Here is a 55,623-nt window from a genome sequence, read left to right as displayed (position 1 = left end):
CCGTCAGAAACTTCATTGGCCCCCGCCCCAGTCGAATTCGAATCTGTGTGTCAGGTGGTGATGCCCTGCTAGGGTCTGTCGTAACCGCGGTTTTGTCTAGGCATGCCGGCTCGTTCAAAACAAATTCAAATCCAGTGTTGCGCCGGCGCTGCACTCGGGCGCTCTTTTTCCCGAAGTGGAACAAGTTAACGATGTCTTACGCGCCACAACTCTTGATCTCAGTTGCAACCGCCGGCTTCAATCCGGGCAACTACAGGGGGGAACCTGTGGAGGTGGAACACATGGAGGGGGGAACATATGGCCGAACAGATGGCTGAAGAGACTGACGTCATCGTTGTCGGCGCAGGACTGTCGGGCCTCGTGGCCGCAACCGAGATAGCGGACGCCGGCAAGCGCGTGATCGTGGTCGATCAGGAGGGCGAGCAGTCGCTCGGCGGCCAGGCATTCTGGTCGTTCGGCGGATTGTTCCTGGTCGATTCGCCGGAGCAGCGCCGGCTCGGCATCAAGGACTCCTTCGACCTTGCGATGCAGGACTGGCTCGGCACCGCCGGCTTCGACCGTGACGAGGATTTCTGGCCGCGGCAATGGGCCGAGGCCTATGTGGCGTTCGCGACCGGCGAGAAGCGTGCGTGGCTACGCGCGATGGGCCATCGCATTTTCCCCGTCGTCGGATGGGCCGAGCGCGGCGGCTATGACGCGATGGGCCACGGCAATTCGGTACCGCGCTTTCATGTCACCTGGGGCACCGGGCCCGGCATCGTCGAGCCGTTCGAGCGCCGCGCGCGCGAGGCCGTCAAAAACGGCCGGCTGAGCTTCAGGTTCCGCCATCGCGTCGACGCGCTCTCGATCACCAACGGCACGGTGGATGGCGTCGGCGGTGCCATTCTCGCCCCGGATAATGTCGAGCGCGGCAAGAGCTCATCGCGCAAGGTCGTCGGCGAGTTTGCGTTGAAGGCGCAAGCCGTGATCGTCGCCTCGGGCGGCATCGGCGGCAATCACGAGCTGGTGCGGCAGAACTGGCCGAAGCGGCTCGGCGCGCCGCCGAAATTCATGATCTCCGGCGTGCCCGAGCATGTCGACGGCCGCATGATCGGCATCACCGAGACATCAGGCGCGCGGCTGATCAACCGCGACCGCATGTGGCATTATGTCGAAGGCATCCAGAACTGGTCACCGATCTGGCCGCGCCACGGCATCCGGATCCTGCCCGGACCCTCCTCGATGTGGTTCGACGCCACCGGCACGCGCTTGCCGGCGCCGTTGTTTCCCGGCTCCGACACGCTCGGCCAGCTCCAATACATCATGTCCACCGGCTACGATTATTCCTGGTTCATCCTGACCCAGAGCATCATCAAGAAGGAGTTTGCGCTGTCGGGCTCGGAGCAGAACCCCGACCTCACCGGCAAAAGCTGGCGCATGACGATCAAGCGCGCCACCAACAAGGGCGCGCCGGCGCCGGTGGAGGCGTTCAAAAGCCATGGTGTCGACTTCATCGTGCGCGACAAGATCGAGGATCTCGTTGCGGCCATGAACGAGCTGGCCGGCAGCGACCTCCTCAAGCTCGAGCACATCAGGATGCAGATCGAGGCGCGCGACCGTGAGATCGCCAACCCTTACGTCAAGGACGCGCAGGTGATGAACATCCACAATGCGCGGCGTTATATCGGCGACAGGCTGATCCGCACCGCCTCCCCTCACCGCATCCTCGATCCCGCGCAAGGGCCGCTGATCGCGGTCAAGCTCAACATCCTCACCCGCAAGACGCTGGGCGGTTTCGAGACCGACCTCTCTTCGCGCGTGTTCGGCGAGGAGGGCAGCGTCATCCCCGGCCTCTACGCAGCGGGCGAAGCCGCCGGCTTCGGCGGCGGCGGCGTGCACGGCTATCGTTCGCTGGAAGGCACGTTCCTCGGCGGCTGCCTGTTCTCGGGCCGCAATGCGGGCCGGGCCGCGGCGAAGGCCGTGGGCTAGATGATGCGGCGGCGGCTGCGCATCGCGGCGTTTGTTGCGGCATTGGCCGCTGCCTCGGCTGCGTCCGCCGATACGATCGACATCGACGGCGTGAAGCGGTCCTACACTGTGCAATTGCCGGCGAAGCGGCTCGTGCCGCTCGTCGTCGTGCTGCACGGCAAGACCCAGCGCGGCGCCGACATGATGACGCGGACGGCGTGGCCGCAGGTCGCAAAGCGCGAGGGGGTTGCCGTGGTCTTTCCTGATGGCCTCAACCACGCCTGGGCCGATGCGAGGACCAAGGCAGGACCGGCGCTCCGTGGTCCGCCCGCGGGCACCGACGACGTCGCCTTCATCGCAAAGCTCGTCGAGAAGCTGGTGGCGAACGGCACCGCCGACCCTCGCCGCGTCTATGTCACCGGCATCTCCAATGGCGGCGCCATGGCGATGACGCTGGTCTGCGCCCGCGCCGATCTGTTCGCTGCGGGCGCGAGCGTGAGCATGAATCTCACCGACGAGACCGCAGTCACATGCCATCCGTCGCGGCCGCTGCCGATGCTGCTGATGAACGGCACGGCCGATCCGCTCGTCCCCTACGAGGGCGGCCGCGGATCGAGCTATTATGCCGCCGACGGGTTCTGGTCCACCGAGGAGACGCTTGCGTTCTGGCGCAAGCTCAACGGCTGCGAGAGCGATAATGCCGACACGACCGATTTGCCCGACAGGGCTCCCGCAGACCAGTCCACGGTGACACGGATCTCCTCGCGCTGTCCTGAGGGGCACGACGTCGTGCTTTATCGCATCAATCAAGGCGGTCACCGCATGCCCGGATTTTCTCCGGATGCCCGCTTCCCGAAGGTCGCCGCCAGCTTGCTCGGGACGCAGAACGGCGACATCGACGCAGCCGAGACGATCTGGACGTTCTTCGGCCAATTTCCTTGAAGTGCAACGCATGCATAGCCAGCGACGCATGCGTGCCCGGGGTGGCACAGGGCAGGCGGCTGCGCTAGACAGGGCCGCCATTCAAAGGAGACTCCCAATGAGCATTCAACGTCTTGAAACCGGCCCGCGCATGAGCCAAATCGTCGTGCACGGCAACACCGTCTATCTCGCCGGTGTCGTCGCCAACAACGCCGCCGGCGAAAGCGTGACGAAGCAGACCCAGGACATCCTGGCGACCATCGACAGCCATCTCGCCAAGGCCGGCACCGACAAGTCGAAGCTGCTCTCGGCCACGATCTACATCACCGACATGAAGACCTTTGGCGAGATGAACGCGGTGTGGGACGCCTGGGTCTCGCCCGGCAACACGCCGGCACGCGCCACCGTCGAAGCCAAGCTCGCGGCGGCACAATACACCGTCGAAATCATGGTCACAGCGGCGAAGTAACTGCGGAAAATTCACGCGCGCTGATGACCTCAGAGGTAATCGATCAGCGCGCGTGAACCTTCGATAGTCAGGTCAGCCGAACAACACGGCGCCATCGAAGGAGACGACCATGACCGACCCCATCACCATCGCCCGCCGCTATATCGATCTCTGGAACGAACGTGCAGCCGGCCGCCGGCGCGAACTGCTGAGCCAGAACTGGACGGCGGATGCGAGCTATGTCGATCCCCTGATGAAAGGCGACGGCCATGACGGCGTCGATGCGCTGATCGCAGGCGTGCAGCAGCGCTTTCCCGATTTCAAATTCAAGTTGATCGGCGAGCCCAACGGCTACGGCGACCATGTCCGTTTCAGTTGGGGCCTTGGTCCCGAGGGCATCGACAGCCCGATCAAGGGGACGGATTTCGCCGTGCTGAAGGACGGCCGCATCAGGAGCATCACGGGATTTCTGGACCAGGTCCCAGCGGGCGCGTGAGCGCGCGCTGCTCGATGCAAGGCCCTCTCCCTTGTATGGCAGGGCGATCGCATATGAAGAAGCATATGGCTGCAAGCTCGACTGCGGCCATCCTTCGAGACGCCCGCCTGCGGCGGGCCCTCAGGATGAGGGATGAGTATGCGGCAGCATTTCAAGGCAGATGGATGCAGCTGAGCCTCATCCTGAGGAGACCGCGAAGCGGTCGTCTCGAAGGAGGCGGCGCTCGCTCAGGCGCCGCTGAGACGTCATATGCGATAGCGCTGCCCTTTAAGGAGAGGGCGCAGCGGCGCTCGTCGCACAAGCGCTAGTTATTCGCGCTCGCGGAATCGTCCATCGCCTTGAAGGCTTCCTCCAGCTGCAGCGAGATCGGCACGTTCAGCCGTTCGCCGGTCGGAAGCCGTGCGGTGAACCATTTGTTGTAGAGCGGGACGAGGTCGTGGTTGGAGCCGAGCTTGCGGAAGCTGCGATCGACCACCGCCGCCAGTTGCGGCTCGCCCTTGCGGAACATGATGCCGTAGGGGTCGTAGGACAGGTAATCGCCGGTGACGCGGAACTTGTCCTGTGCCTTGTGGCGCACGATCAAGCTGGACAGCAGGATGTCGTCGGTCGCGAACGCATCGGCCTTGCCGTCGACGAGCGTCTGGTACGACTGTTCGTGATCAGCACCGACAACGATGGTCAGTCCCAACGAGGACTTCTTGTCGGCCGCCTGGATTGCCTGCTCGTTGGTGGTGCCCTTCGTCACCACGATAGTCTTGCCCTTCAGATCAGTCAGTGACTGGACGCTGGAGGCTTTGGGCACCATCAGCTTGGTGCCGGCGACGAACATCAGCGGCGAGAAGGCAACGCGCTTGCCGCGCTCGGCATTCGCCGTGGTCGAGCCGCATTCCAAATCGATCTTGTTCTGGAGCACGGCGTCGATGCGGTCATCGGAGGTGACCTTGACGTAGGCGATCTTCAGATTGGGATCGTCGACTTCGACGCCGATCTCCTCGACGATGGCCTCGCAGAGCTCGAGGCTGTAGCCGATCGGCCGGTTGGCCTGGTCGAGGAAGGAGAACGGCGGCGAGCTCTCGCGATAGCCGAGCCGCACGGTGTGCGCGGTCTTGATCGCTGACAGCGTCGGGCTAAGCCCTTCGCTGCCACCGGTCTGGGCGGAAGCACCCTTTGCCAGCAGGCACGCTGCCAGCAACAGACCGCCCGATATCGCCATTGAAAGGCGCATGATGCACTCCGATCAATGGCCGGCCATCGCAGGCACTTCGCCGGGGATCATATCCCCCGGCACGGCATCGCCCGGTCCAAGCTCATGCTCGGGCCCGAGCTCGCCTTCCCATTTGGCCACGACCGAGGTTGCGAGCGTGTTGCCGATCACGTTGGTGGCGCTGCGGCCCATGTCGAGGAAGGTGTCGATGCCCATGATCATCAACAGCCCCGCCTCGGGGATGCCGAACTGCGACAGCGTCGAGGCGATCACCACGAGGGAGGCGCGCGGCACGCCGGCAACGCCCTTCGAGGTGATCATCAGGGTCGCCAGCATCGCGAGCTGGGTGCCGAGCGGCATGTCGATGTGATAGCTCTGCGCGATGAAGACGCTCGCGAAGGTGCAGTACATCATCGTGCCGTCGAGATTGAAGGAATAGCCGAGCGGCAGCACGAAGCTCGATATCCGCGACGAGGCGCCGAACTTGTTCAACCCCTCCAGCGTTTTCGGATAGGCCGCTTCGGAGCTCGCGGTGGAGAACGCGATCATCAGCGGCTCGCGGATCAGCTTCAGCAGATGGGCGTAGCGCGGCCCGATCACGATGAAACCCACGACCACCAGGATGCCCCACAGGAGCGCGAGCGAGAGATAGAACCCGCCCATGAAGACGATGAGCTTCCAGAGCACCAGCAGGCCGTTCTTGGCAACCGTCGCGGTGATGGCGGCCCAGACGGCGAACGGCGCGAACAGCATCACATAGCCCGTCACCTTGAGCATGATGTGGCCGATGTCGTCGATCAGCGCCAGGATCGGCTTGGAGCGCTCGGGCATCGAGCCCATCGCCACCGAGAAGAACACGGCGAAGATCACGATCTGCAGGATCTCGTTTTGCGCCATCGCATCCGCGATCGAGGTCGGGATCAGATGGGTCAGGAATTTTTCGATCGAGAAGGCGGAAACCGGCAGGCCGGTCGACTGCGCCTTGTCAGGCAGCGTCCCGGGGAAATTCGCGCCGGGCTGGAGCAGATTGACCATCACGAGGCCGAGCATCAGCGAGACGAAAGAGGCGCTGATGAACCAGCCCATGGTCTTGGCGAAGATGCGGCCGAGCTTGGAGCCCGAGCCCATATGAGCAATGCCGCCGACCAAGGTCGCAAACACCAGCGGCGCGATGATCATCTTGATCAGGCGCAGGAAAATCACGGCGATCAGGTTGATGGACGAGGCCCAATCGCCCCGCGTGTCGGGCAGGAAATTGTAGATCGCCGCGCCCATGATGATGCCGAGCACCATCGCCACCAGAATGAATTGCGTAAACCTGTTCGACATTGAACACCCCCGCTACACCGACCGCTTCATGATGTCGCAGATATGACGACCGCGCAACACGCTTGGCGTGCGGTCGTCGGAGCGGATGTTCCCGTTGCGAAACGGGCGCCCGCGATCTAGCCTTCACGCAGCGCACAACGAATGCGGCTTGCACGTTTTTCTTGCGGCAGCTGCATCAATAATCGTCAAACGACCGAGGGAAACATCATGAGCGGCAGCATCAATCGTCAGATTCTTCTGGTGGAAAAGCCCAGCGGCAAGCTCGGCCCCGAGCACTTCAAGATGGTCGAAGGTGCGATGCCTGAGCCGAAGGACGGCGAGGCCTTGCTGCGCGTTCGATACATCTCGCTCGACGCCGCCAACCGGGCCTGGATGCACGGCGCGACCTATCGTTCAGCAGTCGAAGCCAACAGCGTGATGGCCGGCGGCGCCATCGCCGAGGTCATCAGCTCGAAAGCGCCGGAGCTTGCGCCGGGCGACATCGTGTTCGGCGATACCGGCTGGCAGGAGTTGGCGGTAGTGCCCGCCAAGCATCTCACCAAGATGCCGAAGCTCGAGCCGATGACGCATCTGCTCAGCGTATTCGGCATCGCCGGCCTCACCGCCTATTTCGGCCTGCTGGAGATCGGCAAGCCCAAAGAGGGCGAGACGGTCGTGGTCTCTGCGGCCGCAGGCTCGGTCGGCTCGATCGTCGGGCAGATCGCGAAGATCAAGGGATGCCGCGTTATCGGCATCGCCGGCGGCGCCGACAAGTGCAGCTGGCTGACCTCCGAGCTCGGCTTCGATGCCGCCGTCGACTACAAGGACGGCGCGGTGTTCAAGGCGTTGCGCGCGGCGGCTCCGAAGGGCATCGACGTCTATTTCGACAATGTCGGCGGCGACATTCTCGAAGCCTGCCTGCCGCAGATGAACAATTACGGCCGCATCGCCTGCTGCGGCGCGATCTCGCAATATGACGGCGCGCCCTCGGCGCACGGCCCGCGCGGCGTGCCCGGCCTGATCGTGGTGAAGCGGCTCGTCATGCAGGGCTTCATCGTGATGGACTACATGAAGGAGAGCCAGCGTGCGCTCGCCGACCTCCAGGCCTGGGTCACGTCCGGCAGGTTGAAGGTGCAGGAGGACATCATCGACGGCCTCGAGAACACGCCGAAGGCGCTGATCGGATTGCTGGCGGGCGAGAACCGCGGCAAGCGCATGGTCAAGCTCTGACGACGTAGTTAGGTCGCAATTGCAAAGCCAATATCTACTTGCGGTAGAGGTCGCGGCGGCCAATGATGCCGCGCGCGGCATCACCCGCGATGATTGTTTGCATCACATTTGAAAAATCGGCGGCGTTACAGACAGGGCAGGAATTCACTCAGATGTTCAACACGTTGAAACATGCGTCTGCACGCGGGGCGTTGCTGGCGGCGGCTCTGTTCGCAACTGCAGCAGGCGCATTCGCACAAGCACCGACCGAAGCGCAGAAGAGCGCGATCCGCTCCGCATGCCGCTCGGACTTCATGGCGCACTGTTCGAGCGTCACGCCGGGCGGTGTGGAAGCGTATCAATGTTTGCAGAAGAGCATGTCCAGCTTGTCCTCGGGATGCCAAACCGCAGTTCGCGCCGTCGAGCCTGCGGCGGCGCCGAAGACCGAAGCCGCGCCGAAGACCGAGGCTGCACCCAAGGACGCTGCACCCAAAGAGGCTGCACCCAAGGCGGAGGCCGCGCCTGCCGCGCCGAAGGCTGAATCCGCTCCCGCCGCAAAGCCGGCTGCCGCGGCCGCGCCCAAGGCCGCTGCAACCACCGCTGCAGCCAAACAGCCGAGCAGCGCCCAGGTTGCCGCCGTCAAGAGCGCGTGCCGCGCCGATTATCCCAAGGTGTGCGCCAGCGTGCCGCCGGGCGGCGCGCCTGCGCTCGAATGCCTGGAGAAGAACAAGGCAAAGGTTTCGCCGGCCTGCGAGAAAGCGGTGAGCGCCGCGGCCGGCGGCGGTGGCGCGGCAGCAACGGCGGCACCTGCGGGCGCCGCACCTCCGGCGGCGGCCGCGCCTGCCGTGATCGTGCTGCGCCCGTTGCGGCCGCGCGAAGAGCTGTTCATCGTCCAGTCCGCATGTCGCGAGGATGTCCGCACGCTGTGCGGCAGCGTGACGCCAGGTGGCGGTCGGATCATCCAATGCGTTGCCAACAATGCCGCTTCGCTGTCGCCCGCCTGCAAGGACGTGCTGGCGCCGTTCGCTGCACGCTAGAGAAGCGTGCTATCCGGTGGTCCGCTGTGCCAGGGTGCTGGTGGACGGGGTCTATCTGAAGCGCTGCGTCTGACGGGGCGGATGGCCAAGCCGCCACGGTTTGGCTATGCTTCGCAAGGTCACCGCTTCGGACACGCGCCAAACGTGCGTCCGGACGTGAGCTTTGATGCGCTGCGCGCCTTGCCGATAATTCCGCTGGCGCGGGCGACCGGAGCACATTAGTCTACCCCTAGATAGTAAGTATACTGTCAATTAGGGAGGCAGACGTTGCGGATCGCCGTGATTGGCGGGGGGCCCGGTGGGCTCTACTTCGCCTATCTCTGGAAGAAGCGTCACCCCGAGGATCAAGTCGACCTGTTCGAACAGAACCCGGCCGACGCGACCTGGGGCTTTGGCGTGGTGTTTTCCGACCAGGCCCTGGAATTCTTGCGCGCCGACGACCCCGAGACGGTCGACGCAATCGCGCCGCACATGGAGAGCTGGGAGAACATCACGCTGAACCTGAGCGGCGACAGCGTGGCCATCGACGGCGTCGGCTTCTCCTCGATCGGCCGGCTCGAGCTGTTGCGCTTCCTGCAGCAGCGCGCGCTCGATGCCGGCGTCACCCCGCGCTTCGATACGCCAATTCATGGGATCGATCAGCTCAACGGCCACGATCTGATCGTCGCCGCCGACGGGCTGAACTCGCTGGTGCGCCGCGCCTTCGAGGGCGATTTCGGCACCTCGCTGTCCTACTCCTCCAACAAGTTCGTCTGGTACGGCACCTCGAAGCGCTTCGACACGCTGTCGCAGACCTTTGTGAAGACCGACCGCGGCGCGTTCAACGCCCACCACTACCGCTACTCGCCGACCATGAGCACGTTCCTGGTCGAATGCGATCATGCGACGTGGCAGGCCTACGGTTTCGCCTACAAGGACGTGGAGCAGTCCAAGGGCGTCTGCGAGGAGGTGTTCGCCGACACGCTCGGTGGCCGCTCGCTGGTCTCCAACAAATCGGTCTGGCGCAACTTCCCCTGGGTCTGGAACGAGCACTGGTCGTTCAAGAACATGGTGCTGCTCGGCGACGCGCTGCACTCGGCGCATTTCTCGATCGGCTCGGGCACGCGGCTCGCGATCGAGGACGCCATTGCGCTGGTCAAGGCGCTGGAGTCGGATGCCCATCTCTCCACCGCCCTGCATCGCTACCAGGCCGCGCGAAAGCCGGTGGTGCAGAAGCTCGTGAACGCCGCGCGGACCAGCGCTTTCTGGTACGAGCACTTTGCCCAGCACATGCAGCAGGGCCTGATGGACTTTGCCTATAGCTACATCACCCGCTCAGGCCGCATCGACGACTCCCGCCTGCGCGCGATGTCGCCGGCCTTCATGGCGCGCTACGAAGCCGCCAAGAACGGTGGGGACGAGGCATGAGCGAGCAGATTCACGACCAGGTGCCCGCCGACTGCGCGGGCGCGCGCGAGATCGGCTTTTTCGTTCCGCAGGTCTACAATGCCAGCCGCGTTCTGTTCGACAATGTCGGCAAAGGCCGCGGCGACAAGCTCGCGCTCATGGGCCCCGCGGGCACCCGCACCTACGCCGAGCTCTGCGCGGAAGCCTGCCGCTGGGGCAACGGCTTTGCCTCGCTCGGCCTCAAGCGCGGCGGCCGCGTGCTGTTGTTCCTCGATGATACCCCGGCCTATCCGGCCGCGTTCTTCGGCGCGGTGCGCGCCGGCTTCGTGCCATTGCTGATCAACACGCTGACACCGCCGGATCTGCTGCAATTCTATCTCGCCGATTCCGGCGCGACTGTTGCCGTGGCGGATGCCGAGTTCTGTGCACGGTTCAACGCCGAGGCCTGCAAGGACACGAACCTGCAGACGCTGATCGTCGTCAATGGTGCGGTGGGCGATCACGCCGCGCCGAACGCCGTTTCCGCCGCCGGCTGGCTCCCGCAATTTCCGGCCGAACTCGCGGAAGCCGACACGCATCGCAGCGAAATGGCGTTCTGGATGTACTCGTCCGGGTCGACCGGCCGGCCCAAGGGCATCGTGCATCTCCAGCACGACATGGCCTATAGCGAAGCCGCCTTTGCGCAGAACGTCTTGAAGCTGACGCCGGATGACATCTGCTTCTCGGTGCCAAAAATCTTCTTCGCCTATGGCTTTGGCAACGCGATCACCTTCCCGTTCTCGGCGGGCGCGACGACGCTGCTGTTGCCGGGCCAGCCGAAGCCCGCGGCGATCTTCACGGCGATCGAGCAATACAAGCCGACGGTCTTCTTCGGCCTGCCGACGCTTTATACAGCGCTGACCAAGGCCGAGGGTGCCGACAGGACCGACTTCTCGTCGCTGCGCATGGCGCTCTCGGCCGCCGAGGTGCTCTCGGCCGACGTCTTCAACGGCTGGAAGACGCTCACCGGTCTCGAGATCGTGGAAGGCCTCGGCTCGACCGAGGTGCTGCATATCTATCTCTCCAACCGTCCCGAGCGGAAGAAGCTCGGCGCGGCAGGCCTGCGCGTGCCCGGCTACGAGGTCGCGCTGCGTGACAAGGACGGCCGCGATGTCGCCGACGACGAGGAAGGCATCTTGTGGGTGCGCGGCGATTCCAACACGCCGCTGTACTGGAACCGGCCGGACAAATCCGCCGAGACCATCCGCGAAGGCGGCTGGATCTACACCGGCGACCGCTTCGTCCGCGATGCCGACGGCTTTCACTTCTTCCGCGGCCGCGCCGACGATCTCATCAAGATCTCCGGCCAGTGGGTCTACCCGCTCGAGGTCGAGCTGTGCCTCGCCGACCACCCGGACATCCGCGAATGTGCGGTGTTCGCCGCCGAGCTGCCGGACCGGCGCATGACGCTGAAGGCGGTCGTGGTGATGAACAGCCGCGCGGCTGATCAAAGCGAAGCGACACGACGGCTGCAGGATTACGTGAAGGGCAAGCTGCTTCCCTACAAATATCCCCGCGAAGTGATCTTCATCGACGAGCTGCCGAAGACGGGCACGGGGAAGATCGACCGGCAGGCGCTGTTGCGGATGTGAGCGGCGGTGTTGCTCACTCTCGCTGTCGTCCCGGCGAAGGCCGGGACCCATACGCCGAGTGGGAGTTATTAGCGCGAGCTGGTCACCACCTGTCTTCGCCAAACCGAACTCGGTGGTTATGGGTCCCGGCCTTCGCCGGGACGACACCGGAATGTCAGGCGCCACCTCACCCCGCCTTCCCCAGATGCTCCAGCGCATCCTCCGCCCGGAGCGGCACCCGCGACGCCTCGTTGTTGAGATCGACGAGCTGCACCAGGAGCCCCATCAGCGCCTTGCGGTCCGCCGGCTTGAGCGGCTCGAGCATCCGCATCTGGGCGCGTTCGACGGCGGGAATGATGTCGCGCAGGATCGCCGCGCCTGATTTGGTCAAATAGAGCAGCTTGATCCGCTTGTCTTCCGGCGCCGGCCTGCGCTCGACGAAATCCTTGGCCTGAAGCCGCTCGATCACGCTGCCGAGCGTGGAGCGGTCGAAGGCGATCACTGCGGACAGCCGCGTCGCGTCGATGCCGGGATGGGTGTGGATCGCGATCAGCGCCGCGTATTGCACCGGCGTCAGATCGAACGCCTTGCACTCCTCCATGAAAATCGAGACCGCGATCTGCTGCATGCGCCGGAACAGATAGCCCGGCGCGGCGTAGACCGCGTCTATCGTGATTGGAGGGGCAGGCTTACTCGGCATCGGGCTGCTTCTCCGGCGCGGCGTTGACGAACGCCGGCAGCGCCTTGGCCGCAGCTTCCGCCTTCAGCAGGCGCGGGTAGGCGGAGACGTCGACGCCGAAGCGGCGCGCATTGGCGAGCTGCGGCACCAGGCAGAGATCGGCGAGCGTCGGCGCATCCCCGAAGCAGAACGGGCCCGGCTCGGCCCTGATCAGCGTCTCGCAAGCCGCGAGCCCCTCGCGGTTGACCCAGGCCGCCCAGTCCTGAACCTTCTCCTCAGGCAGCCCGAGCTCGCGCAGCCGCGCCAGCACCTTTAGATTCTGCACGGGGTGAGTGTCGCAGGCGATCGCCAACGCGAACGCCCTCACCTTGGCGCGCTGCAACGCATCCCTCGGCAACAGCGGGGGGGTGGGATGGGTTTCGTCGAGCCATTCGATGATGGCGAGCGATTGGGTCAGCACCGCGCCCGCGTCGCTCTCCAGCGCGGGCACCAGGCCCTGCGGATTGATGGCGAGATAGGCGGGCGCGCATTGCTCGCCCTTGCGAAGGTGATGCGGCAGGTGCTCGGCACCGAGGCCCTTGAGGCTCAGCGCGATTCGTACCCGGTAGGCGGCGCTGGAGCGGAAATAGCCGTGCAGCTTCATCGGAACCCCCCCTTACTTTTTTGTCTTCCGGGGCTCGCGAAGCGAGAACCCGGAACCTCGAGATTCCGGGTTCGATGCTATCGCATCGCCCCGGAATGACGACATTGATCGTACCCGTCACATTGACGCTACCTAGATCGTAAGTATACTGTCAATCAACAAAACGACGGGAGCCGCACCATGGAAGCCGTGACCAAGACGCCGGAACGCGAGGCGTTCTACAAGAAGATCGACGGCGAGAATCTCACCGCGCTCTGGACCGTCATGAGCGATTTGATCACGCCGGAGCCGAAGAGCGCCTGCCGGCCGCATCTGTGGAAGTTCGACATCATCCGCGACTACATGACCGAAGCCGGCAAGCTGATCACGGCGAAAGAGGCCGAGCGGCGCGTGCTGGTGCTGGAAAATCCCGGCCTGCGCGGGCAGTCGAAAATCACCACGTCGCTCTATGCCGGCGTGCAGATGGTGGTGCCCGGCGACGTCGCGCCCGCCCACCGGCACAGCCAGTCGGCGCTGCGCTTCGTGCTCGAAGGCAAGGGCGCCCACACCGCGGTCGACGGCGAGCGCACCGCGATGGAGCCGGGCGACTTCATCATCACGCCGTCGATGACCTGGCACGATCATTCCAACGAGACCGACCAGCCGATGTTCTGGCTCGACGGCCTCGACATTCCGCTTGTGCAGTTCTTCGACTGCTCTTTCGCGGAAGGCTCCAAGGAGGATCAGCAGAAGATCACGAGACCGGCCGGCGACAGCTTCGCGCGCTACGGCCACAATCTGCTGCCGGTCGACGTGAAGCGGAGCTCGAAGACGTCGCCGATCTTCAGTTATCCCTATGCCTACACGCGCGAAGCACTGGAGAAAGCCCGCACGAGCCAGGAGTGGGACGCATGTCACGGGCTGAAGCTGAAATTCAGCAACCCCGAGACCGGCGACTTCGCGATGCCGACCATCGGCACTTTCATCCAGTTGCTGCCCAAGGGCTTCAAGACCGCGCGCTATCGTTCGACGGACGCAACGGTGTTCTGTCCGATCGAAGGCCACGGCCGTACCCGCATCGGGGAATCGACCTTCGAATGGGGCCCGCGCGATTTGTTCGTGGTGCCGAGCTGGCAATGGGTCACGCACGAGGCGGACATGGATGCAGTGCTATTCAGCTTCTCGGATCGACCCGTGCAGCAGAAGCTGGATTTGTTCCGGGAGGATCGCGGGAACGCGTGAGGTGCGAATGTTAGCCGCACTCTCCGCTGTCGTCCCGGCCTAGTGCGCAATTGCGCACGGGGGCCGGGACCCATACCGCGTGACCTATCGAGACGAACGGTATTCGTACCGACGAAGGAACAACGACGAGTATCCGCCAAACTACCGCCTGGGGTTATGGATCCCGGCCTTCGCCGGGATGACGACGGAGGTGGTGGCGCACTTCCATCCACAGCCCTCACCGCCAGTGCAATAATTTGACCTCCAGCCAGTTGATCACCCTTCCCACCATCAACCCAAACACCGACAGGATCACCACGCCCGCGAGCAGCTGATCCGTCTGCATTAAATTGCCGGCCTGCAATACGAACGCGCCGATGCCGTATTGCGCGCCGATCATCTCGGCGCTGACGACGAGCAGCAGCGCCACCGACGACGTGATGCGGAAGCCGGCGAGGATCGCGGGCAGCGCGCCCGGCCACACCACCTTGCGCACGATCGTGGCGAACGGCACGTTGAAGCTTTGCGCCATGCGGATGAGGTTGCGCGGCACCGCGTCGACGCCGCTATAGACCGAGATTGCGGTCGAGAAGAACACTCCGAGCGCGATGGTCGCGATCTTCGGCTCTTCACCGATGCCGAGCCAGAGGATCAACAGCGGCAGCAGCGCAATCTTCGGGATCGGGAACAGCGCCGAGATGAAGGTGATGCCGACGCTGCGCGCCAGACGCGACAGGCCGATGGCAAAGCCGACAGCGACGCCGGCCGCCGTGCCGAGCAGCCAGCCGACACCGATGCGCAGGAGCGACGCGGAAAGGTGCTGCCACAGCGCACCCGAGATCGCGAGCTGGTAGATCGCACGCGCGATCGCCGACGGCGGGGGCAGGAACAGCGGATTGACCAGGCCGGTGCTGCCCGCCGCCTGCCAGATCGCAATGACCAGCGCGAGCGCGATCCAGCCGCCGAAGCGGCTGCTCGCCGGCACGAAGCCGGCGCCGCGAAAGCGGACGCGCCGGACCGCGTCACCCTTCGCGGATGTTCCCGCCGGAGCGCGATCAAGCATGCTGGACCTCGCGCTCGGCATCGATCGCCTCGTTGCGGATCAGCGACCAGATCTGGTTCTGAAGCGCGAGCAGCTTTTCACGGGCTGCAATGTCACCGCGCTGAGTACGCGTCATCGGCACGCTCACGACCTCGCGAATGCGGCCAGGACGCCGCGACAGCACCACGATGCGATCGGCAAGCCGCGCCGCCTCTTCGAGATTATGCGTGACATAGACCGCGCCCATGCCGCCATCGGCGAGGAGCCGGACGAAATCCTCCATCAGCAGTTCGCGGGTCTGCGAATCCAGCGCCGACAACGGCTCGTCCATCAGGAGAATGGCCGGCCTGACCGCGAGCGCGCGCGAAATGCCGACGCGCTGGCGCATGCCGCCGGACAGCTGCTTTGGATAGGCCGCGCGAAAATCCGTCAGGCCAGTGCGGCGCAAGGCGTCATCGACCAGCGCGCGGCGCTGCACGGACGAGAGCTGGGTGTGCAGCAGCGGGAATTCAACGTTCTCCTCCACATTGGCCCAGGGCAGCAGCGCGAAATCCTGGAACACGAAGGTGAGCGGATTGAGACTGTCCGGCGGCGGCGATCCACGCAGCTCGGGCGCGCCGGAGGTCGGCAGCAACAGGCCACCGAGGATCGACAGCAACGTGCTCTTGCCGCAGCCCGAGGGCCCCACGATCGCCACCACCTCGCCGGCACTGACGGTGAACGAGACGTCGTCGAGCACGGCGAGCTCGCCGAAACGATGGGTGACATGGTTGGCGATCAGGTCCATGTCATGGCCTCAGTGTCGTCCCGGCGAACGCCGGGCCGTGCATCCTTCGAGGCTCGCTTCGCGAGCGCCTCCAGCGACAACGGCTTTGCCGTTGCGCGGGGATGACGGAGATGGAGAGGAGCGCGCAGCATCAATCCGCCTTCACGAATTCCTTTGCGATGATCGCGTTCGCGTCAAAGCCCTTGTCGGCAAAACCCTGCTCCTGGAGCCATTTGATCTGGTTGTCGACGTTCTTCACATCCAGCTTGCCGTCGGCATCGATATAGGCGCAATTGCCGACCACCTGCTCGACCGGAAGGTTCGTATACTTGGCGATGATCTCCAGCAGCGGCTTTGTCTTGTCATTGATCGGCGCGACACCGTCTTTCATCGCAGCAAGGATGACGTCGTGATATTCGCGGTCGGCCTTTGCCAAAACGCCGAGCAGCTTCGTCACCAGCACCTTGTTGGTCAACGTCTTCGGCGAGGCGAACACCGCGCCCAATTGCCAGGGTGTCTCATCGCCGACCCAGCCGAGAAACTTCGCACCGCCGTCGTCCATCAGTTTTCGCGCTGTGGAGATCGGCAGCAGCGCGGCATCCACGGTTTCGCCCTTCAGCGCGGCCGCCGCGTTCGACAGCGATTGCAGCGGCACGATTTTCACGTCCGCGAGCTTGAAGCCGTATTTGTCGGCAAGCAGCCCGAGCGAATAGTGAAAGGAGGAGCCGACCTGGGTCATCGCCACGCGCTTGCCCGCGAGGTCCTTCGGCGTCTTCAGACCGCTCGCATAAGCGTTGTTGCTGGCGAAATAGCCGATCAGGGGATAGCCGGCCCTCTCGCGGCTCATGCCGCCGATCACCTTCAGCACGCCCTTGCCGGCGAGATTGTAGAGGCCGGCAGTGAAGGCAGTCACGCCGAAATCGATGTCGCCGGAGGTGGTGGCCACCGCGATCGGTTGGGCCGCATCGAAGAATTTCAGCTCGACGTCGACGCCGGCCTCGCGGAAATAGCCCTTGTCCTGCGCGATGAACACGGGCGCGGAGGAGGATAGCCTGAGCACGCCGATCCTGGCTTTCAGCACGTCCTCGGCTCGGGCCGCGCCCATCGCTGTGATCGCCATCAGGCCAGCTAGCGCGAGCCGCACAATCCCGGTCATTTCGTTTCCTCCCCGTCGTTATCTTGCAGTCGGTTACAGGCCCTCGGGCACGGGCTGGTCCCGTCCGACGAAGGCGCCCTGTTGTTTCAACGTTTCTTGCAATTTATCAATGGGGATGTCGCGTGGAATGCGGTTTCCGGAGAGCGCCAGCGCGGCGGCGGAACCGGCCGCCTCCCCCATCACGAAACAGGCACCGGAGACCCGGGCCGCCGATTGGCCCTCATGGGTCATCGAGGCGCAGCGGCCGGCGACCAGCAGATTGTCGACGCCTTCGGGCACCAGCATCCGGTACGGCAGTTCGTTATAGCCGCGCGATTCCGGGATCGGCGGGAAGGTGAAGACGACGTCGCCGGGGACATGGGCCTCGATCGGCCAGCCATTGACGCCGATGGAATCCTCGAACGAGGCGCAACCCAGCACGTCCTCGCCGCTGAGCTGATAGCCGCCCGTGATGCGGCGGGTTTCGCGGATGCCGAGCTGCGGCGGCAGGTCGACGATGTAGGATTTTTCAAAGCCCGGCACGGTGCGCAGGAATTCGAACGCGGCGAGCGCCTGCTTGCGGCCCTCGATCTCGCCGCGGGTGAGATCGTCAGGCTCGATGCCGTTGATGGCATGGCCGTCCTCGCGCGCCACTTGCGTGAAGTTCACCCGCCATTCAATGCCGGACTTCTGCGGCCGCACGATCGCGCTCTTGCGCGGGAATGTGTGGGTGCCGGCGGCGATGGCCTGCTCCATCAATTGCGGGATGGTCCGCCAGGCATCGCCCGCCTTCGCGGGATCGATGCCGTTGAGACGGAGCATCATCGACGGGTACATCGGATGACCGTGCTCGTCGCCGAATTCGAACGGCGCGCCTGCCCAGACCGCGAGATCGCCGTCGCCGGAGCAATCGATGAAGATCTCCGATCGCACCGCCTGTCGGCCGGCCTTGGTCTCGACCATCAGCGCGTCGATGCGGCTGTTATCGTCCATCACGACGCCGGCACCGAGCGCATGGAAAAGGATGTGCACCTTGTGGCTGGCGAGCAGTTGGTCGGCCGCGATCTTGTAGGCGGCGGTGTCGTAAGCCTGGGCGAAGACCTTGCCGAGGATCAGATGCGGCGCGTTGAGGCCGTTCAAGCGATCAATCCGCGCCAGCAGCTCGGACGCCATGCCTTGCACCAGCCGGTGGGCCTCGCCGTAGACGTTGCCATGCAGGCCGCAGAAGTTGGTGACGCCGGCAGCGGTCCCCATGCCGCCGAGGAACCCGTAGCGCTCGATCAAGAGCGTCTTCCGTCCAGCGCGCGCGCTTGAGGCCGCCGCCACGATGCCGGCCGGTCCGCCGCCGAGCACGACGACTTCATATTCGCCGTAGAGCGGCACCTGGCGCGCCGGTTCTTCGATCGTCATGGCCTGCATGGCGCGTCCCTGTCCCTGAAAGTCTCTTGCTTTGGCCGACTATGAATTAACTCGAACCGAGCTACAATCCGCCAAAACAGACGATCAGCTTTCTCGAATCGCGAAAGGTCGGAATGGACATCCTCGTCAACCTGCAGGCGTTCCTCGCCACCGCCGACGCCGCCGGCTTCTCCGCGGCTGCGCGAAAACTCGGCGTTTCGACGTCGGTGGTGGCCAAGCGCGTCACGCAGCTGGAGGCGCGGATCGGCACGCCGCTGTTTCAGCGCTCGACCCGGCAGTTGCGGCTGACCGAGGCCGGCCAGCGCTACGTGCATCGCGCCCGCGCCGTCGTCACCGACGCCACCGACCTGCTCTCGCGCATGGGCGAGAAGGGCCATGATCTCGTCGATCACCTGCGCATCAAGGCGCCGACCTCGCTGACGGTCGCGCGGCTTGCGGACGTCTTCACCGCTTTCCAGACCCAGAACCCGCGGCTCAAGCTCGATATCGTGCTGTTCGACCGTCCGGTCGATCCCGTCACCGAAGGCTTTGATATCGCCATCGGCGCCTTCCCGCATTCCTTTGGCGGGGTCGTCGACGAGCCCCTGTGCCCGCTGAAGCGGCTGCTCTGCGCCTCGCCTGCCTATTTGAAGAAACACGGCACGCCGAAACATCCGCGTGATCTGGTCGAGCATCGCTGTCTCAGCTTTCTGCCGACAGGGCCGGAGTGGATCTTTGACGGGCCGCGCGGCCGCATCAGCGTCCAAGTCAGCCCGCTGCTGTCCTGCAACGAGGGCCACGTGCTGGCGCGCAGCGCCATCGCCGGCAATGGCATCGTGCTGATATCGGACTATCTCGTCGCGGACGCCTTGCGCGACGGCGCACTCAAGCCGGTTCTGCGCGAGTTTCCGATTCCGGAATTGTGGGTGAAGGCTGCGATCCCTGAACGGCGGCGCAATGCGGCTGCGGTGCAGGCGCTGCTGACTTTGCTGAAAACTTCACTGGCCGTGTCGCTGTAAGGGCCCGTAGCCCGGATGGAGCGCAAGCGTAATCCGGGTTCGTGCCACGCGAGGACAACCGAGAGATTCGGTTAGTCCGTTCCCGGATTGCGCTTCGCTCCATCCGGGCTACTCGCGTTCAGCTTTTGGCACCTGCCCAATTCGCCGCGCGTTTTTCGGCAAACGACGCCAATCCCTCCGCCGCCTCCGCGCTCTGTCGCTTGACCGAATGCAGATGCACGAGCCGCTTGTAAGCCGCATCGTCCACCGCCATGCCGCCGAACGAGCTCTCCAGCGCCAGCCGCTTGGTCTCGGCCATCGCCTCCGGTCCGTTGGCAAGCAACTGCTCGACCACCTTCGCGCCGGCGGCGTCGAGATCGGCGAGCGGCACCACCTCGTGGACGAGGCCGATACGACGGGCGTCCTCGGCGCCGAAACGTTCACCAGTCAGCGCGTAGCGGCGGACTTGCCGTACGCCGATGGCATCGCAGAGCTGCGGGATGATGATCGCCGCGGTCAGGCCCCAGCGCACTTCGGTGATCGAGAACAGGGCGTTCTCCGCCGCGATCACGACGTCGCAGGCTGCGATCACGCCGGTGCCGCCGCCGAAGCAGCCGCCCTGCACCAGCGCCACCGTCGGAATCGGCAGCGTGTTGAGCCGCTGCACGGCCTCGAACGTCGCCCGCGACGCGGCCTCGTTCGCCTCGCTCGATTGCGGCCGCACGCCATTGATCCATTTGAGGTCGGCGCCGGCCTGGAAATGCTTGCCGTTGCCCTTGAGCACCACGAGGCGAAGGTCGGGCTTGCTGCCGAGATCGTCCATCGCCGCGAGCACGCCCGCGATCAACGCGCCGTCATAGGCGTTGTTGACCTCCGGCCGGTTCAACGTGACGGTCGCAACCCCACGCGCATCCAGGGTCCACAGGACGGGGCTGTCGGTCATCGGTGTTCCTCCGCTCGTTTGTTTGGCGCGCACTATGACCGAGGCTCCGCACCTTGATCCATATCTTTCGAGCGTAGGGCAGCCGCGTCCATCGCATGGCGGCTTGTGTCATGCTGCCACGGGCGGCATCAAGCGATCAGGGACGGACATCACATGCGCATCTGCATTTTCGGCGCGGGCGCCGTCGGCAGCCATATTGCGGTCAGGCTGGCCCGCGCCGGCCACGAGGTCTCGTGCGTGATGCGCGGCGCGCACCTGGAGGCAGTCCGGGCCAACGGCCTCAAGCTGCGCGTCGGCGATTCCGAGGTCTCCGCCAAGGTGAACGCGTCAGGCGATCCGGCCCAGCTCGGCCCGCAGGACGTCGTGATCTCCACGCTCAAGGCCACCGCGCTCCAGGGGCTGGTCTCCAGCCTCAAGCCGCTGCTTCAGGACGACACCGCCATCGTGTTCGCGCAGAACGGCATTCCCTGGTGGTACGGGATCGGCCTGCCGCCGCGACACCCGACCCCGCCGGACATTTCCTTCCTCGACCCGGGCGGGCGCTTGCGCGCCTGCATTCCGAAGGAGCGGATCGTCGGCGGCGTGGTCTTCTCCTCCAACGAGGTGACCGCGCCCGGCGTGGTGCAGAACCTGACGCCGGACCGCAACCGCCTGCTGATCGGCGAATGCGACGATCGCAATTGCGCGCGCATCACGACGCTCCGCAGTGTCTTCACCGACGCGCGGCTGGAATCGCCGCCGGTCGCCGAGATCCGCGAGGCGATCTGGTCAAAGCTGCTGACCAACATGTCTTTGTCGGTGCTGTGCCTGCTCACCGGCCAGACCGCGCGCGGCGTGCGCGATGACCCCGCCTTTGCGGACGTCATTCCGCGGATGCTGAACGAGGCCAACGAGATCGCCCAGCACTTTATCCCCGAGGTCAAGCGCGTGTCACGCAGCGGCCCCGCCCCCAACCACAAGCCGTCGCTGCTGCAGGATTACGAGCTCGGTCGCGCCATGGAGATCGACGTCCTGGTGAAGGCGCCCCAAGCCTTCGCGCGCACCGCCGGCCTGTCGACGCCGACCCTCGATCTCATTGCCGCGCTCGCGATCCAGAAGGCGCGCGACAAGGGGCTCTATTCGGCGTGAGATTTCAGGCGAGTTTGTCGATCCAGGCCGAGAGCGTGTCGAGCACCTCCGCAAGCGCCTCTTCATTGCTGCGGCCGGACCTTTTTAGCACCGCGAAGGAGTGATCGCCGCCTGCGACCTCGTGCAGCGTCGCCTTCGGTGCAAGAGCGGCGATGACCGGCTTGAGGAGGCCGAGATCGGCGAGCCCGTCGCGGGTGCCTTGCAGGAACAGCATCGGGATCTCGACACGGGCGAGGTGCTCGGCGCGCTCCGTCGACGGCTTCTTGTCGGCGTGCAGGGGAAAACCGAGGAAGGCGAGCCCTTTGACATCAGGCAGCGGAGTCTTCGACTGCGCCTGCGACGTCATGCGCCCGCCGAACGATTTTCCGCCCGCAACGAGCATCACACCGGGGCAGAGCCGCGCGGCTTCCTCGACGGCCGCGCGGATCGTGGCGTGGGCGACAGCCGGCTGGTCGGGACGGGCCTGCTTGTTTTCCATGTAGGGAAAATTGAAGCGGAAGGTCGCGATGCCGCGAGCAGCGAGACCCTCCGCAATCTGGTCCATCGATGCATGCTGCATCCCCGCACCCGCACCATGCGCCAGCACGTAACAGGCGCGCGCATCATCCGGCTGAGTCAGGATCGTGGAGACCGTGCCGATGCGCGCGATGTCGAGCTTGAGCTCTTGAGTTTTGACAGCCACAATCAACCATCCCGACAGACGCTGCTCCGGCCGCCTTGGTAGCGTCACCGGCGCAGGCTGAAAACACAATAATTGCCGCCAAAGGCTGGCCTACCAAGCCGGAACGCCGCATTGACCGAGGTGACCATGTCCTACCGCTCCTCCTGGATGACCGAAGAGCTCGAAATCTTCCGCGACCAGTTCCGGAAATATCTTGCCAAGGACCTGGCCCCGCATGCCGAAAAATGGCGCGAGCAGAAGATGGTCGACCGCTTTGCCTGGCGCGGGCTCGGTGAGATGGGCGCGCTGCTGGCAAGCGTGCCGGAGGAATATGGCGGCCTGGGCGCCACCTTCGCCTATGATGCCGCCGTGCTCGACGACCTCGAAAGCACGGTGCCGGAGCTGACGACCGGCGTCTCCGTGCACAGCGCAATCGTCGCGCACTACATCCTCAATTACGGCTCGGAGGAGCAGAAGAAGCGCTGGCTGCCGAAGATGGCCTCGGGCGAGATGGTCGGCGCCATTGCCATGACCGAGCCCGGCACCGGCTCGGATTTGCAGGCCGTCAAGACCACCGCCAGGAAGCAGGGCAATTCCTACGTCATCAACGGACAGAAGACATTCATCACCAACGGCCAGGCCGCCGATCTCGTCATCGTGGTCGCACGCACCGGCGATGTCGGCGCCAAGGGCATTTCGCTGATCGTGATCGAAACCTCAGGCGCGGACGGCTACAAGCGCGGGCGCAACCTCGACAAGATCGGCCTGCATGCCTCCGACACGTCCGAGCTGTTCTTCGACAACGTCGCGGTTCCGCCGGACAATTTGCTCGGCGGCGAGGAAGGCCAGGGCTTCGTGCAACTGATGCAGCAATTGCCGCAGGAGCGCCTCGCGCTCGCGGTCGGCGCGGTTGCCGCGATGGAGCGCGCGATAAAGCTCACCGTCGACTACACCAAGGAACGAAAGGCGTTCGGCAAGCCGCTGATGGATTTCCAGAACACCGCCTTCAAGCTCGCCGAGCGCAAGACCGAAGCGATGATCGCGCGCGTCTTCGTCGACTGGTGCATCGAGCGGCTGGTCGCAAAGGACCTCGACACCGTCACGGCGTCGATGGCGAAATACTGGTGCTCGGAGAAGCAGGTCGAGACCGCCGACGAATGCCTCCAGCTGTTCGGCGGCTACGGCTACATGCAGGAATATCCGATCTCGCGCATCTTCATCGATTCCCGCATCCAGAAGATCTATGGCGGCACCAACGAGATCATGAAGCTGTTGATCGCGAGGTCGTTGTAATCAAGTCGCTGTAATCAGGTCGGCGTGAGCGGCCCGCCGCTCAGTTCGGATGCCACCAGCGGCCGCCGATGACGACGCCCTCGGAGACGATCTTGCGGTCACCGATCAGGTGCTCGCCGACGACGTCCTCATAGTCGAACTGGCCTTCCCTCACCGAGATCAGCGTGGCGTCGCCGACGCTGCCCGGCTTGAGGCTGCCGAGCTCGGGGCGCCGCAGCGCCATCGCCGCGTTGATGGTCGAGGTTGCGATGACGTCGGACAGCGGCATGCCCATGCACAGGAATTTCGACAGGGTCGTCACCTGATCGAAAGCCGGGCCGTCGATGCAGAGTTGATGAATGTCGGACGAGATGGTGTCCGGATAGAAGCCGTTGGCGAGCATGGCGCGCGCGGTCTTGAACGCGAACGAGCCCTTGCCGTGGCCGATGTCGAACAGCACGCCGCGCTCGCGGGCGTCGAGCACCGCCCGCTTCACCGTGCCCTGCGCGGTCGCAGGCGTGTTGGGGAAGGGCCGGAACGCGTGGGTGAGCACGTCGCCGGGGCGCAGGCGCGCCAGCACCTCCTCGTAGCTCGGCGGCGGATGGTCGATATGCGCCATCAGGGGCATGCCGACCTCGTTCGCGACCTCGAGCGCGATGTCGAGCGGCACGACGCCCGACGTGCCCGAGGAGTGCAAGCCCACCCGCACCTTGATGCCGACGATGAGGTCGCGGTTGGCGTCGGCCACCTTGGCCGCCTCGATCGGATTCATCAGCCGCAGCTCCTCGCTCTCGCCGACCATGATCCGGTGCGAGAAGCCGAAAATGCCGGCATGCGACACGTGAAGATAAGCGAGAATGCGGACCTGGCTCGGCTCGATCACATGCTTGCGGAATCCGGCGAAATTGCCGGGCCCCGCGCTGCCGGTGTCGACCGCGGTGGTGACGCCGGACAGCCGGCAGAACTCCTCGGCATCGATGCCGAGCGACGTACCTCCCCAATAGACATGGGTGTGGAGATCGATCAGCCCCGGCGTCACGATGTAGCGTGACACGTCGCGCACGTCGGTGCCCGGATCGGCCTTGAGCCCGGTGCCGATCGCAGCGACCTTGCCGCCGGCAAAGGCGACATCCGTCACGGCATCGAGCTTCTGGGACGGGTCGACCACACGGCCGCCGCGCAGGATCAAGTCGAAGGGCATTGTCGTCTCCGGATATGGCAGCTAGGCGGGGCCGGCAATCAGCCGGGGCCAGGAAGGAAGCTTCGCGCTTCTAGCAATTTTTGCGCCGACGAGCGTGGCAAACGCGACGATTGCTCACTGAAATTCTGGCGATCCCGGGAAGACTCGAACTTCCGACCTACGGTTTAGGAAACCGTCGCTCTATCCGGCTGAGCTACGGGACCGCGGAACCCGCAGAGCGGGTTACCGGGGCTTCTTATCAAAGCGGAGGCGGGATCGGAAGCCCTCCGCGTTGCTCAATGCGGAGGGCTGCCGGTCATCTCACGCCCTGATATTGTTGTCCTTCACCACCTTGCCCCAAATGGCGACCTGCTTGTCGAAGAAGGTCTTGAAGGCGGGGCCGTCCTCGAGCAGCAGCGTCATCTGCTGGGTGTCCTTGAGCTGGGCGGTGGTCGCGGGCTCGCTCAGGATCTCCTTGGACGCCGTTGCGAGGGCTGCGACGATGTCCGGCGGCGTGCCGGTGGGCGCGAAGATGCCCCACCAGGCCAGCGTCTCGAAATCCGGGAAGCCGGCCTCGATCGCGGTCGGCGTATCCGGCAGGCCGGGCAGCCGCTCGCGGCCGAGCTGCAGGATCGGACGCAGCATGTTGGTGCCGAGCTGGGCTGCGACCAGCGCCGCCGATCCCGCGATCAGGTCGACATGGCCGCCGAGCACGTCGTTCATCGCAGGGCCGCCGCCGCGATAGGGCACGTGCGTGATCTCGACGCCGGCCTTGTTGCCGAGCACGGTCATGGCGAGATGGCCGAGCGTGCCGATGCCGACGGAGGCATATTTCACCGCGCCGGGCGTCGCCTTGCAGGCCGCCACCACGTCGGAAAAGCTCTTGTAGGGACGGCCCGCACCGGCGGCGATCACGTAAGGCGCGGTGCCGACCAGCAACACCGGCATCAGTTCGCGCTCGACATCGACGGGCGGCTTGTCGAGGATGGAGGGGATCACCGCGTGGGAATCGAAGGTGACCAGGAACGTCGAGCCGTCCGGCGGGCTCTTGGCGACCTGCGCCGCGCCGAGCGCGCCGGCGGCGCCCGACTTGTTCTCGACAATGACGATGCGGTTGAGCTTGGTTTGCAGATGGCTCTGGAGCAGCCGCGCCATCGCATCGGTCGATCCGCCGGGCGGAAACGGCACCACCAGCGTGATTTTTGAAGCCTGGCCCAACGCCGGCGTCATCGCGAGAATAGCCGGCGCCGCGAGCAGCGCGCGTCGTGTGATCGTCATGTTATCCCTCCCCTGTTTTCTTGCGCCCGGCTTTTGCTCTTGGCGCTTTAAGTCGTCCCGAAACCGGATCCCGCTTTTCTGTATTCTGGCCGCGGCGGACTGAAAATGTCCAGCACGCGGGCGCCGTCGGGGCCGGCGCGCATGGTGTGCGGCACATTACCCGGCGTGCGCCAGAAGTCGCCCTTCTTCACGGCAATCTCCTCACTGCCCTGGACTCGGATGGCGGAGCCGTCGAGCAGCACACCCCATTGCTCCTCGGGATGATGGTGCAGCGTGCCTTGCGCATGCGGTGCCAGCGTCACCACCGACAGCATCGCCTGCTCGCCGGAGAAGATGCGCGTGGTCACCCCTGCCGCGAGCTCGCGAAACAGCCCGTCGGCGGTATCGTCGAGATTGTGGAATTCGTCCTTCTGGCTCACGCCATCCTCCCTTTACGCTTTATTTTGCAGCAGACTGGCTCACGGCGGCCAGAAGGCGATCTTTGAACTCACCCTTCACGGTAACATACACGCTCGACCAATGCCGGCTCTTGAATTCGCAGCTGCCTCGTGGGCAATATTCCTTGTCGTGATAGTCTCCATTAAGGACGCCGAACAGAGTCATTCGACCGTCCAACAGACGAAACAAAGCGCTACCTGATGCCCCTACTGTGAACTCGCAGCTCGTTTCGAATATCGACCAGTCCCTTACGTCGCGTATCTGGCACTCCTGAATCGTCTTGTTGAAGGGGCCGTACCTGTCCCTCTTTCCCGTGGCTTCGATGTCGTAACCGACAACCGCCAGGACACGCTCCAACTCGACCACAATTTCAGTCCGTTCATTGATCTCGTAAGGCGTCACTTCCGCGGCAGACTCGAGCTTTGCGACTGCCCAATCGCTGACAATCGCCTTGGGCGCACTCTCAACGCATGTGCCCATCCACAGGGTCGCTGACAGAGGAATGGTACGCCTCTCGGCTCCGAGATAGTACTCGAAGATACACTTGTCAGGTGACGTATGCGGCTTGCAAAGGTCCCGAAACGCGTGAGCCGCCGTGGTAATCACGTCCCGCGCACCAGTCACTTGAGCGCTGCTATCTCCACGAGGACATCGCAGGACTCCACTTGCCGCAAAGCGCTTTTCCACCTCACCTGGAGGGAGACCGTTGGCTTTTGCGTAAACCCCTTCAGTTAGTCGCCGCCCTGTATCGGTCGAAGCGGCCTTGACTGCCAGATGATCCTCAGCGACGCGATCGCGATTGAAAATGGGCGCTGCCCCGCGGCCGGGGCCAAAAGGCGGCATGTTCTGCGAACCAACCTCGTTGCTTCCAGAGACCAACAGAACGAAGAAGCTAGGCAGGACGATCGCGTAATTCCTCGTCACTCGAAGTATCCCCAGCAGCAAAAAGCACGAAGCAAGTCCGACCGAGACAAAGTTGTGAAATCACTTTCGAAAGAGGCAATGGCCAACGTCGACGTACGATCGATTCGACCATTGCTTTGACTTAAGCCTCGCGTTGGTCAGGATTTGCCATACGAGCCCTGATAACGGCCCTCGCGGATCGCCTTCAGCGTCTCCTCTTCGCGCGCGACCTGGGCGCGCACGGCGTCCAGCAGAGCCGCGGCACCGGCGGCGGCAAACGACACCACGCCGTCCTCGTCGCCAACGACGATGTCGCCGGGCGAGATCACGCTGCCGCCGATCGAAACAGGCACGTTGATCTCGCCGGGGCCGTTCTTGTAGGGACCGCGGTGGATCACGGCGCGGGCATAACATGGAAAGTCATCGGCCGCGAACGCCGCAACGTCGCGGATCGCGCCGTCGATGACATAGCCTTCGGCTTTGCGCCATTGCGCGATGTTCTTCATGATCTCACCGACCAGCGCGCGGGTCTCATCGCCGCCGCCATCGACCACGATGACGTCGCCGGGGCCCACCAGCTCGAGCGCGCGGTGGATGGCAAGATTGTCGCCGGGACGGGTGCGGACTGTGAAGGCCGTGCCCACCAGCTTGGCGCCGCGGTGAAAGGGCTTGAGCCCGACGGCGCCCGGCAGCCGGCCGAGATTGTCCGAAATGACCGAGGTCGGCGCACCGCGAAAACCCTCGATGATCTCGGCCGGCGGCTTCGGCACAGCGTTCGCAGCGATGGTGATGGTCATAATCTTAGTCCTTCCCGTGAGTTCTCTTAGTCTGCGTCCGCCCTTGCCTTCGCCGGCCAAATCCGGAAGGCGCGCCCCTCCTTCATTCACGCCGCGCGCTCATCGCGCAACAGCGTACGGCGAACTTTTCCGGAATCGTCGCGCGGCGGCGCGCCGACGATCTCGAGGTCGGCGTCGCTCCGCATTTCCACACCGCAAACGATGTCTCGAAGAACGCATTGCCGTTCGGCAACCCGATCGCGACAAAGTCGCCGGCCTTGACGCCCCTGGCCATGAACGCCCGCGCGCGCCGGTTGGCGCCGCGCTCGAGCGCATCCCATGTCAGCGTATCCTGCCCGTGACGGACGGCCATCGTGCCTTGAGGTTTGCGCGCCGCGTACCAGCGCGGCACGTCGGACAGGGGCAGCAGCATCAGGCGTTTCCACTTCGTTTTCTTGGCGTCGCCGATGAGGCGAGCGCAGGATGAAGTGACGCTGTGACTCCTGCGCCACGTCAAGCAAAAAATGTCAGCATCGCAGCCATGAAATTCCCCGGTTCCATGGGTGACAAGCAGGCCATAAAGGGGCAAAAATCAGCCCGACTCAGTTCGGGTTGAGTTTTGCAAGGAATGCTCTCGTAGAATGTCGGACGTAGTTGCATCGCGTCGTGCGGCGCTTGTCGTTGTCGCAGCAGGATTTTTCCTGCTGGCGCCGTCGCATGCCCAGGCACAATGGTGGAAGCGCGCGCCTGTTGACTTCGAGACCTGTGCCGACGCCGCCGAAAAAGCCACGACCAAGTCCGAGAAGACGGCTGCGCTTGCCGACTGCAACGCCAAATTCGCCGGCCGGCGCAAGGCAGGCGGCGGCTATTCCTATTACGATTTCCTCCAGGACCGCACCTTCGACATCGCCGGCCCCAATCCGACGCCGGAGGAGCAGAAGAAGATCGACGAATCCTACACCGCCTATCTCGCCAATCAGCGCCGCAGCAATGAAGCCGCGCAAGCCACCGCGCGCCAGCAGCGCGAGCAGCAGGAACAACAGCTGCAGCAGCTCCAGCGGATCGCATTGCGCACCGACGTGGAGCGCGTGCCCGTGCCGGTCGAGCGGCCGAAAGTCCAGCAGGCCACCATCGGCGACGCGCGGCCGCGGCCGAAGGGCGCACCCTGCACCAAGGGCTCGTTCTCCTGCGAATGGCCGCGGCTGTCGGATGGATTGAACGATATCAAGAAGCTGTTCAGCCCGACGCCGAGCAAGCCCGCGAAGAAGGGCTGAGCTGCGCCCACAAGCCCCGCCGTCGTCCTGGCGAAAGCCAGGACCCATTATCCCAAGAGGTAGTTCGGCGGCAGACTTGTAGTTCGGTACTCCGACCGCTCACTATTGATCGATTCCGCGGTATGGGTCCTGGCCTTCGCCAGGACGACGGCTGAGGATGCGGCCTCAGTTCGTGTGCTTCTTCTTACTGCGCTTCGGTTGAGCTACCGGCGCATTCACCGGTGCCGTTGTTGTCGGTGAATTACCCAACTGCGACCTGCTCTCCTGCAATCGCCTGTCATAACCGGGAGAGTTCATGACCGTCGGCGGCCGGGCCTCCGCGACCGAGGACGCGGCGCAGACCACGGCCAGCGCGAATCCGATCATCAGGCGACGCTTCATCGTTGCTCCTCCCGTCGTGCAGCCTGCACTCATGCGTTACCCGCGGATCTGCTGCGGCGACAGCCGCGGCGGACCCTGGCCCGCGCTCTCGGCCTCCTGGATCAGCGCAACAATGCGGCGCGACAGCGGCACGTCAACATTGTTCTGCTCGGCGAGCGCGATGATCGCGCCCTGGAGATAGTCGATCTCGGTCTTGCGGCCCTGCTTCAAATCCTGCCACATCGAGGAACGCGCCTCGGGATCGATCTTCATGGTCCTTCCCAGGATCGGGTTGAAAATCGGATCAGGCAGCCTCAGCAAGGTGGGCGTCCAGGATGACGGGATCGGCGTAGCCGAGACCGGTGTGATGCCGGCGGCCCTCATCGCAGCAAGCCCCTCCGCCGTCTGATCGGCGAACAGCCTTCGCCATTCGCGGTTCGCCAATTGCGCGGCGAGCGGCATATCCGACAAGGCGCTGAGCGCGTTGTTCAAATTGATGATCAGCTTGCCCCATTGCACGCCGGTGATGTCGCGGCTTGCGCGCATGGTGAGCCCCGGCACCGACAGCGCTGCGGCCGTATTCGTATCATCTTGGCCAACATGAATGTCGCCGGAGGTCGAGCGGTGGAAGCGGCCCTCGCCCATCCCGACCACGTTGAAAGGCACCATGCCGGCGAGCACGCGGCGGTCGCCGAGGCGCTCGCGCAGCATGGCGACATTGCCGACGCCGTTTTGCAGCGAGACGATGACGGCGTCTTGCGGCGCATGCTGCGCGATCTGGTCCGCGACACCGGCCGTGTCGGCGCTCTTCACCGTGACCAGCACGATGCCGGCGCTGTGCAAGATCGCGGGATCTTCCGACAGCGCGAGTCGGCCCGCGCCGAGCTTCTTCTGCGAGCCGTCGAAATCGGTCAGAAGCAAGCCGAACCGCTCGATCTCGGACTTCACCCGCGGCCGCACCAGGAGCGCGACGCGGCGGCCGCCGGCCGCCAGAGTGCCGCCGACGAAACATCCGATGGCGCCCGCGCCGGCCACCACGATCGGTCGATCCGTCATCACCTTTGCCTGCCCCCTTAACGATCTGCCCTCGATAGCAGAGGCTGTGACTGCTGCCCATTCCCGTAGTCGCGGCGCAATCGCCTTGTAACCGTCATGACAGCCTCATATGTTTTCGAGCGGGGCTTGTTACCGGCAGGAAAGCGCCAAAGGAGAACGCCATGGGTTTGCTCGACGTCCTCAACGGCATGCAGAACGGCCCGCGCGGGCCAAGCACGCCGAGTTCACAATCCTCATCCAGCGGCGGCATGTCGCCCATGACCATGGCGCTGCTTGGCCTGCTCGCCTGGAAGGCATTCAAGCATTTGAGCGGCAATCAGAGCGGCAGCGCGCCGCAGCCGTCCCCGGCCCCGACGCCGACGCATATCCCCCCTTCGGTGAATGCGGGCGCTGGCGGCGGCCTCGGTGACCTGTTGAAGGGTGGCCTTGGCGGCCTGCTCGCGGGCGGCGCGGCCGGCAGCGTGCTCAGCGGTGGGCTCGGCGATCTCCTCAACCAGCTCCAGCAGAGCGGTCATGGCGACGCTGCCAATACCTGGGTCGGCAAGGGCGAGAACAAGGCAATCGCTCCAGGCGATCTCGCCAATGCGCTCGGCGCCGACCAGATCGAGAGCCTGTCGGCCCAGAGCGGCCTGTCGCGTGACGAGTTGCTCTCCGGCCTCAGCCAATATCTGCCGCAGGTGGTCGATCATCTGACGCCGGACGGACGGCTGCCGACCGAGCAAGAGATCGCGGGCAGAGTCTGATTTTAGTTTAGTCAAAGCGAGGAAGCACGGACATGAGCATGGGTGGCTTGTTGTGGATCATCGTCGTCGGCTTCATCGCCGGCCTCATCGCGCGTTGGCTGGCGCCGGGACCGAACAATCCGAGCGGCTTCATCCTCACCACCATCCTCGGCATCGCCGGCGCATTTCTCGCGACCTTCATCGGCCAGGCCATCGGGCACTACAGTCCCGACCAGGGCGCGGGATTCATCATGGCCACCATTGGTGCCGTGGTGGTGCTGTTCATCTGGCACCGGCTGGTGGCGAGCGGCGTGATCAAGGGGTGACGCACTAAGCCGTCATCTACACCGGGCTTGTCCCGGGCATCCACGTTCTCCTATCCGCGGAGCAGCGCGTGGATGGCCGGGACAAGCCCGGCCATGACGTGGAGAGAGGGCGCCGCGCGACTCACGTCACCAAATGCATCCCCGCATCCATACGCACGACCTCGCCGGTCATGTTGCTGGAGGCCGGCATCGCCAGGAAGCAGACGAGCTGGGCGATGTCTTCCGCCGATGATGCAACCTTCAGCGGTACCTTCGCCACGACGCTGTCGCGCACCTGCTTTGCGCCCGCCTCGCCGCGGCCCTTGGTGAACCACGGCGTATCGATATAGCCGGGACACACCGTGTTGACGCGGATCAGCGGCGCCAGCGCGCGCGACAGCGACAGCGTCATGGTGTTGAGCGCGCCCTTGCTTGCAGCGTACGCAATCGACGATCCGACGCCGCTGATGCCGGCGACCGAGGAGATGTTGACCACGGCGGACGGCCGCCCAGAGGCCTTGGCGCCGGCCTCGAGCAGGCCGCGCGCCGCGCGCACCATCTGGAACGGGCCGATGGTATTGACGCCGTACAGGCGTTGGAAATCTTCCGCCGACAATCCATCGAGATCGGCATGGGCGACATGCTTGGTGGTGCCGGCATTGTTGACGAGCACGTCGAGTCGGCCCCAGCCGCTGGCTGCCGCGACGATCTTGCGGCAATCGTCATCCTTCGAGACGTCGCCCTGCGCGACCAGAACTTCCGGTGAGCCCGCCTTGCGGCAAAGCTCCGCGGTCGCCTCCGCTTCCCTCTGGCTCGAGGAATAGTTGATGACGAGCCGCGCTCCGCTCCGTGCGAGAATTTCCGCGGTCGCAGCACCCAGGCCGGAGGCGGACCCCGTCACGATTGCGCACAAACTGTCCTTTGCCATCCGGATTTCCTTCCCCTTGTTGAATATCGACGTTCTGTTTAGCGAGTTTGCCGCGCCCTGCAAATCGAGCAAACTCCGCTAAGCGGAATTAACGTGTCGCCCATGCCCGCGCCGCAGGTTGACCTGCGATCAGCGCTTGTCAGAGCCATGGCTTTTTCGGATCATCGGGCGCAAGAAGAACCTGCGCGTCCGCCCACGGGGCGGGAAGCGCCAATGGCAAAACACGGGGAACGCTGTGGCGGAGAGTGACAATATCGTCGTCGAGACCGCGGAGAAAATCTTCGCCGATCTCGCCGATCCGCAGACCGTCAACAACGACAAGAAGGATTCGTGGCAGGCACCACTGTGGCAGGCGCTGAGCGAGGCCGGCCTGCCGTTGGCCTGGGTGCCGGACGATCTCGGCGGCTCCGGCGCGAGCCTTGCCGACGGCTTTGCGCTGCTGAACGCAGCCGGCCGTTTCGCAGTCGCGGTTCCCCTGGCCGAGACCATGCTGTCGGGCTGGCTGCTGGCGCAGGCGAAGATCGCATCCCCCGAGGGCGAGATGACGGTGCTGCCGGCGTCGCCGAAGGATCGTATCACCCTCGATGCCGACGGTGCGCTCTCCGGCCGCGCCCGCGGCGTGCCCTTCGCAAAGGCGGCAAAGCACTTCGCGGTGCTGGCCCACGGCAAGGACGGCGCTTCGATTGCACTGGTCGATGCGAGCAAGGGTCGGATCGAGAACGGACACAATGTCGGCTACGACCACAGCGACACCGTCACGCTCGACAAGGTGCAGCCCATCACCATCAAGCCCGCCCCGAAGGGCTTTGACCAGACCACAATGATGCTGATGGGCGGCGTCGCGCGCAGCCTTCAGATCGCGGGGGCGCTGGAATCGATGCTCGACATCTCCGTGCGCTACTCCAACGAGCGCGTCGCCTTCGAGAAGAAGATCTCCAAATTCCAGGCGGTACAGCACAACCTCGCCCGCCTCGCCGGCGAGTCGGCCGCTGCGCTTGCGGCTGCCACTTCCGCGGCCGACGCCATCGCCAACGCAAAGTCGTTCGACGACGCGGTCTACCTCGAAGCCGCCTCGGCAAAAATCCGCTGCGCGGAAGCCGCGGAAAAGGGCGGCGCTATCGCGCATCAGGTCCATGGCGCGATCGGCTTCACCCTGGAGCACATCCTGCACCGCTACTCGCTGCGGGCATTGGCCTGGCGCGACGATTTCGGTTCGGAAAGCCACTGGGCCGTCGAGCTCGGCAAGCTCATTGCCAACCGCGGCGCCGACGAATTGTGGCCGCTCGTGGCTTCGCGCTGATCAGGGACGAGACAACAATGACCGCTGCCCTCCGTTTCGATCCGATCCGTCTGCCCGAGAAATGCGAGCAATTGCGCAAGGAGGTTCGCGCCTTCCTCGCTGAAGAGATCGCCGCCGGCACCTTCGATCCGCACAAGCCCAACCGCGAAGACACCGACGCGCCGGAATTTTCCCGCAGGGTCGGCGCCAAGGGCTGGCTCGGCATGACCTGGCCGAAGAAGTATGGCGGCCAGGAGCGCTCGTTCCTCGAACGCTACGTGGTGACCGAGGAGATGCGCGTCGCCAACGCGCCGACGCGGCGGTTCTTCGTCGCCGACCGCCAGAGCGGGCCGGTGCTGATCAAGTACGCGCCCGAGCACATCAAGATGGACATCCTGCCGCGCATTTGCCGCGGCGAGATCTGCTTTGCGATCGGCATGAGCGAGCCGAACTCCGGCTCGGACCTGTTCGCCGCGAAGACGCGCGCGACCAAGACCGACGGCGGCTATCTCATCAACGGCACCAAGATCTGGACCTCGTCGGCCCACATCGCCGACTACATGATCGCGATCTTCCGGACGTCGCAGCCGACCAAGGAGAACCGCCGTCACGGCCTGACGCAGTTCCTGGTCAAGATGAAGCAGCCGGGAATCCAGGTGAACCCGATCGGCCAGATCACCGGCCAGTACGAGTTCAACGAGGTCGTCTTCACCGACTTCTTCGTGCCCGACGATCATGTGCTCGGTGAAGTCGATGGCGCCTGGAAGCAGGCGACCAGCGAGCTCGCTTATGAGCGTTCGGGCCCCGAGCGTTTCCTGGAGACCTATTACGTGCTGACCGAGCTGGTTCGCGCGGTCGGCCCAAACCCGGACACGCGCAGCGCCGAAGGCATCGGCCGGCTGGTGGCGCAGCTCCACACCATGCGGCGCATGTCGGTCTCGGTCGCGGGCATGCTGCAGGCCGGCAAGGAGCCCGTCGTCGAAGCCTCCATCGTCAAGGACATCGGCACGGTGTGGGAGCAGCAGCTTCCGCACCGCGTCCGCGATCTCGCCGCCTTCGTCGAGGAGACCGCGACCAACCGCGAGACGCTGGAGCGGCAGCTCGACTTCGCCATCAAGACCGCGCCGAAACTCACCATCCAGGGCGGTACCACCGAGGTGCTGCGCGGCATCATCGCCCGCGGGCTTGGCTTGCGCTAATCATTCGAGGACATCATGAGCACTTACAAAGATATCGGCGTCGAGAAAGTTGGTCACGTCGGCACCATCGAAATCCGCCGCCCGCCGCTCAACTTCTTCGACATATCGCTGATCAACCAGATCGCGGACGCGCTCGATGAGTTTGATCGCGACATCGAGATTCGCGCCTCGGTGCTGTCGGCGCAGGGCAAGGCGTTTTGCGCCGGCGCCAATTTCCAGGATCCGGCACGACAGGCCCAAGAGGCGCGCGAAGCCGATAAGACGGCCAAGGGCGATCCGGCCGACAGCCTCGGGGCGATCAATCACCTCTACATCCAGGCCGTGCGCATCTTCCGCGCCAAGAAGCCGATCGTCGCGGCCGTGCAGGGCGCCGCCATCGGCGGCGGATTGGGCCTCGCGGTCTCGGCGGACTTCCGGGTCACCTGCCCCGAAGCGCGCTTCTCCGCGAACTTTACCAAGCTCGGCTTCCATCCCGGCTTCGGCCTGACCGTGACGCTGCCCGAGCTGATCGGCAAGAACAACGCCGAGCTGATGTTCTACACCAGCCGCCGCGTCACCGGCGAAGAGGCCTTCAAATGGGGCCTCGCCAACGAACTGGTGCCGCAGGACCAGGTCAAGGCAGCGGCACTGAAGCTCGCCGGCGAGATCGCCGAATGCTCCCCGCTCGGCCTCGTCTCCACCCGCGCCACGATGCGCGCTGGCCTCGCCGACCGCGTGATGGCCGCGACCAATCACGAGCTCGAGCAGCAGACCCGCTTGCGCGCGACGGAAGACTTCAAGGAAGGCGTGAAGGCCACGGAAGAACGGCGCGTGGCGAATTTTAGGGGGCGGTAGCCGCCGCCTTACGCGTCGCATCGGGGCGACGTGGCCAGACACTCCATGGTCGTCCTGGCGAAAGCCAGGACCCATTACCCCAGGGAGAAGTTGTGGCGCGAAGCTGGTAACCACGAGTCTTCGCCAAACCACTCCCTGTGGTTATGGGTCCTGGATCCGCGCTCGCTCCGCTCGCTTGTCCAGGACGACAGCGGTATTTGTGGTGCACTACTTCCGCCCCACCACCAGCGCGTCCACGATCGTCACGCCCTGCCCTTCCGCGTGCACCAGCACCGGGTTGAGCTCGATCTCCGCGATCTCCTCTGCATGTTGCGCGGCAAGCAGGGAGATGTCGGCGATCAACTGCGACAGTGCCGCAACATCCGCCATCGCCGCCCCGCGAAATCCGCTCAGCAGCGGCGCGGCTTTCAAGCGCGCCAGCATCGCGGCGGCTTCTTCTGCGCCGACCGGCGCCGGGCGGTAGACGACGTCGCGGAACAACTCGGTCGTGATGCCGCCGAGGCCCACCATCACCATCGGACCGAACGTCTTGTCCGTCATGGTGCCGATGATGATCTCGACACCCTGCTTCGCCATCGGGCAGACCAGCACGCCCTGAATGGCCGCCTCAGGCCCGTGCTTGCGCGCATTGTTGAGCAGCGCCTCGAACGCCAGAAACACCTCGCCCTTTGTGGTGATGTTGACGCGCACACCGCCGACCTCGCTCTTGTGCGCGATATCCGGCGACTGGATCTTCAGCACCAGCGGAAAGCCGACGCGGGCCACGGCTGCGTCGAGCTCGCCCTTGTCCTTCACCAGCACTTCGCCCGGCAGCGCGATGCCGGCGGCGCGAAGTAATGCTTTGCTGCCCGCCTCGGACAGAACCGGCGAGGTCAGATGGACGGAGAGATCGCGCGCCGGCGGCCGCGCTTGGTCCGTCGGCTTCGGCAGCTCGAAACGGGCGTAATCGACGAGTTGCCGCATCGCGACGCCGACATGGGTGAGGCCCGAGAGCACCACGACGCCGGATTTGGCAAGCTCGCGCCGCGAGAAATCGGACGGCACCGTGTAGGAATAGAACACCACCGGCTTGTGCTGCGCGGCCAGCACCGGCGTCAGCTCGGCTTCCTTGAAGGGCTTGCGGACCTCGCTCGACAGCGATAGCACGACCAGGACCGCGTCGATTTCGTCGGACGCGGTGAGCACATCGACGCTCTTCTGCAAGCCGCCCGAGGTCACGCCCTGCGCGGTGACGTCGATCGGGTTGCGCGCAGTCCCGTAGGACGGCATCAGCGCCCTGATCTCCGCCTGGACTTTTTCGGAGAGCTCCGGCACCTGCAAGCCTTGCATCGCCACGGCATCGGCGCCCCAGATGCCGGCACCGCCGGAGACGGTGACAACGGCGATGCGATCGCCCTTCGGCAACGGATTGCTCGCAAGCACGGCTGCGATCGTCAGTGCCTCGTCGAGATCGTTGGTGACGATGAAGCCATATTTGGCAAACACCGCGTCGTAGGCCGCCGACCATCCGGCCATGCTTGCGGTGTGCGAGGCGGCCGCGCGCATCCCGGCGCCGGAGCGGCCGACCTTCGTCACGATGACAGGCTTTTTCAGCTCGGCCGCACGCCGTGCTGCCGCGAGAAACTTGTCGACGTCGCGAATGCCTTCGATGAACAGTAGGATCACGTCCGTGGAAGCGTCCTGCACCATGTAGTCCAGGAACTCGCCGGCCCCGAGATCGGATTCATTGCCGGCACTGACGACATAGCTCACGGCAATGCCAAGCGCACTGGCGCGGTGATAATACGCAAAGCCGATGCCGCCGCTCTGCGCGACGATGCCGATCTGTCGTTCCGTGGCGACCAGCGGCACCACGCCCGGCTTGACGTCCACGGCGGGACTGAACGTCGCCGCCACGCGCTGCTTCTGGCTGAAAAAGCCCTCGGCGTTCGGCCCGGAAATCCGCATGCCGGTGCGCCTCGCCAGCGCCGCGATCGCGTCCTGCATCGCCGCGCTCTCCCCGCCCTCCTCGGCAAAGCCGGAGGAGATGATGACGGCGTTCTTCACGCGGACGGCGGCGCATTGTTCGAGCGCGGCAAGCACCGCGCGGGCGGGGATGAGGATGATTGCGAGATCGATCGGCGCGCTGATGTCGGTGATCGATTTGTAGCAAATGAGCCCGTCGATCTCGGCGTAGTTCGGGTTCACCGGATAGATTTTTCCGGGATACTCGTTCTTGCGCAACATCGACAGCAGCCGGCCCGGGATTTTCTCGTGATCGCGCGAGGCGCCGATCAGCGCGATGCCGGCGGGCGCGAAGAAGCTGTCGAGCGGATGCGGCATGGAGTGATCCCCTTCTTATTCTTCGTGCACTCGCCGTATACTTTCAGACCGTCATCCTGAGGTGCGAGCCGCGCGGTGCATAGCACCGTGCGGGGAGCCTCGAAGGATGAGCGGCCCCGCCGGTGGCCGTCGCCCTTCGAGGCTCGCCGAAGAGGCGAGCACCTCAGGGTGACGGATCACTACCAAGCACTCAACTGACGCGGAACGTCACGCCACCGAGCAAGAACTCGTTGCCCGCCACGGCATGTCCCTTCGCCCTCGCGGCATGCAGCACACCGGCAACATCCGCGACCCGAAACTCCAGCGCACTCATGATTTCGCTGGCGCCCTTCACGAAACGGAAGGTCGCGTTGGGCAGCTTCAGTTCAGCATCGCCGCTCGGCGCAACGCCGATGAGCTTGCCCCAATGCTCGGCCAGCCCTTGCGGATCCGGGCTCTGCATCTCCACGCTCGTCAAGGCCTGCGTCACGCCCTTGCGGATGAATTTTTGCCAGTCGGGGCCGGCCGGTGGATACGGCCCCAAAATGTCGTCGCTGCCTTCGGTATGGTTGAACTCGATGAAGGCGGCGCGGCAGTCGCGGGGATGGAGCTGCACGCCGTGATAGGGCGCGTGGTCGATGACGTTGGCGGTGCGCACGCCGAGCGCGTTGGCGTTACGACCGCGCTCGTCGGGATCGTTGCAGCAGAAGATCGCCATGTAACCGCCGCGCCCGCCGCTCTTCTCGATGAAGCGACCGGCGGTGGTGCCGTCCTTGAACGGCGCGACCACCTCCAGCAGGATCGTGTCGACCGGCAGCAGCGCGTTCTCCAGGCCGTACTTCGCGACATTGCCGTCGCGATAGCAGACAGCGAGGCCCATGATGTCTGCGATGTCCGCGATCACGGGCGCGAGCTGCGGCGCGACCAGGCAGATCTGCCGCAACCGCATGTAGGCTGCCATCGTCATGCGCCCTTAAAGGTCGGCTTGCGCTTCTCGACGAACGCCTTTGCAGCCTCCTTGTGATCCTCGGTATCGCTGCAGCGGGTGTGGTGGATCGCCTCGCCGTCGAAGCAATCCTCCAGCGCAAGATGCTCGGCATTGTTGATGTTGCGCTTGATGAAGCCGAGCGCGATCGACGGGCCCTGCGCCAACGACATCGCGAGCTCGTGCGCGGCCGTGTCGATCTCGGCGTCGGGGACGACCTTCGTCACCATGCCGATCGCATGCGCTTCCTTCGCGGAAAGCACCGGCGAGGTCAGATAGAGCTCGCGCGCCCGCGCGCTGCCGAGCAGCTGGGTGAGAAAATAGGTGCCGCCGTAATCGCCGGAGAAGCCGACTTTTGCGAAGGCGGTGGTGATCTTGCAGGATTCGGAGGCGACGCGGAGGTCACACGACAGCGCCATCGACAGACCCGCGCCGGCCGCCGCGCCGTCGAGCTGCGCCACCACGGGTTTTGGCATCTGGTGCAGGATGCGCGACACCTCCATGCCGCGGCGCAGGTTCGCCATCTTCACTTCGAACGGCAGCGGCGCCCGGCCCTCCGCCATCGACTTGACGTCGCCGCCGACGCAGAAGCTGCCGCCCGCGCCTTTGAACAGCACCGCGCGCACCTCCGGATCATCCGCCGCGCGCCGTGCCGCCACGACCAGCCCGGCGACCATGTCCGGATTGAGCGCGTTCTTCCGCTCAGGCCGGTTCATGGTGATGGTGAGCAGCCCGCCTTCGAGCTTCTGCAGGACCATGTCGTTCATGGGACGTCTCCCTTGTTGTTGTTGGTATCTCCGTCGTTCCGGGGCTCGCGAAGCGAGAACCCGGAACCTCGAGATCCCGGGTTCGCTTCGCGCCCCGGGATGACGCCGTGACTTACGTCACGCCGTCACTTCTTCACAAGCGGGCAGCGCGACTGCTCGAGCGACTGGAACGCCTCGCTGCCGGGCACGGTGGCGAGCAGCTTGTAGTCGTCCCAGCGGCCCTTGGATTCCGACGGCTTCTTGACCTCGAACAGGTACATGTCGTGCAACATGCGGCCGTCCTCGCGGATCTTGCCGTTCTTGGCGAAAAAGTCGTTGATCGGCGTCTCCTTCATCACTTTCATCACCGTCGCAGCGTCGGTCGTGCCGGCCGCCTTCACCGCTTTCAGATAGTGAGTCACGGAAGAATAGACACCGGCTTGCGCCGAGGTCGGCGGCCGCTTCATGCGTTCCTGAAAGCGCTTCGAGAACGCCCGGGCGTCGTCGTTGAGATCCCAGTAGAAGGCTTCCGCAAGCAACAGGCCCTGCGCGGTCTCGAGTCCGATGGAGTCGATGTCGGTCACGAAGGCGAGCAGCGGCGAGACCTTCTGGCCGCCCTTGGTGATGCCGAACTCGGCCGCCTGCTTGATGGCGTTGACGGTGTCGCCGCCGGCGTTCGCGAGCCCGATCACCTTTGCTTTCGAGGCCTGGGCCTGGAGCAGGAACGACGAGAAATCCGACGTGTTGAGCGGATGGCGCACGCTGCCGAGCACCTTGCCGCCGGTCTTGGTCACGACCGCGCTGGTGTCCTTCTCCAGATCCTGGCCGAAGGCGTAGTCGGCAGTGAGAAAGAACCAGGTGTCGAGGCCCGACTTCACGGCCGCAAGGCCGGTCACATTGGCCTGGCCGTAGGTGTCGAACACGTAGTGAATGGTATAGGGGCCGCAGGCCTCGTTGGTGAGGCGGATCGAGCCTGGGCCGTTGAACATGATGATCTTGTTGCGCGCTTTGGCGATCTCGCCGGCGGCGAGCGCGGTCGCGGAGGCCGCGACGTCGTAGATCATTTCGACGCCCTGATTGTCGAGCATGTCACGGGCGATGTTGGCGGAGAGATCGGCCTTGTTCTGGTGGTCGGCAGCCAGAACCTGGATCTTGCGGCCGAGCACCTCGCCGCCAAAGTCCTCCACGGCCATCTTGGCCGCGGTCTCGCTGCCGGGGCCGGTGATGTCGGCATACAGGCTCGACATGTCGAGAATGCCGCCGATCTTCAGTGGCGGCTTGTCCTGGGCCTGCACGGCGCTTGCACTCAGCGCCAACGCAGCAGCAAAAATGCCCGACAAAACATGCTTCATGGAAAAAGACCTCCCTTATCGCGCCGTACTCTGATGGCGGCTTGGTTATTGCTCTTGGCTATCGCTCTTTGTTATCGCTCTTGGCCAAAGCTGTTGCCGCAATCATGCCGCATGCACAAGAGCGCAGCAAGCGCGAGCTGCGACGCAGGTCGCGCTTGTATCGCGCGTTTTCCGCAAAACGGAATGGCTCGGTCCGGATAAACGTTTCTCCGTCATTGCGAGCGCAGCGAACCAATCCAGAGTCCCTCCGCAGAAAGATTCTGGATTGCTACCTGCGCTCGCAATGACGGCGTGTGAGGAAGCCTCTTCGCGATACGCCACGCTTGAGTTAAGACTGGCGCGCAACGCAACCTCACCGGGCAACGTGACGCAACGGCTTCACCTGATCGCAATCCTTCTCGTCGCGGGTCAGAGCGCATTCGCGAGCCCGTGCCAGTTCGAGTTCCAGGGCGAAGGCCGCGTCACCGCAATCGAGGCGCGCGGTTTGCGTCTCGACGACGGCCGCGAAATCCGCCTGACCGGCATCGAGCCGACCGCGACGACGAAGCAGGCGCTGACCTCGCTGCTCGTCGGGCACGACGTGATCCTGCGCAGCGCCGACGACACGCCCGACCGCTATGGCCGCCAAGGCGCGCTGGTCTTTGTCGACGAGAGCGACACCTCCGTGCAGGCGATGCTCCTCGCCCAGGGCGACGCCATCGTCTCCGCCGAGATCGCCGACAAGGACTGCGCGGCCGCCCTGATGGCGTCGGAGGCCGAGGCGAGGCGCCAAAAAAAGGGCAACTGGGCTGACTCGTCGGCCATAAAAAACGCGGAAAGTCCAGACGATATTTTGGCGGGGATCGGGCGTTTTGTGGTGGTCGAGGGCAAAGTCCTGTCGGTCCGGCAAGCTGGGGCAATGACCTACCTCAACTTCGGACGAAACTGGACACGCGGCTTCGCGGTGACTATTTCAAAGCGCACGGTACCCGCGTTCGAAAGCGCAGGGATCGCCCTTAAGTCTCTGGAAAATAAACGTATTCGTGTCCGGGGCTGGGCTGAGGGGAATACGGGGCCGCGTATCGATATACGCCTCGTGGGACAAATCGAGTTGCTGGGCGCAAACGAGCCGACAGGGGTACGGCCCTAACAAGGGCCAGGCACGGGTTAAGCGACGTGAATGGGGTGCTAGGACGGCACGGACGAGGTGAACGCCGCCGCCTGCGGGTAGCGCCGGCTGCGCTATGCCTCGTGCTGGGTTCAGCCCTCGCCGGCTGCGGCGATATGGGCCGGTTCCAGACTGCGGCGGCCCCGCCGACCGTCGCGATGCCGAAACCGAAGCCCGCGGTGGCGCAGACCCCCGCCACCGAGAAGGAGCACGAGCGCATCCTGGCGAGCTATGGCGGCACCTATGACGACCCCAGGCTCGAATCGCTGGTCACCAAGACCGTCGACCGGTTGGTCGCGGCGTCCGACCGCCCCGACCAGGGTTACAGGGTCACGATCCTCAATTCCGGCGCGGTGAACGCCTTCGCGCTGCCGAACGGCCAGCTCTATGTCACGCGCGGCCTGCTTGCGCTGGCGAGCGACACGTCGGAATTGTCCTCCGTACTCAGCCACGAGATGGCGCATGTGCTGTCCAAGCACGCCGCGATGCGCGAGGACCAGGCCCGCCAGGCAGCGATCGTCACCCGAGTCGTCACCGACATGAGCAACGATCCCGATCTCACCGCGCTCGCGCTCGCCAAGACCAAGCTGACCATGGCGAGCTTTTCGCGCAATCAGGAGTTCGAGGCCGACGGTGTCGGTGTCGGCATCTCCGCCAAGGCCCATTTCGACCCTTATGGTGCCGCACGCTTTCTCTCGGCGATGGAGCGCAATGCCGAACTGAAGGTCGGCAAGACCTCGCTCGATCCGCGCGCGCAGGATTTCACCTCCTCGCATCCGGCAACGCCCGAGCGCGTGCAGAACGCACAGACCATTGCGCGGCAATACGCAGCGCCAGAGGGCGGCGAGCGCGACCGCGAGACCTATCTCGCCGCGATCGACAACCTCGTCTACGGCGAAGACCCCAGCGAAGGTTTTGTCCGCGGCCGGCGCTTCCTGCATCCGAAGCTCGGTTTCACCTTCCAGGCGCCGGACAATTTTACGCTCGACAACACCGCGCAGGCCGTGATCGGCGTGCGCGACGGCGGCTCGCAGGCGATGCGTTTCGACGTCGTCCGGGTGCCGGCCGAACAGTCGCTCGGCGATTACCTGAATTCCGGCTGGATGGAGGGCGTCGAGAAGGCGTCCACCGAAGACATCACCATCAACGGTTTTCCGGCTGCGTCCGCCACCGCCAAGGGCGACCAGTGGCAGTTCAAGGTCTATGCGCTGCGCTTCGGCAGCGACGTCTACCGCTTCATCTTCGCGACACGGCAGAAGTCGACCGAGAGCGAGCGCAATGCCCGCGAGACCGTCGGCTCATTCCGCCGCCTGACGCTCGACGAGATCCAGGCCGCGCGCCCGCTGCGCATCAAGGTCATCACCGTGCAGCCCGGCGACACCGTGGAATCGCTCTCCCACCGCATGGCCGGCGTCGATCATCCGGCCGAGCGTTTTCGCGTCCTCAACGGGCTCGATCGCAACGCGCAGGTGAAGGTGCGCGATCGTGTGAAGGTCGTGGCGGATTGAGGCGCGCTAAGCGCGCGTCATCCCGGGGCGCGCTTAGCGCGAGCCCGGGATCTGGAGCCACAAATTCCGCCGTCGTCCCGGACAAGCGTAAGCGCAGATCCGGGACCCATAACCCCAGGATACTGCAATGGGCACGCTGGTAGCTCCAGCGTGCTTCACAATGAACGGGCGGGGTAATGGGTCCTGGCTTTCGCCAGGACGACAAGGCGGGTGTCCCCTAACCGCCCGCGTCCATATCGCCGGCCTCGCGCTGGCCGCTGAGCCAGAGCGCGAGCAAGGTCCAGAACGCGCCCGACAGCAGGTACGCACCCGAGGCGATGACGCCGAGGTTGGTCGCAAGCAACAGAGCGACCAGCGGTGCAAAGCCGGCGCCGAACAGCCAGGCCATGTCGGAGGTCAGCGCCGAAGCCGTGTAGCGATACGCCTGCTTGAAGTTCGAGGCGATCGCACCCGAGGACTGGCCGAACGACAGACCGAGCAGGATGAAGCCGATCACCATGTAGATGGTCTCGCCGAACGCGCCGGCATCGAGCAGCTGCGGGGCGAAGCCACTGTAGATCGCGATCGCGATCGCCGATCCCATCAGCAGCGACTTGCGGCCGACACGGTCGGCGATGACGCCGGAGAGCACGATCGCGCCGACGCCGAACACGGCGGCAACGATCTCGATGATCAGGAAGCGCACCGGGCTTTCGCGGGTGAACAGGAACACCCAGGACAGCGGAAACACCGTGACCATGTGGAACAGCGCGAAGCTTGCCAGCGGCGCGAACGCACCGAGCATGATGTTCTGGCCCTCGCGCGCCACCGTCTCGGAGATGCGCGAGGGCTGCAATTCGCGGGTCTCGAACAGCGAGGCATATTCTTCCGTCGTCACCATGCGCAGGCGCGCGAACAGCGCCACGACGTTGATGGCAAAGGCAACGAAGAACGGATAGCGCCAGCCCCAATCGAAGAAATCGTCGGCCGAGAGATTCCCGGCGAAATAGGCGAACAGCCCGCTCGCCACGATCAGGCCGAGCGGCGCGCCGAGCTGCGGCACCATCGCGTACCAGCCGCGCTTTGAAGGCGGCGCGTTCAGCGCCAGCAGCGAGGCCATCCCGTCCCAGGCGCCGCCCCAGGCCAGACCCTGTGCGATGCGCGCCAGCGCCAGCAGCCAGATCGCGGCAGCGCCGATCTCGTGATAGCCGGGCAGGAACGCGATCGCGACGGTGGCGGTGCCGAGCAGGAACAGCGCCGAGATCAGCTTGGCTGTCTTGCCGTATTCGCGGTCGACCGTCATGAAAATGACGGTGCCGATCGGCCGGGCCATGAAAGCCAGCGCGAAGATCATGAAAGAATAAAGGGTGCCGGTCAGCTCGCTCGTGAACGGGAACACCAGGCGCGGGAAGACGATCACCGAGGCGATCGCGAAGACGAAGAAGTCGAAGAATTCCGAGGTGCGGCCGATGATGACGCCGATAGCGATCTCGCCGGGACTGGCCTGGTCGTGGCCGTGCTCGCCCGAGTGGTCTGCCATTGCGGGGGTCTGTGCCATCGCCATTCGCGCGCCCTTAACGTCCTGAAAATCAAAGCCGACCGCCCCGGCAACGCGCCAGGCAGTCTAGCCTTGTCTGGCGCAGTATCCCGCACTGCAACATTGGACAAATTGTCCAATGTCCGGATTGCTGCGCCGCAGCTACCCCTTGGCCCCGCAAAAGAAACTCATTCTCATAAGGCTCGGCCCGTGTCCCGTTTCAAGATCCTGGCGCTGCTACCCCTGGCAGTTGCGCTCAGCGGCTGCAACTACGTCGTGCTAGCGCCGGCCGGCGATATCGCGGCGCAGCAGCGCGACCTCGTCATCATCTCCACCGTTCTGATGCTCCTGATTGTCGTGCCCGTGATGGCGCTGACTGTGCTGTTCGCCTGGCGCTACCGCCAGTCCAATACCGACGCCCGCTACGAGCCGGAATGGGACCACTCGACCAGCCTCGAACTGGTGATCTGGTCGGCGCCGCTTTTGATCATCGTTTGCCTGGGCGCGCTGACCTGGATGGGCACGCATCTGCTCGACCCCTATCGCACGCTCGGCCGCATCCATGCCGACCGCGCCGTGGACCAGTCCAAGGCCCCGCTCGAGGTCGACGTCGTCGCGCTCGACTGGAAGTGGCTCTTCATCTATCCGGACTACGGCATCGCCACCGTCAACGATCTGGCGGCTCCGGTCGATCGTCCCATCAACTTCCGCATCACGGCGTCCTCGGTGATGAACTCGTTCTATATCCCCGCGCTGGCCGGCCAGATCTACGCAATGCCTGGCATGGAGACCAAGCTCCACGCCGTCGTAAACCACGCCGGCACCTACCGGGGCTTTTCCGCGAACTACAGCGGCGCCGGCTTCTCCGGCATGCACTTCAACTTCCAGGGCCTCGACGACAAGGGCTTTGACGCCTGGATCGCCAGCGCCAAGTCCGGCGGCGGCTCGCTCGGCCGCGCCGAATATCTCCAGCTCGAAAAGCCCAGCCAGAACGAGCCGGTGCGGCGCTACGGCACTATCGATTCCGATCTCTACCGCCTGATCCTCAACATGTGCGTCGAGACCGGCAAGATGTGCCAGAGCGAGATGATGGCGATCGACGCCAAGGGCGGCCTCGGCCATGAGGGCCTGAACAACACGCTGCCGCTGGCCTACGACAAGTACGCCCGCCGCGGCACCGCGCTTGGGCCGGAGCCGACCTTCATCGCCGGCACCTGCACGCCCGATGCGCCGCAGGGCAGGACCACTGCCTCCATCACGGCACCTCTCGACACAGCGCCGCTGCTCGGCGCCGGCCTGAAGCGGCCGAGTTTCACGCCGCTGAAGTCCTCGTCCTTCTTCCTCGGACAACGTCCGAAGTCAGACTCGTAAAGAGATCCCGCATGTCTCCTGATCTTCTCAAGCTCATCTTCGGCCGGCTCACCTTCGAATCGCTGCCGCTGCACGAGCCGATCGTCGTCGGCACCTTTGCCGTGGTGGCGACCGGCGGCCTCGTCATGCTCGCCGGCCTGACCTATTTCCGCGTCTGGGGTTATCTCTGGAGCGAGTGGTTCACCAGCGTCGACCACAAGCGCATCGGCATCATGTACATGATCCTCGGCATCGTGATGCTGCTGCGCGGCTTCGCCGACGCGCTGATGATGCGGTTGCAGCAGGCGCTCGCCTTCGGCGGCTCGGAGGGCTATCTCAACTCGCATCACTACGACCAGGTCTTCACCGCCCACGGCGTGATCATGATCTTCTTCGTGGCGATGCCGCTGGTCACCGGCCTGATGAACTTCGTCGTGCCGCTCCAGATCGGTGCGCGCGACGTGTCGTTCCCGTTCCTGAACAATTTCAGCTTCTGGATGACGGTCGGCGGCGCGGTGCTGGTGATGGCCTCGCTGTTCATCGGCGAATTCGCCCGCACCGGCTGGCTGGCTTATCCGCCGCTGTCCAACATCGGCTACAGTCCTGACGTCGGCGTCGACTATTACATATGGGGACTACAGGTCGCGGGCGTCGGAACGACACTGTCCGGCATCAACCTGATCTGCACCATCGTCAAGCTGCGGTGCCCCGGCATGACGATGATGCGGATGCCGGTGTTCACCTGGACCGCCCTCTGCACCAACGTGCTGATCGTCGCTTCCTTCCCGGTTCTGACCGTCGTGCTCGCGCTGCTTTCGCTCGACCGCTACGTCGGGACCAACTTCTTCACGAACGATTTCGGCGGCAGCCCGATGATGTACGTGAACCTGATCTGGATCTGGGGTCATCCCGAGGTCTACATCCTGGTTCTCCCCGCCTTCGGCATCTTTTCGGAAGTGACCTCGACCTTCTCGGGCAAGCGGCTGTTCGGCTACACCTCGATGGTCTACGCCACGGTGGTCATCACCATCCTGTCCTACCTGGTCTGGCTGCACCATTTCTTCACGATGGGGTCGGGCGCCAGCGTCAACTCCTTCTTCGGCATCACCACGATGATCATCTCGATCCCGACGGGCGCGAAGATGTTCAACTGGCTGTTCACGATGTATCGCGGCCGCATCCGCTTCGAGCTGCCGATGATGTGGACGATCGCGTTCATGCTGACCTTCGTGCTCGGCGGCATGACCGGCGTGCTGCTCGCGGTGCCGCCGGCCGACTTCGTCCTGCACAACAGCCTGTTCCTGATCGCGCACTTCCACAACGTGATCATCGGCGGCGTCGTGTTCGGCGCGTTCGCCGGTATCGGCTACTGGTTCCCGAAGGCGTTCGGCTTCAAGCTCGACCCGTTCTGGGGCAAGCTGTCGTTCTGGTTCTGGGTCACGGGCTTCTACCTCGCCTTCATGCCGCTCTATGTGCTCGGCCTGATGGGCGTGACCCGCCGGCTCCGCGTGTTCGACGACCCGAGCCTGCAGATCTGGTTCATCGTCGCCGGCATCGGCGCCTTCCTGGTCTTCCTCGGCATCCTCTCGATGCTGATGCAGTTCGCCGTCAGCTTCCTCAGGCGCGAGCAGCTCAAGGACGTCACCGGCGATCCCTGGGATGCGCGCACGCTGGAATGGGCGACCTCCTCGCCGCCGCCGGCCTACAATTTCGCCTTCACCCCCGTCGTTCACGACAATGATGCGTGGTGGGACATGAAGAAGCGCGGCTATCAGCGCCCGCTCACCGGGTTCAAGCCGATCCACATGCCCAGCAGCACCGGCACCGGCATCATCCTCGCCGGCCTTGCCACCGCGATGGGCTTCGGTCTGATCTGGTACATCTGGTGGCTTGCGGCCGCTAGCTTCATCGCGATGCTCGCCGTCGGCATCGGTCACACCTTCAACTATCACCGCGATTTCGACATTCCGGCCGACGACGTCATCCGGGCCGAAGACGCGCGCACCAAACTGCTCGCCGGAGCCAAGTAAATGACTGTCGCTGTCAATCCCACGCAAACCGGCGAGCCGGTGTTCTACCTCGCAGACGAACACCCGCATCCGGAAGGCTACAGCACTTCGCTGGGCTTCTGGATCTATCTGATGAGCGACTGTCTTATCTTCGCGATCCTGTTCGCCACATTCGGCGTGCTCGGCGGCAATTACGCCGCCGGGCCGGCGCCGAAGGATTTGTTCGAGCTGCCGCTGGTTGCGGTCAACACCTCGATGCTGCTGCTGTCGTCGATCACGTATGGTTTTGCGATGCTGACGATGCAGCAGAACAAGATCGCGCAGACCCAGATGTGGCTGGCGATCACCGGCTTGTTCGGCGCCGCCTTCATCGGCATCGAGCTGTCCGAGTTCGCCCACATGATCCATGAAGGCGCGACGCCCCAGCGCAGCGCCTTCCTGTCCGCCTTCTTCACCCTGGTCGGTACCCACGGCCTGCACGTCTCCTGCGGCCTGATCTGGCTGGTGACCCTGATGGTGCAGGTCTGGAAGTTCGGCCTGATCGAGGCCAACCGCCGCCGCCTGATGTGCCTGTCGATGTTCTGGCACTTCCTGGACGTGGTCTGGATCGGCGTCTTCACCTTCGTCTATCTCCTGGGAGTTCTGCGATGAACACCGATACTCACGCCGCCCACGCGGACGATCATCACCATGGCGATGGCCACGCTCACGGCTCGTTCTCGACCTACATGCTCGGATTCGTGCTCTCGGTCGCGCTCACCGCGATCCCGTTCTGGCTGGTGATGAGCGGCGCGCTTCCGAGCAAGCAGATCACCGCGCTCGTCATCATGGCCTTCGCGGTGGTGCAGATCGTCGTGCACATGATCTACTTCCTGCACATGAACACAACGTCCGAAAACGGTTGGAGCATGATGGCGCTGATCTTCACCATCGTCATGGTGGTGATCGCGCTGTCCGGTTCGCTGTGGGTGATGAACCACCTCAACAGCAACATGATGCCGATCCACCAGATGACCGGGATGAAGTGAGCGAGTCTCTGAAGTGAGCAAGACCCGGACCGTGACGAGCGAGGCAAACGGGGCGCGCGGCGACGCGGCGCGCCCGTCCTTGTGGCTCACGGCCCTCTCGCTCGCGGCCATTGCACTTCTGATCGCACTCGGCGTCTGGCAGATCGAGCGCCGCGCCTGGAAGCTGGCGCTGATCGATCGCGTCGAGCAGCGCGTTCATGCTCCGGCCCAGCCGATCCCCTCGCCGGCGGCATGGCCGACCGTCTCCGCCGCGAGCGACGAATACAGGCACGTCAGCGTCAGCGGCCGTTTCCAGCATGACCGCGAGACGCTGGTTCAGGCCGTCACCGAAGAAGGCCCGGGTTATTGGGTGCTGACACCGCTCAGGCGGGACGACGACACGCTGGTCCTGGTCAACCGCGGCTTCGTGCCGTCCGAGCGGCGCGACGCGTCGACGCGCCGGGACGGCAACCCGCAAGGTCAGGTCGAGATCACCGGCCTGTTGCGCGTGACGGAGCCAAAAGGCGGATTCCTCAGGACTAACGTGCCGGAGCACGATCGCTGGTACTCGCGGGATGTTGCCGCGATTGCGGCGGCACGCGGCCTCGACCACGTCGCGCCCTTCTTCGTCGATGCCGACGCTGGATCTCAATCCGGAAGCGGCCCAATCGGCGGATTGACCGTGATCAGCTTTCCCAATAACCACCTGATCTACGCGCTGACGTGGTTTGCCCTGGCTTTCATGCTGGCCGGCAGACTTATCGTCACATTCGGCGGCGGGCTGTTCCGCCGCAAGGAGCCCTGGAGCGGCTTCGTCCACGAAGCGGCCGCCGGCTCCGATGCCGTCGCTCGCAGGACGGGATCAGATGCTGGAACGATCGTCGAGCCCACCTGACGGCGGAAGGACGCAGGGCGCCGTCACGCTGCAATCGCAGGCGGACGCGCGCAGCGAGCTGATCGGCGCTGCGCCGACCGACGACGAGACCAACCGCAAGAACATGGCGCTGCTGATCCAGCTGCGCTGGACTGCAGTGGTCGGCCAGATCGTGACTATCGGCGGCGTGCATGTCTGGCTCGGCATTCCCCTGCCCCTCACCCGCATGGGCGCGGTGATCGGCGCCCTGATATTTCTCAACGTCTCCAGCCTGGTCTGGGTGCGCCATCGCGCCGCGATCACCAACAACGAGTTGCTGGTCGCCCTGATGCTGGACGTCGCCGCGCTGACCGCGCAGCTTTACCTCAGCGGCGGCGCCACCAATCCCTTCACCTCGCTGTTCCTGCTCCAGGTGACGCTGGGCGCGGTGCTGCTCGATGGCCGCTCGACTTGGTCGCTGGTCGCGCTGACCTGCGCGAGCTTCGTCTGGCTGACCGTCGCCTACCGGCCGCTCGATCTGCCGCCGAACCCGCTCAGCGAGACCTACACGCTCACGGTTGCCGGCATGCTGCTGGGCTTCGTGCTCAACGCCGTGCTGCTGGTGGTGTTCGTCACCCGCATCAACAGGAATTTGCGCGAGCGGGACGCGCATCTGGCGGCGCTGCGCCAGCATGCCGCCGAGCAGGATCATATCGTGCGCATGGGCCTGCTCGCCTCCGGCGCGGCTCACGAGCTCGGCACGCCGCTCGCCTCGCTCTCGGTCATCCTCGGCGACTGGCGCCGCATGCCCGACCTCGCCGCCGATCAGGAGCTGGCCGAGGACCTCGCGGAGATGGAGACCTCGCTGCAGCGTTGCAAGTCGATCGTGACGGGCATCCTGGTGTCGGCGGGCGAAGCGCGCGGCGAAGGATCGTCGCCGACGACGGTGGCGGCTTTCGTCACCGCGCTGGTGGAAGAGTGGCGCGACGCGCGCTCGGCGCGCACGCTGTATTTCGTCAACACCTTCGGCGAAGACGTCGCGATCGTCTCGGACGTCGCGCTGAAGCAGGTAATCTTCAACGTGCTCGACAACGCCTACGAGGTCTCGCGCGACTGGGTCGAGCTCGTTGCCGGGCGCGAGGGCGATCATCTCGTGCTGTCGATCAGCGATCGCGGCCCCGGCTTTGCGCCGGAGATGCTGGCACAAATCGGAAAGCCCTATCAGTCGAGCAAGGGCCGCGCCGGCGGCGGGCTCGGCCTGTTCCTGGTGGTGAACGTGGTGCGCAAGTTAGGGGGCAGCGTGACCGCCGAGAACCACAGGAAACGCGGCGCCACGGTCCGCCTCACGCTGCCGCTCGCCACGCTCGCGATCGGAGGCAGCTTTGACGCCTGACCGTTCGCTCATCGTCGTCGAGGACGATGCCGGCTTCGCCCGCACCCTGAAGCGTTCGTTCGAGCGCCGCGACTACGAGGTCGTGCTCGCCGCCTCGATCGAGGACGTGCGGAAAGTCCTGGAGGAGCGATCGTTCGGCTATGCCGTCGTCGACCTCAAGCTCGGCGGCGCCTCGGGACTGGCCTGCGTCGAGCTCTTGCACACGCACGATCCGGAGATGTTGATCGTGGTGCTGACGGGCTTTGCCAGCATCTCCACCGCCGTCGAGGCCATCAAGCTCGGCGCATGCCATTATCTGGCCAAGCCGTCGAACACCGACGACATAGAGGCCGCCTTCAACAAGGCCGCAGGCAATGCCGAGGTCGCGCTCGACGCCCGGCCGACATCGATCAAGACGCTGGAATGGGAACGCATCCACCAGACCCTGATCGAGACCGACTTCAACATCTCGGAAGCGGCAAGGCGGCTCGGAATGCACCGGCGGACGCTGGCGCGCAAGCTCGAGAAGCGGCCGGTGAAGTAGGCGGGCACTTGTGGGCAGCGCGAGCGCTTGTCTTGAGCGCGCAACCTCGCCCTCTCACTTCGCTTCGGCCGATTTTTCGGGTACGTCCTTGCTTACGCTGGCCGCAAGCGCCTCCACGCGCTTGAGCCTTTCCTGGCTCTGACCAAGGCGGTCCTGATATGCCAAATCGCCGGCACGGCGTTGCGCGAGCTTCTCTCGAACAGCCACCTCTTTGCGATATTGCTCGATCACCTTGTCCAGGGGCAGATTTTGCGGCAACGCTTTGTCCTGTTCCACCGCGCCAGCCTTCGCGTAGATCCTCGCGAGGTTGTCCAGGATCCTCATGTTCCGCGGATCCTCTTCGTTGAGCGCGATCAACAACTGGACGGCGCGGGCGTATTCCTGCAGCGCCAGGTCGGGGTTTTTCTGCGCCCTGTAGAGCGCCGCGCGATCCTCATATGAGGATGCGAGATTGGAGCGAAGAATCTTGTCGCTGGAATAGGCCCGGAACAGAAGCTCCTCCCGGTCGATGGCATCCGAGTAGCTCCGCAATGCGCCCTCGACGTCGCCGGAATCCCTGAGCACACGGCCGATCTTGATCTGGGTGGCGGCCGCCTGGAGCTTCCATTCCATCCGCGAGGCGCCCTGGATCATGCCTGCATATTCCAAGGCTTCCTTGAATTTTGAGATCGCGCCAGGAAAGTCCTTTTTGACTTGAAGCGCCTCGCCGGTCTTGTTGAGCGCAAACGCGAGCTCAAATCGTTGCGGCGCCAGATGATCGACGCCCTCCTCGTTGAGGCTCGTTGGGTTCGAGACGTCAGTGTCGAGCAACTTGGCAGCGATGCGCTCGCTTTCCTGATATTCGGCGAAGGCCAAGGCGATTGGCCCTTGATTGCGCCCGACCACCACCCCAGTGCCATCAAAGACGACGGAATCTTCGAGCTCGATGTCGCCGACTCGGAAGAGCGCACCGTAACGCAAGCGTAGCCACGCCTTGTCGTCTGGATTTTTGTTCAGATAGTCTTTCGTGGTGTCCGCCGCCTTCTTGGCGTCCCTCCTGGCAGCATCCTTGTCATCAAGCGCGACGTTCAAATCGGAGGAGGTCAGCAGCCAGGACGTCTTGAGCTGCGCGACTTGCGCGGTATTCGGCAGATCGTCGAAACGATCGTACAGACCTTTCACGATGTCGCGATATTTTGTCGCCGACTCGAGCGATGTCTGACCGCCGTTGAAGGAATCCAGAACAGCGCTCGAGAGGTCTCTGGTCGACCGCGCGACGTCCTTGAAGGTCTCGCTTGCCCGATACAATGCGGTGGTCCCTACAGCCAACAAGATCAGCGCCACCCCGACGCCGGCGTAGGTCGCGTTTCTTAGTTTTCGGCTTCGGCCACTCGCAGCGTAAGAGGCACGCACGAGCCGCTCGACCTCGTCGTATCCTCCTCCGTATCGCGCGGCCCAGGCCGCATTGGGATGCCATTTGTCCCACCAGTCCCAGTAGCGCCGCGCCTGGTCATCGGACAGTCGGGATTCATTGAGGCTCTGGGGATCGACACAGGAATGAAGGAAGCGATATCGCTCGCCGTCCCGCTGTTCCTGCCGCAGCCAGCCAAACTCGCGCTTGTCGCCGCGTTCGCCGGTGGCATCAGGGTCGCCCGAGACGCGCGTCCATCGGCGCAGCAGCGCTTCGTGACCGACGTCGATGATGGTTTCATCTGGCAATTTGGCGGTTGGTGCTGAAGACAAGGATGGAACCAGGAACGAGCATTCGTCCGCTCGAAACTGGTCGAGCGCGGCGTAAATATCGTCGCGGGCTGCGCCGGTCTCTGCGATCAATTGCTCGAGCGAACGCGCTCGTCGCACTGCCCGCCCTTCGCCGTCGATTTCGGCAAGCGCACGGAAAACCTGCTCGACGATCTTTTCTCGACCCGGCAAGGCGGAGAAAATCTCCTCCGCATGGCCGGAGATGGCGCCGGAAAGTCCGCCGATGTCCTTGTAATCCAGCTCGGTCAGATGCCGGGTGGGTGGCTCGGAACCGATGCTACCGTCGGCAGCTTCGCCCGCGACCGCGCCGGCCCGCATCCAGAGCCGCGCCAGGCAATGTTGAAGGATCGGCAGTTGATCGAGCTCTTCGCTGCTGTCGTTGAGCAGCCGTTCCACCAATTCGGATGAGATGGTGGCGCCCGACAGTTCGATGGGCCCGCGGATCGCTTCCTCGCGCTGATCGCGTGAGAGCGACGGTACGAGAAACTGCGCTGACGACACGGCTTCGGGCAGCCCCTGAAAGCGCGCGCAATCGCCAATAAAGTCAGAGCGCATGGTGATAACGACGCGTATCCGGCTGTCGTGACTTCGGGTCGCAGCGAGCAGGAGCTGAATGAAATTGATCGCCTCTTCCCGCCGCCGGGACATCTCGAGGCGTGAGGTGGTCTGCGCACCCGCCGACATGTAGCGGAACAGTTCCTCGAACTGATCTACCAGAACGACGAGCTGCGTATCCGGGTCTGCGGCTACGTATGGCAGCGCGTCCGACAGGCCGTGACTGGAAGCGAACAACATCGCGGCGATGCGATCGCGCCGTGCCGCGAAGAATTCGTCGTTGTCGCCAAGTACCTTGGCAAGCGCGATGGCCAACCGGTTGATGGGAGCCCGTCCCGGCCTCATCGCCGCATATCGCCATGCCTTCCGAGCCGATTCCTCGTTCTCCTGCTCGAGAAGCGGCAGCAGCCCGGCACGTACGATCGAGGACTTGCCACTTCCCGAACTGCCGACCACGGCAACGAAATGGTTTGTCCGAAGCAACCGATACAGGGCGAAGGTCTGGTCTTCGCGCCCGAAGAAATACTTGTGATCGCGCTTGGCGAAGGGTCTCAGGCCCGGAAAAGGTGCTGTCGTTCCGGTCTTCTTCGGAGCTGCGGCGGCTGGTTCACTCATGGGCGCGCGATTCGGCGTTCGCATTGAAAATACTCTTCAGCGCCTCGATGCTGGGCTTCT

At 64.5% G+C, this 55,623-nt stretch carries 53 protein-coding genes, 1 tRNA gene and 1 pseudogene (2 of these 55 running past the window's edge); 27 read left to right on the top strand and 28 right to left on the bottom strand.

Annotated elements, in window-relative coordinates:
• A protein-coding gene (locus AC0L2F_RS26005; RefSeq protein ID WP_007604664.1) for a Clp protease/crotonase-like domain-containing protein crosses the window boundary here: on the bottom strand, nt 1–16 show its 5' end (the start). It extends 506 nt beyond the left edge of the window; only the first 16 of its 522 coding nucleotides appear in the window; its start codon is at nt 14–16; its stop codon lies off the left edge, out of view.
• 293 nt (nt 17–309) lie between these two features.
• Here AC0L2F_RS26005 and AC0L2F_RS26000 point away from each other — a divergent pair, with 293 nt between their 5' ends.
• From AC0L2F_RS26000 to AC0L2F_RS25985, 4 genes are all read left to right on the top strand, one after another.
• A complete protein-coding gene (locus AC0L2F_RS26000) occupies nt 310–1,968 on the top strand; it encodes an FAD-binding dehydrogenase (RefSeq protein ID WP_473250342.1) in 1,659 nt (552 codons plus the stop codon).
• Nucleotides 1,969–2,889, top strand: a complete 921-nt coding sequence (locus tag AC0L2F_RS25995) for an extracellular catalytic domain type 1 short-chain-length polyhydroxyalkanoate depolymerase (RefSeq protein WP_473250330.1) — start codon at nt 1,969–1,971, stop codon at nt 2,887–2,889.
• A gap of 97 nt (nt 2,890–2,986) precedes the next feature.
• Nucleotides 2,987–3,337 carry a RidA family protein gene (locus tag AC0L2F_RS25990; protein WP_473250329.1) on the top strand — a complete coding sequence of 117 codons (351 nt, stop codon included), beginning with the start codon at nt 2,987–2,989 and terminating at the stop codon, nt 3,335–3,337.
• Nucleotides 3,338–3,446: 109 nt separating this feature from the next.
• Nucleotides 3,447–3,812: a nuclear transport factor 2 family protein gene (locus tag AC0L2F_RS25985; protein ID WP_063994233.1), complete on the top strand. Its 366-nt coding sequence runs from the start codon at nt 3,447–3,449 to the stop codon at nt 3,810–3,812.
• Nucleotides 3,813–4,116: 304 nt separating this feature from the next.
• Here AC0L2F_RS25985 and AC0L2F_RS25980 read toward each other — a convergent pair whose 3' ends face one another.
• Together AC0L2F_RS25980 and AC0L2F_RS25975 are read right to left on the bottom strand one after the other, a co-directional pair.
• The gene (locus AC0L2F_RS25980) at nt 4,117–5,037 is read right to left on the bottom strand and encodes an amino acid ABC transporter substrate-binding protein (protein ID WP_473250328.1); all 921 of its coding nucleotides are present in this window, start codon (nt 5,035–5,037) and stop codon (nt 4,117–4,119) included.
• A gap of 12 nt (nt 5,038–5,049) precedes the next feature.
• On the bottom strand, nt 5,050–6,345 hold the full coding sequence (locus AC0L2F_RS25975) for a dicarboxylate/amino acid:cation symporter (protein ID WP_007604658.1): 1,296 nt from the start codon (nt 6,343–6,345) through the stop codon (nt 5,050–5,052).
• Between the two features lie 207 nt (nt 6,346–6,552).
• Between AC0L2F_RS25975 and AC0L2F_RS25970 the strand changes: the two genes are divergently transcribed.
• The 4 genes from AC0L2F_RS25970 (at nt 6,553) to AC0L2F_RS25955 (ending at nt 11,587) form a co-directional block, all read left to right on the top strand.
• Nucleotides 6,553–7,554 carry an NADP-dependent oxidoreductase gene (locus AC0L2F_RS25970; protein WP_473250327.1) on the top strand — a complete coding sequence of 334 codons (1,002 nt, stop codon included), beginning with the start codon at nt 6,553–6,555 and terminating at the stop codon, nt 7,552–7,554.
• Nucleotides 7,555–7,706: 152 nt separating this feature from the next.
• Nucleotides 7,707–8,570 carry a hypothetical protein gene (locus AC0L2F_RS25965; RefSeq protein WP_473250326.1) on the top strand — a complete coding sequence of 288 codons (864 nt, stop codon included), beginning with the start codon at nt 7,707–7,709 and terminating at the stop codon, nt 8,568–8,570.
• Between the two features lie 267 nt (nt 8,571–8,837).
• Nucleotides 8,838–9,977, top strand: a complete 1,140-nt coding sequence (locus AC0L2F_RS25960) for an FAD-dependent monooxygenase (RefSeq protein WP_007604655.1) — start codon at nt 8,838–8,840, stop codon at nt 9,975–9,977.
• Entirely contained in the window at nt 9,974–11,587 is a 1,614-nt protein-coding gene (locus AC0L2F_RS25955) for a benzoate-CoA ligase family protein (RefSeq protein WP_473250325.1), read from the top strand. The genes AC0L2F_RS25960 and AC0L2F_RS25955 overlap by 4 nt, the downstream gene beginning before the upstream one ends.
• Before the next feature lie 166 nt (nt 11,588–11,753).
• Here AC0L2F_RS25955 and AC0L2F_RS25950 read toward each other — a convergent pair whose 3' ends face one another.
• Nucleotides 11,754–12,266, bottom strand: coding sequence for a MarR family winged helix-turn-helix transcriptional regulator (locus tag AC0L2F_RS25950; RefSeq protein ID WP_473250324.1), 513 nt, complete (start codon nt 12,264–12,266; stop codon nt 11,754–11,756).
• A complete protein-coding gene (gene maiA, locus AC0L2F_RS25945) occupies nt 12,256–12,888 on the bottom strand; it encodes a maleylacetoacetate isomerase (protein ID WP_473250323.1) in 633 nt (210 codons plus the stop codon). The genes AC0L2F_RS25950 and maiA overlap by 11 nt, the downstream gene beginning before the upstream one ends.
• A gap of 180 nt (nt 12,889–13,068) precedes the next feature.
• On the opposite strand from maiA, the gene gtdA reads away from it, so the two are divergent.
• The gene (gene gtdA / locus AC0L2F_RS25940; protein WP_473250322.1) at nt 13,069–14,109 is read left to right on the top strand and encodes a gentisate 1,2-dioxygenase; all 1,041 of its coding nucleotides are present in this window, start codon (nt 13,069–13,071) and stop codon (nt 14,107–14,109) included.
• A gap of 217 nt (nt 14,110–14,326) precedes the next feature.
• On the opposite strand, the gene AC0L2F_RS25935 is transcribed toward gtdA, so the two are convergent.
• The 4 genes from AC0L2F_RS25935 to AC0L2F_RS25920 all read right to left on the bottom strand — a co-directional run bounded on the left by AC0L2F_RS25935 (nt 14,327) and on the right by AC0L2F_RS25920 (nt 18,450).
• Nucleotides 14,327–15,151: an ABC transporter permease gene (locus tag AC0L2F_RS25935; protein WP_473250321.1), complete on the bottom strand. Its 825-nt coding sequence runs from the start codon at nt 15,149–15,151 to the stop codon at nt 14,327–14,329.
• Nucleotides 15,144–15,917 (bottom strand): ABC transporter ATP-binding protein, encoded by a 774-nt coding sequence (locus AC0L2F_RS25930; RefSeq protein ID WP_473250320.1) that lies wholly within the window; start codon nt 15,915–15,917, stop codon nt 15,144–15,146. Before AC0L2F_RS25930 ends, AC0L2F_RS25935 begins: the two co-directional genes overlap by 8 nt.
• Nucleotides 15,918–16,047: 130 nt before the next feature.
• Nucleotides 16,048–17,052, bottom strand: coding sequence for an ABC transporter substrate-binding protein (locus tag AC0L2F_RS25925; protein ID WP_473250319.1), 1,005 nt, complete (start codon nt 17,050–17,052; stop codon nt 16,048–16,050).
• A 33-nt stretch (nt 17,053–17,085) separates the two neighbouring features.
• Nucleotides 17,086–18,450, bottom strand: a complete 1,365-nt coding sequence (locus AC0L2F_RS25920) for an FAD-dependent oxidoreductase (RefSeq protein ID WP_473250318.1) — start codon at nt 18,448–18,450, stop codon at nt 17,086–17,088.
• Nucleotides 18,451–18,563: 113 nt separating this feature from the next.
• Here AC0L2F_RS25920 and AC0L2F_RS25915 point away from each other — a divergent pair, with 113 nt between their 5' ends.
• Nucleotides 18,564–19,448: a LysR family transcriptional regulator gene (locus AC0L2F_RS25915; protein WP_473250317.1), complete on the top strand. Its 885-nt coding sequence runs from the start codon at nt 18,564–18,566 to the stop codon at nt 19,446–19,448.
• Nucleotides 19,449–19,566: 118 nt separating this feature from the next.
• On the opposite strand, the gene AC0L2F_RS25910 is transcribed toward AC0L2F_RS25915, so the two are convergent.
• Nucleotides 19,567–20,370, bottom strand: a complete 804-nt coding sequence (locus AC0L2F_RS25910) for an enoyl-CoA hydratase-related protein (RefSeq protein ID WP_007604643.1) — start codon at nt 20,368–20,370, stop codon at nt 19,567–19,569.
• Between the two features lie 153 nt (nt 20,371–20,523).
• Between AC0L2F_RS25910 and AC0L2F_RS25905 the strand changes: the two genes are divergently transcribed.
• Nucleotides 20,524–21,498, top strand: a complete 975-nt coding sequence (locus AC0L2F_RS25905) for a ketopantoate reductase family protein (protein ID WP_473250316.1) — start codon at nt 20,524–20,526, stop codon at nt 21,496–21,498.
• A 4-nt stretch (nt 21,499–21,502) separates the two neighbouring features.
• On the opposite strand, the gene AC0L2F_RS25900 is transcribed toward AC0L2F_RS25905, so the two are convergent.
• A complete protein-coding gene (locus tag AC0L2F_RS25900; protein WP_473250315.1) occupies nt 21,503–22,180 on the bottom strand; it encodes an alpha/beta hydrolase family protein in 678 nt (225 codons plus the stop codon).
• Nucleotides 22,181–22,306: 126 nt separating this feature from the next.
• On the opposite strand from AC0L2F_RS25900, the gene AC0L2F_RS25895 reads away from it, so the two are divergent.
• Nucleotides 22,307–23,452, top strand: a complete 1,146-nt coding sequence (locus AC0L2F_RS25895; protein ID WP_473250341.1) for an acyl-CoA dehydrogenase family protein — start codon at nt 22,307–22,309, stop codon at nt 23,450–23,452.
• A 40-nt stretch (nt 23,453–23,492) separates the two neighbouring features.
• Here AC0L2F_RS25895 and AC0L2F_RS25890 read toward each other — a convergent pair whose 3' ends face one another.
• From AC0L2F_RS25890 to AC0L2F_RS25860, 7 genes and pseudogenes are all read right to left on the bottom strand, one after another.
• Nucleotides 23,493–24,632 (bottom strand): amidohydrolase/deacetylase family metallohydrolase, encoded by a 1,140-nt coding sequence (locus AC0L2F_RS25890; RefSeq protein ID WP_473250314.1) that lies wholly within the window; start codon nt 24,630–24,632, stop codon nt 23,493–23,495.
• A 126-nt stretch (nt 24,633–24,758) separates the two neighbouring features.
• Nucleotides 24,759–24,835 (bottom strand) — tRNA-Arg (locus tag AC0L2F_RS25885).
• Nucleotides 24,836–24,932: 97 nt separating this feature from the next.
• Nucleotides 24,933–25,889, bottom strand: a complete 957-nt coding sequence (locus AC0L2F_RS25880; RefSeq protein ID WP_473250313.1) for a tripartite tricarboxylate transporter substrate-binding protein — start codon at nt 25,887–25,889, stop codon at nt 24,933–24,935.
• A gap of 47 nt (nt 25,890–25,936) precedes the next feature.
• Entirely contained in the window at nt 25,937–26,308 is a 372-nt protein-coding gene (locus AC0L2F_RS25875; RefSeq protein WP_007604636.1) for a dimethylsulfonioproprionate lyase family protein, read from the bottom strand.
• A gap of 19 nt (nt 26,309–26,327) precedes the next feature.
• On the bottom strand, nt 26,328–27,251 hold the full coding sequence (locus AC0L2F_RS25870; protein ID WP_473250312.1) for a hypothetical protein: 924 nt from the start codon (nt 27,249–27,251) through the stop codon (nt 26,328–26,330).
• A 137-nt stretch (nt 27,252–27,388) separates the two neighbouring features.
• On the bottom strand, nt 27,389–28,027 hold the full coding sequence (locus tag AC0L2F_RS25865) for an RraA family protein (protein ID WP_063992503.1): 639 nt from the start codon (nt 28,025–28,027) through the stop codon (nt 27,389–27,391).
• Nucleotides 28,028–28,184: 157 nt separating this feature from the next.
• Nucleotides 28,185–28,439: pseudogene (locus tag AC0L2F_RS25860) on the bottom strand (AMP-binding protein); the annotation flags it as partial.
• 208 nt (nt 28,440–28,647) lie between these two features.
• Here AC0L2F_RS25860 and AC0L2F_RS25855 point away from each other — a divergent pair.
• Nucleotides 28,648–29,280: a hypothetical protein gene (locus tag AC0L2F_RS25855; RefSeq protein WP_007604633.1), complete on the top strand. Its 633-nt coding sequence runs from the start codon at nt 28,648–28,650 to the stop codon at nt 29,278–29,280.
• A 165-nt stretch (nt 29,281–29,445) separates the two neighbouring features.
• Here AC0L2F_RS25855 and AC0L2F_RS25850 read toward each other — a convergent pair whose 3' ends face one another.
• Both AC0L2F_RS25850 and AC0L2F_RS25845 read right to left on the bottom strand, forming a co-directional pair.
• Complete coding sequence (locus tag AC0L2F_RS25850; RefSeq protein WP_007604631.1) at nt 29,446–29,661, bottom strand: hypothetical protein; 216 nt, start codon at nt 29,659–29,661, stop codon at nt 29,446–29,448.
• 36 nt (nt 29,662–29,697) lie between these two features.
• Nucleotides 29,698–30,699 carry a 2-dehydropantoate 2-reductase gene (locus AC0L2F_RS25845; protein WP_473250311.1) on the bottom strand — a complete coding sequence of 334 codons (1,002 nt, stop codon included), beginning with the start codon at nt 30,697–30,699 and terminating at the stop codon, nt 29,698–29,700.
• A 158-nt stretch (nt 30,700–30,857) separates the two neighbouring features.
• Here AC0L2F_RS25845 and AC0L2F_RS25840 point away from each other — a divergent pair, with 158 nt between their 5' ends.
• Together AC0L2F_RS25840 and AC0L2F_RS25835 are read left to right on the top strand one after the other, a co-directional pair.
• Entirely contained in the window at nt 30,858–31,439 is a 582-nt protein-coding gene (locus tag AC0L2F_RS25840; protein ID WP_473250310.1) for a YidB family protein, read from the top strand.
• A 32-nt stretch (nt 31,440–31,471) separates the two neighbouring features.
• Complete coding sequence (locus AC0L2F_RS25835) at nt 31,472–31,744, top strand: GlsB/YeaQ/YmgE family stress response membrane protein (RefSeq protein ID WP_080586664.1); 273 nt, start codon at nt 31,472–31,474, stop codon at nt 31,742–31,744.
• 121 nt (nt 31,745–31,865) lie between these two features.
• Here AC0L2F_RS25835 and AC0L2F_RS25830 read toward each other — a convergent pair whose 3' ends face one another.
• Nucleotides 31,866–32,651: an SDR family NAD(P)-dependent oxidoreductase gene (locus tag AC0L2F_RS25830; RefSeq protein WP_007604627.1), complete on the bottom strand. Its 786-nt coding sequence runs from the start codon at nt 32,649–32,651 to the stop codon at nt 31,866–31,868.
• 235 nt (nt 32,652–32,886) lie between these two features.
• Here AC0L2F_RS25830 and AC0L2F_RS25825 point away from each other — a divergent pair, with 235 nt between their 5' ends.
• The 3 genes from AC0L2F_RS25825 to AC0L2F_RS25815 are packed head-to-tail and all read left to right on the top strand — an operon-like array spanning nt 32,887 to nt 35,963.
• Nucleotides 32,887–33,951: an acyl-CoA dehydrogenase family protein gene (locus AC0L2F_RS25825; RefSeq protein ID WP_473250308.1), complete on the top strand. Its 1,065-nt coding sequence runs from the start codon at nt 32,887–32,889 to the stop codon at nt 33,949–33,951.
• A 17-nt stretch (nt 33,952–33,968) separates the two neighbouring features.
• Nucleotides 33,969–35,129 (top strand): acyl-CoA dehydrogenase family protein, encoded by a 1,161-nt coding sequence (locus AC0L2F_RS25820; RefSeq protein ID WP_008133127.1) that lies wholly within the window; start codon nt 33,969–33,971, stop codon nt 35,127–35,129.
• Between the two features lie 15 nt (nt 35,130–35,144).
• On the top strand, nt 35,145–35,963 hold the full coding sequence (locus tag AC0L2F_RS25815) for an enoyl-CoA hydratase/isomerase family protein (protein WP_007604623.1): 819 nt from the start codon (nt 35,145–35,147) through the stop codon (nt 35,961–35,963).
• A 207-nt stretch (nt 35,964–36,170) separates the two neighbouring features.
• Here AC0L2F_RS25815 and AC0L2F_RS25810 read toward each other — a convergent pair whose 3' ends face one another.
• From AC0L2F_RS25810 to AC0L2F_RS25795, 4 genes are all read right to left on the bottom strand, one after another.
• Nucleotides 36,171–38,285 carry an acetate--CoA ligase family protein gene (locus AC0L2F_RS25810; RefSeq protein ID WP_473250307.1) on the bottom strand — a complete coding sequence of 705 codons (2,115 nt, stop codon included), beginning with the start codon at nt 38,283–38,285 and terminating at the stop codon, nt 36,171–36,173.
• Nucleotides 38,286–38,475: 190 nt separating this feature from the next.
• Nucleotides 38,476–39,225, bottom strand: a complete 750-nt coding sequence (locus AC0L2F_RS25805) for a VOC family protein (protein ID WP_473250339.1) — start codon at nt 39,223–39,225, stop codon at nt 38,476–38,478.
• Nucleotides 39,226–39,227: 2 nt separating this feature from the next.
• Entirely contained in the window at nt 39,228–40,016 is a 789-nt protein-coding gene (locus AC0L2F_RS25800; protein WP_063992495.1) for an enoyl-CoA hydratase, read from the bottom strand.
• Nucleotides 40,017–40,141: 125 nt separating this feature from the next.
• Nucleotides 40,142–41,347 carry an ABC transporter substrate-binding protein gene (locus AC0L2F_RS25795; RefSeq protein ID WP_473250306.1) on the bottom strand — a complete coding sequence of 402 codons (1,206 nt, stop codon included), beginning with the start codon at nt 41,345–41,347 and terminating at the stop codon, nt 40,142–40,144.
• A 283-nt stretch (nt 41,348–41,630) separates the two neighbouring features.
• Between AC0L2F_RS25795 and AC0L2F_RS25790 the strand changes: the two genes are divergently transcribed.
• On the top strand, nt 41,631–42,476 hold the full coding sequence (locus AC0L2F_RS25790; RefSeq protein ID WP_473250338.1) for a thermonuclease family protein: 846 nt from the start codon (nt 41,631–41,633) through the stop codon (nt 42,474–42,476).
• 134 nt (nt 42,477–42,610) lie between these two features.
• On the top strand, nt 42,611–44,002 hold the full coding sequence (locus AC0L2F_RS25785; protein ID WP_473250337.1) for a M48 family metalloprotease: 1,392 nt from the start codon (nt 42,611–42,613) through the stop codon (nt 44,000–44,002).
• A 217-nt stretch (nt 44,003–44,219) separates the two neighbouring features.
• On the opposite strand, the gene AC0L2F_RS25780 is transcribed toward AC0L2F_RS25785, so the two are convergent.
• Nucleotides 44,220–45,545 (bottom strand): MFS transporter, encoded by a 1,326-nt coding sequence (locus AC0L2F_RS25780; RefSeq protein WP_007604615.1) that lies wholly within the window; start codon nt 45,543–45,545, stop codon nt 44,220–44,222.
• Between the two features lie 183 nt (nt 45,546–45,728).
• Here AC0L2F_RS25780 and cyoA point away from each other — a divergent pair, with 183 nt between their 5' ends.
• From cyoA to AC0L2F_RS25745, 7 genes are read left to right on the top strand one after another with little or no spacing between them, the layout of a single operon-like run.
• Nucleotides 45,729–46,889 carry a ubiquinol oxidase subunit II gene (gene cyoA / locus AC0L2F_RS25775; protein WP_473250305.1) on the top strand — a complete coding sequence of 387 codons (1,161 nt, stop codon included), beginning with the start codon at nt 45,729–45,731 and terminating at the stop codon, nt 46,887–46,889.
• A gap of 11 nt (nt 46,890–46,900) precedes the next feature.
• A complete protein-coding gene (cyoB, locus tag AC0L2F_RS25770) occupies nt 46,901–48,898 on the top strand; it encodes a cytochrome o ubiquinol oxidase subunit I (RefSeq protein ID WP_007604613.1) in 1,998 nt (665 codons plus the stop codon).
• The gene (gene cyoC, locus AC0L2F_RS25765; protein ID WP_007604612.1) at nt 48,899–49,528 is read left to right on the top strand and encodes a cytochrome o ubiquinol oxidase subunit III; all 630 of its coding nucleotides are present in this window, start codon (nt 48,899–48,901) and stop codon (nt 49,526–49,528) included.
• Nucleotides 49,525–49,905: a cytochrome o ubiquinol oxidase subunit IV gene (gene cyoD, locus AC0L2F_RS25760; protein WP_007604611.1), complete on the top strand. Its 381-nt coding sequence runs from the start codon at nt 49,525–49,527 to the stop codon at nt 49,903–49,905. Before cyoC ends, cyoD begins: the two co-directional genes overlap by 4 nt.
• 13 nt (nt 49,906–49,918) lie before the next feature.
• Nucleotides 49,919–50,779: an SURF1 family protein gene (locus tag AC0L2F_RS25755; RefSeq protein WP_473250304.1), complete on the top strand. Its 861-nt coding sequence runs from the start codon at nt 49,919–49,921 to the stop codon at nt 50,777–50,779.
• Complete coding sequence (locus AC0L2F_RS25750; protein WP_473250303.1) at nt 50,751–52,130, top strand: ATP-binding protein; 1,380 nt, start codon at nt 50,751–50,753, stop codon at nt 52,128–52,130. Before AC0L2F_RS25755 ends, AC0L2F_RS25750 begins: the two co-directional genes overlap by 29 nt.
• Nucleotides 52,120–52,653 (top strand): response regulator transcription factor, encoded by a 534-nt coding sequence (locus AC0L2F_RS25745; RefSeq protein WP_007599266.1) that lies wholly within the window; start codon nt 52,120–52,122, stop codon nt 52,651–52,653. Before AC0L2F_RS25750 ends, AC0L2F_RS25745 begins: the two co-directional genes overlap by 11 nt.
• A 54-nt stretch (nt 52,654–52,707) precedes the next feature.
• On the opposite strand, the gene AC0L2F_RS25740 is transcribed toward AC0L2F_RS25745, so the two are convergent.
• Together AC0L2F_RS25740 and AC0L2F_RS25735 are read right to left on the bottom strand one after the other, a co-directional pair.
• Complete coding sequence (locus tag AC0L2F_RS25740; RefSeq protein WP_473250302.1) at nt 52,708–55,563, bottom strand: tetratricopeptide repeat protein; 2,856 nt, start codon at nt 55,561–55,563, stop codon at nt 52,708–52,710.
• On the bottom strand, nt 55,556–55,623 hold the end of the coding sequence (locus tag AC0L2F_RS25735) for a toll/interleukin-1 receptor domain-containing protein (RefSeq protein ID WP_473250301.1). 1,450 nt of this gene lie beyond the right edge of the window; the window shows 68 of its 1,518 coding nt (coding positions 1,451–1,518); the start codon falls outside the window, past its right edge; its stop codon occupies nt 55,556–55,558. The genes AC0L2F_RS25740 and AC0L2F_RS25735 overlap by 8 nt, the downstream gene beginning before the upstream one ends.

The organism is Bradyrhizobium sp. Ken64, assembly GCF_055807555.1.
This window is presented reverse-complemented; position numbering and strand designations above follow the sequence as displayed.

Bases quoted from the DNA above. Each gene is read 5' to 3' on its own strand.
- AC0L2F_RS26000 (WP_473250342.1), top strand. From the start codon at position 310: ATGGCTGAAGAGACTGACGTCATCGTTGTCGGCGCAGGACTGTCGGGC.
- AC0L2F_RS25995 (WP_473250330.1), top strand. From the start codon at position 1,969: ATGATGCGGCGGCGGCTGCGCATCGCGGCGTTTGTTGCGGCATTGGCC.
- AC0L2F_RS25990 (WP_473250329.1), top strand. From the start codon at position 2,987: ATGAGCATTCAACGTCTTGAAACCGGCCCGCGCATGAGCCAAATCGTC.
- AC0L2F_RS25985 (WP_063994233.1), top strand. From the start codon at position 3,447: ATGACCGACCCCATCACCATCGCCCGCCGCTATATCGATCTCTGGAAC.
- AC0L2F_RS25980 (WP_473250328.1), bottom strand. From the start codon at position 5,037: ATGCGCCTTTCAATGGCGATATCGGGCGGTCTGTTGCTGGCAGCGTGC.
- AC0L2F_RS25975 (WP_007604658.1), bottom strand. From the start codon at position 6,345: ATGTCGAACAGGTTTACGCAATTCATTCTGGTGGCGATGGTGCTCGGC.
- AC0L2F_RS25970 (WP_473250327.1), top strand. From the start codon at position 6,553: ATGAGCGGCAGCATCAATCGTCAGATTCTTCTGGTGGAAAAGCCCAGC.
- AC0L2F_RS25965 (WP_473250326.1), top strand. From the start codon at position 7,707: ATGTTCAACACGTTGAAACATGCGTCTGCACGCGGGGCGTTGCTGGCG.
- AC0L2F_RS25955 (WP_473250325.1), top strand. From the start codon at position 9,974: ATGAGCGAGCAGATTCACGACCAGGTGCCCGCCGACTGCGCGGGCGCG.
- AC0L2F_RS25950 (WP_473250324.1), bottom strand. From the start codon at position 12,266: ATGCCGAGTAAGCCTGCCCCTCCAATCACGATAGACGCGGTCTACGCC.
- maiA (WP_473250323.1), bottom strand. From the start codon at position 12,888: ATGAAGCTGCACGGCTATTTCCGCTCCAGCGCCGCCTACCGGGTACGA.
- gtdA (WP_473250322.1), top strand. From the start codon at position 13,069: ATGGAAGCCGTGACCAAGACGCCGGAACGCGAGGCGTTCTACAAGAAG.
- AC0L2F_RS25935 (WP_473250321.1), bottom strand. From the start codon at position 15,151: ATGCTTGATCGCGCTCCGGCGGGAACATCCGCGAAGGGTGACGCGGTC.
- AC0L2F_RS25930 (WP_473250320.1), bottom strand. From the start codon at position 15,917: ATGGACCTGATCGCCAACCATGTCACCCATCGTTTCGGCGAGCTCGCC.
- AC0L2F_RS25925 (WP_473250319.1), bottom strand. From the start codon at position 17,052: ATGACCGGGATTGTGCGGCTCGCGCTAGCTGGCCTGATGGCGATCACA.
- AC0L2F_RS25920 (WP_473250318.1), bottom strand. From the start codon at position 18,450: ATGCAGGCCATGACGATCGAAGAACCGGCGCGCCAGGTGCCGCTCTAC.
- AC0L2F_RS25915 (WP_473250317.1), top strand. From the start codon at position 18,564: ATGGACATCCTCGTCAACCTGCAGGCGTTCCTCGCCACCGCCGACGCC.
- AC0L2F_RS25910 (WP_007604643.1), bottom strand. From the start codon at position 20,370: ATGACCGACAGCCCCGTCCTGTGGACCCTGGATGCGCGTGGGGTTGCG.
- AC0L2F_RS25905 (WP_473250316.1), top strand. From the start codon at position 20,524: ATGCGCATCTGCATTTTCGGCGCGGGCGCCGTCGGCAGCCATATTGCG.
- AC0L2F_RS25895 (WP_473250341.1), top strand. From the start codon at position 22,307: ATGTCCTACCGCTCCTCCTGGATGACCGAAGAGCTCGAAATCTTCCGC.
- AC0L2F_RS25890 (WP_473250314.1), bottom strand. From the start codon at position 24,632: ATGCCCTTCGACTTGATCCTGCGCGGCGGCCGTGTGGTCGACCCGTCC.
- AC0L2F_RS25880 (WP_473250313.1), bottom strand. From the start codon at position 25,889: ATGACGATCACACGACGCGCGCTGCTCGCGGCGCCGGCTATTCTCGCG.
- AC0L2F_RS25865 (WP_063992503.1), bottom strand. From the start codon at position 28,027: ATGACCATCACCATCGCTGCGAACGCTGTGCCGAAGCCGCCGGCCGAG.
- AC0L2F_RS25855 (WP_007604633.1), top strand. From the start codon at position 28,648: ATGTCGGACGTAGTTGCATCGCGTCGTGCGGCGCTTGTCGTTGTCGCA.
- AC0L2F_RS25850 (WP_007604631.1), bottom strand. From the start codon at position 29,661: ATGAAGCGTCGCCTGATGATCGGATTCGCGCTGGCCGTGGTCTGCGCC.
- AC0L2F_RS25840 (WP_473250310.1), top strand. From the start codon at position 30,858: ATGGGTTTGCTCGACGTCCTCAACGGCATGCAGAACGGCCCGCGCGGG.
- AC0L2F_RS25835 (WP_080586664.1), top strand. From the start codon at position 31,472: ATGAGCATGGGTGGCTTGTTGTGGATCATCGTCGTCGGCTTCATCGCC.
- AC0L2F_RS25830 (WP_007604627.1), bottom strand. From the start codon at position 32,651: ATGGCAAAGGACAGTTTGTGCGCAATCGTGACGGGGTCCGCCTCCGGC.
- AC0L2F_RS25820 (WP_008133127.1), top strand. From the start codon at position 33,969: ATGACCGCTGCCCTCCGTTTCGATCCGATCCGTCTGCCCGAGAAATGC.
- AC0L2F_RS25815 (WP_007604623.1), top strand. From the start codon at position 35,145: ATGAGCACTTACAAAGATATCGGCGTCGAGAAAGTTGGTCACGTCGGC.
- AC0L2F_RS25810 (WP_473250307.1), bottom strand. From the start codon at position 38,285: ATGCCGCATCCGCTCGACAGCTTCTTCGCGCCCGCCGGCATCGCGCTG.
- AC0L2F_RS25805 (WP_473250339.1), bottom strand. From the start codon at position 39,225: ATGGCAGCCTACATGCGGTTGCGGCAGATCTGCCTGGTCGCGCCGCAG.
- AC0L2F_RS25800 (WP_063992495.1), bottom strand. From the start codon at position 40,016: ATGAACGACATGGTCCTGCAGAAGCTCGAAGGCGGGCTGCTCACCATC.
- AC0L2F_RS25795 (WP_473250306.1), bottom strand. From the start codon at position 41,347: ATGAAGCATGTTTTGTCGGGCATTTTTGCTGCTGCGTTGGCGCTGAGT.
- AC0L2F_RS25790 (WP_473250338.1), top strand. From the start codon at position 41,631: ATGACGGCGTGTGAGGAAGCCTCTTCGCGATACGCCACGCTTGAGTTA.
- AC0L2F_RS25785 (WP_473250337.1), top strand. From the start codon at position 42,611: ATGGGCCGGTTCCAGACTGCGGCGGCCCCGCCGACCGTCGCGATGCCG.
- AC0L2F_RS25780 (WP_007604615.1), bottom strand. From the start codon at position 45,545: ATGGCGATGGCACAGACCCCCGCAATGGCAGACCACTCGGGCGAGCAC.
- cyoB (WP_007604613.1), top strand. From the start codon at position 46,901: ATGTCTCCTGATCTTCTCAAGCTCATCTTCGGCCGGCTCACCTTCGAA.
- cyoC (WP_007604612.1), top strand. From the start codon at position 48,899: ATGACTGTCGCTGTCAATCCCACGCAAACCGGCGAGCCGGTGTTCTAC.
- cyoD (WP_007604611.1), top strand. From the start codon at position 49,525: ATGAACACCGATACTCACGCCGCCCACGCGGACGATCATCACCATGGC.
- AC0L2F_RS25750 (WP_473250303.1), top strand. From the start codon at position 50,751: ATGCTGGAACGATCGTCGAGCCCACCTGACGGCGGAAGGACGCAGGGC.
- AC0L2F_RS25740 (WP_473250302.1), bottom strand. From the start codon at position 55,563: ATGAGTGAACCAGCCGCCGCAGCTCCGAAGAAGACCGGAACGACAGCA.